Here is a 57,671-nt window from a genome sequence, read left to right on the forward strand (position 1 = left end):
GGCACTGCCAGACATTTATTTAAAGATGTTGCCGGTACAAAAGGCAGCATGCAAAAAGCAATTCGGTGGTGCGGTAGTTCAGTTGGTTAGAATACCGGCCTGTCACGCCGGGGGTCGCGGGTTCGAGTCCCGTCCGCACCGCCACCGTATTTAGGGGCGTAGTTCAATTGGTAGAGCACCGGTCTCCAAAACCGGGTGTTGGGAGTTCGAGCCTCTCCGCCCCTGCCAGTTAATAACTAGTAATAATTGAATAGTTTTCAGATTAATAGCCCAGCTAATTTTAGCTGGGTTTTTCTTTTTTATTCGTGGCATTATCAAAATCAGATCGCCATACACATCCGCTTAGATCTCCGGTACACTACCCTTAAGACTTTTCATAAAACGCTATCAGCTTATTGCAGGTGCTTTTTCAACAGGTATTTTTAATAACTGTTGGATTAATGCATGCTGGTCACTATTTTGCAGCCAGACGGCATATAGAGGCCGTTTGATTGGCTCATTATTGGGAGCTGTGATGAGATTAGGGTAATCATCAAGCCAGTGTATGGGCAAGAATGTCGCAGCATTTACACTATCTAATAATTCTCTGGCGATATGGGCCGAAGTGGTTGTAATGATTGGTGGATGATCATTTTTCAAAATCTGTTGTTCTTGCTGATGAAAATCAGCTCCCCACTCAAGTTTGATGTAATTTTCTATACCTTGTTTGAGATTATGTTGGGTTGTTAATAAAACAAGTTGGATACTACCGATCACCTGACTTTGGAATTCGTCCATTTTTGGAGGCTCCGTTGTGATTAAAAGATCTAATTCACGCGAGTGCAATTGCTTGACTAAAGACTGACGTGTAGAGACTCTTGATTCGATTCTCATTCCTTGATTATCCCGATAAAACATATTTAACCAAGGAGTTAGGTAGGCTTCCCATAGGGATGCTGTAGCACCGATAGAGAGCTTTGTATGTTGTGAGACGTAGTTGATCTCTTTCTTTGCTAACTGCCAAGTATTCATTAACGATTCTGCATAGGGGACAAGGCGCTCGCCAGCCGCAGTCAGGCGAATATTATTGCGATGTCGTGTGAATAAATTAGCACCTAACTGGTTTTCTAGTTGTCGGATACGAAAGCTAACGGCGGATTGTGTTAAATAGAGTGATTCAGCTGCCCGACCAAAGTGACGAGTCTTACTGACTTCCAAAAAGGTTTTCAGTAATTCGGTGTCCACATGCATCTCCAATAGTTTTTGTCGTTAAGATTTAAATATTTTGTTTTACAGAATGTCAAGCCTCCCTAATACTCCGCGCCATAATTAGTATGACTGTAGAGTTAGGAGTGTGTCAGATGGCTGAAAGCTTCATCACGACTAATCGTTTTTTTGATAATAAAAATTATCCACGCGGGTTTTCTCGTCACGGGGATTTCACCATTAAAGAGGCCCAATTGTTAGAACGTCATGGTCATGCGTTCAATGAATTGGATCTTGGCAAACGTGAACCACAAACAGACGAAGAAAAATTGTTTGTCGCCGTTTGCCGTGGTGAGCGTATCCCTGTAACAACAGAGGAAAAAGTATGGGCTAAGTATTTGGCGAAAATTAGCCGTCCAAAACGTTTCCATACTCTTTCCGGTGGAAAACCACAGTTAGATCCTTCTGAGGACTATACTGATTCTGATGATTAATATCATCATTGGGATGATGGGTCCATCAAGAGGGGCGAATTAGCCCCTCTTCTACGTTATCCAACCTGTTTTTGCAACTGAATAAGTAACCTATCCATGCTTCGGTAACTGAGCGCTTCCATAATATCCGGCCTTTCTATTCTCTTTTGCTCTTTCAAATCTGCAATCGTACGTGAAACCTTTAATATCCGGTGCCAGGCACGTACAGATAGCCCCAATTTTAGTAAAGTGTTTTCTAGAAAAACGGCATCTTCCATTTTTAGTTTACAAATACATTCAGTTTGTTGGCGATTAAGATGTGCATTTACATGCCCATACCGCTCTATTTGTATGTTTCTGGCATCTTGTACTCTCTTTTTGACTTCATGGCTACTTTCACCATGTTTTGTTGATGATTGACTCAAGATACCCGGAGGAAGTAGAGGAACTTCAATGGAGAGATCGAAACGATCTAAAAAAGGACCTGAAAGTTTGGAAAGATAGCGCAATATTTGTTGTGGACTACTGCGATTGTGTAATCCCTGATGATATCCTGTTGGGCTTGGATTCATGGCCGCAATCAATTGGACTTGAGCAGGAAAACAAACTTTTGCCCTTGCACGAGATATGATAATTTCGCCAGATTCTAGTGGTTCACGTAATGCATCAAGGACACTCCGGTTAAATTCGGGTAATTCATCCAAGAATAAAACGCCATTGTGTGCAAGTGAAATTTCCCCGGGTTTAGGGATTGAGCCTCCACCAACGAGAGCGGCCATTGATGAACTATGATGAGGCGCTCTAAACGGTCGTATATGCCATTTTTGGGGATTAATTGACTGACCGACCAGACTATTGATAGCCGCGACTTCCAGTGCTTCCTGATGAGTTAGAGACGGTAATAGGTCGCATAACCGACTGGCTAGCATTGTTTTACCTGTACCGGGGGGGCCAAGTAGCAGAAGATTGTGGCCACCTGCGGCAGTGATCTCCAGAGCACGCTTGGCTTGTTCTTGTCCAATAATGTCTCGTAGATCTAACAGTGGTGGCTCATTTTGTGGAGCAACAGGGGAAGGAGAAGATAATATTGCTTTTTCGCCATGTAAAAAATGGCAAACTTGTAGTAAGTGATTGGCTAATAACGTTTCGCTTTGGGATAAGATAGCTAATTCTGTTTGATTTTCCGTGGATAAAATCAATTGCCTACCTGCATTTTTGGCACTGAGTGCTGCGGGAATGGCTCCCGTAATTTTACGTATCTCACCTGAAAGTGCTAACTCTCCCAAAAATTCATAATTATGCAATTCATTTGGCGGAATTTGCTCTGAAGCCGCCAAAATTGCGATAGCGATAGGTAAATCATATCTTCCTCCTTCTTTGGGAAGGTCTGCCGGAGCCAAGTTAACTGTGATTCTTTTTGGTGGATAGGTAAAACCGCTATTGATCAAAGCACTTCTGACACGATCTCTGGCTTCTTTAACTGTCGTTTCCGGCAAACCAACCAGTGTTAAACCGGGTAAACCGTTACTTATGTGTGCTTCTATTGTGACGATGGGAGAATCAATACCTATTGTGGCCCGTGTATAGATGATAGCGAGTGTCATGTGCTCTCCTTAGCAAGAAAGTAATTATCATGAATTGATAAAAAATAATAAAAAGTCTCCTTTTGCTATTTTGCGAAGGCACTCGAAAATATATTTGTTTTTTTATTGTTCCTTAAATTCATTCATTAACAATATATTGTTATTTATTGTTTTTTTTGTTTATTGATAACCTTTGATGAGTATGTAAAATAAATTCATACGGTATTATCATTTAGTTGATTATTTTATTAATTAGCTAAACTAATTAGCTGATTTTATTTTTTGTTTATAATGATACAGCCGCATAAAAATGCCTCTTTTAACATTTATGTTTTGCAATTAGGTGATTAAATTGTATTTGTGTAATTTATCTTATTAATTATTTTATGAAACATATAGATAGTAATTTTTTATCTTCATTAAAGGAATGAGCGCTGTTAACTTTGCTGAACTTGTATTTATCCATATGAAAAATATGAATAAAATTATTTTTCAAATAAAAAATTAAAATAATGATTGTCAACAATTATAGAAAGTGATACTTGTAAAATATACGTCGAACATATGAATGAGAATGAAAAGAGTTATGAGTAAATTTGTTCTAGTGATTAGCCTAATTATTAGCGTGGTAGTGATTATTCTACCGTGCGGGGCTGCACTTGAACGAAGGAAGGCGTAGACAGAAAGATAGCCAGATTTCACGAAGAAGCCCCCGCACCGAAAAGGAGCGGGGGCTTTTTTTTACACATATCAAAAAACGAACATAAAACAACATCACAACAGGCTACTGACAGAGTAAACGCGATAGGAGGATGATATGAATGGGGCTCAATGGGTTGTACAGGCATTACGAAAGCAGGGAGTTGAGAAAGTTTTCGGTTATCCAGGCGGAGCTATCATGCCTGTGTATGATGCTTTGTATGATGGCGGTATTGAACATTTGTTGTGCCGCCATGAACAAGGAGCGGTTATGGCTGCCATTGGTTATGCAAGGGCAAGTGGTAAGCCCGGAGTTTGCATCGCGACATCAGGGCCAGGCGCAACAAATTTGATTACCGGGTTGGCTGATGCTTTGTTGGATTCTGTTCCTGTCGTTGCTATTACTGGTCAAGTAAGTTCTGAAGCTATCGGTACAGATGCTTTTCAAGAAATCGATATGTTGGGACTTTCTCTTGCCTGTACCAAACACAGTTTTCTAGTGGAGTCGCTGGAAAAATTGCCTCAAGTTATGGCCGAAGCCTTTGCCATTGCCACGGAAGGCCGTCCTGGCCCCGTTTTAGTGGATTTACCGAAAGATATTCAGTTAAAACAAGGCGAATTCACACCTTACTTAATGCCCGTCGTTGCCCTATCTTCTCTGCCTGAACGTGAACTGGAACAAGCTCGCCATATGATGGCTTGTTCCAAAAAACCTATTTTGTATATCGGTGGAGGCGTTGGAATGTCAGATGCAGTGCCTGAATTACGCCGTTTAGTGGCAGAAACGGGGCTGCCTGTTGTTTCTACACTCAAAGGATTGGGGGCTGCGGATACTGAGCATGAATGTTATTTGGGGATGTTGGGAATGCATGGCACAAAGGCTGCCAACTTCGCGGTTCAATCCTGTGATTTGCTTATTGCTGCCGGAACTCGTTTTGATGACCGGGTAACCGGGAAATTGAATACCTTTGCTCCGAATGCCAAAGTCATCCATTTAGATATCGATCCTGTTGAATTAAACAAGTTGCGTCAGGCACATGTTTCATTATTGGGGAATTTAAAAACTTTATTGCCTCATTTACAGCAACCTTTGTCGATCAAGGCATGGCAACAAGAAGTGAAACAGTTAAAAAACGAACATGCATGGCGCTATGACCATCAGGGGGACAGTATTTATGCTCCCGCACTGTTAAAACAGATATCTGAGCGCAAGCCATCTAATACTGTTGTGACCACCGATGTGGGACAGCATCAGATGTGGACTGCTCAACATATGACATTCGATGGGCCTGAGAATTTCATTACTTCCAGTGGGTTGGGCACGATGGGATTTGGTATCCCGGCAGCGATTGGTGCACAAATGGTTCGTCCAGAGGATATGGTCATTTGTATATCCGGTGATGGCTCTTTCATGATGAATGTTCAGGAATTAGGCACCATCAGACGCAAAAAATTGCCTATCAAGATGGTCTTGTTGGATAACCAGCGTCTGGGAATGGTTAAGCAATGGCAGGAATTATTTTTTGATCAACGCTATAGCGAAACTATCCTAACCGATAATCCTGATTTTATTACCTTAGCAAAATCCTTTGATATTCCAGGCCAACACATTACAGACAAGTCGCAAATCAATACAGCGTTAGATGCCCTTTTCAACAGTGAAGGTCCCTATTTACTACATGTATCCATTAATGAATTAGAAAATGTTTGGCCATTGGTTCCACCTGGCGCAAGTAACGCAAATATGTTGGAGAGATCATTATGATGCAGCATCAACTTGCTATTCAGGCACGATTTTGCCCTGAAATTCTTGAAAGAATTCTGAGAGTTACCCGCCATCGTGGTTTTCAGATATGCGCATTGAATATGGATCATACAATAGATAGTGATAATGTAAGTATTGAACTCACTGTCGCCAGTCAGCGTCCTGTGAATTTGCTTTTTTCCCAGTTGATGAAGCTGGTTGATGTTGCTGATGTTGAGATACAACACAAAAAATCACAATTGATAAGCGCATAGTGCGCATTTGAAGGAAACAAAAGAATGACAAAGCAAGCTGATTATATTTGGTTCAATGGGGTAATGGTTCCCTGGGCTGATGCAAAAATACACGTTATGTCTCACGCCTTGCATTACGGAACGTCAGTATTTGAAGGTGTCCGTTGTTACAACTCGCACAAAGGGCCTGTTGTTTTTCGTCATCGTGAACACATGCAGCGCTTGCATGACTCAGCCAAGATTTACCGTATGCCCGTAAGCCAGAGTGTTGATGAATTAATGGAAGCTTGCCGTGAAACACTCCGCAAAAACAAATTAGTCAGCGCTTACATTCGCCCATTGGTTTTTATTGGTGATGTGGGAATGGGGGTAAATCCTCCTGCGGGTTATGAAACAGATGTCATTATTGCCGCTTTTCCGTGGGGAGCGTATCTTGGAGAGGAAGCACTGGAACAAGGCATTGATGCGATGGTTTCTTCATGGAACCGTGCTGCGGCAAACACAATTCCAACAGCGGCAAAAGCGGGTGGTAATTACTTATCTTCTTTGCTGGTGGGGAGTGAAGCCCGGCGCCATGGTTATCAGGAAGGGATTGCTTTGGATGTTCATGGCTATATTTCAGAAGGTGCGGGTGAAAACCTATTTGAAGTCAAAAATGGTGTTTTGTTCACTCCGCCATTCACTTCTGCTGCGTTACCGGGGATCACACGAGATGCCATTATCAAACTGGCACAGGATCTCGGTCTGGAAGTTCGTGAGCAGACCCTTTCCCGCGAATCACTCTATCTGGCTGATGAAGTCTTTATGACCGGAACAGCAGCAGAAATTACTCCAGTCCGTAGTGTAGATGGTATTCAGGTTGGAATTGGTAAATGTGGGCCTGTCACCCAAAAAATTCAGAGAGCCTTTTTCGGCCTATTTGATGGTTCGACAGAAGATAAATGGGGCTGGTTAGATCCAGTGAATCCTTAATAACCTGATTCCTTTATAACTAAGATAAAATTTAACAGGCGGCTCGTTCCCCGCCTGTTTTCTGATGCTGATTAGATAGACATGGGAGTAAAAAATAATGCCTAAATATCGTTCTGCCACGACAACTCATGGCCGCAATATGGCAGGGGCTCGTGCTTTATGGCGTGCTACGGGGATGACTGATGCGGACTTTGGTAAGCCCATCATCGCCGTTGTGAACTCATTTACTCAATTCGTGCCCGGACATGTTCATTTGCGGGATTTGGGCAAGCTGGTGGCTGAACAGATTGAGGCATCCGGTGGAGTTGCAAAAGAATTTAATACCATTGCAGTTGATGATGGCATCGCAATGGGGCATGGAGGAATGCTTTATTCTCTGCCTTCCCGTGAGCTGATTGCCGATTCGGTCGAATATATGGTGAATGCACACTGTGCGGATGCGATGGTATGTATTTCCAACTGTGACAAAATCACACCGGGCATGTTGATGGCATCACTTCGTTTGAATATTCCGGTTATTTTTGTTTCAGGAGGCCCGATGGAAGCGGGTAAAACGCGGTTATCCGATCAGATCATCAAGTTGGATCTGGTTGATGCGATGATCCAGGGGGCTAATCCGAATATCAGTGATGAACAAAGTGAGCAAATTGAACGTTCTGCCTGTCCGACCTGTGGTTCTTGTTCCGGTATGTTTACTGCGAATTCAATGAACTGTTTGACAGAAGCACTGGGGCTTTCGCAACCGGGTAATGGATCGTTACTTGCTACACATGCAGATCGTAAGACCCTATTTATCAACGCGGGTAAGCGCATTGTTGAATTAACAAAACGTTACTATGAACAAAACGATGGTAGCGCTTTGCCACGTAATATTGCGACCAAAGCTGCATTTGAGAATGCCATGACACTGGATATTGCGATGGGGGGATCGACAAACACTGTTCTGCACTTATTGGCAGCGGCTCAGGAGGGTGAAGTTGATTTCACTATGGCAGATATTGATCGTCTGTCTCGTCAAGTGCCCCATTTATGCAAGGTGGCGCCAAGTACTCAAAAATACCATATGGAAGACGTACATCGAGCGGGTGGAGTGATTGGTATCCTTGGTGAGCTGGATCGTGCTGGATTGTTGCATCGAAATGTGAAAAACATTCTGGGCTTGGACTTACCACAAACGTTGGCTCAGTACGACATTATGCTGACAGGAGATGACGGTGTTAAGAACATGTACGCGGCGGGGCCAGCAGGAATTCGTACTACCCAAGCATTCTCACAGGATTGTCGTTGGCCATCTTTGGACACAGACCGGAAAGAAGGGTGTATTCGTGAACGTGCTCATGCTTACAGCCAAGATGGGGGACTGGCTGTGTTGTATGGTAATGTTGCCGCGGACGGTTGTATCGTGAAAACTGCAGGAGTGGATGAAAGTATTCTCACTTTCCGTGGTCCTGCTAAAGTTTATGAAAGTCAGGAAGATGCCGTAGACGCGATTCTGGGCGGAAAAGTTGTAGCGGGAGACGTTGTGGTGATTCGTTATGAAGGTCCGAAAGGTGGTCCTGGTATGCAGGAAATGCTCTATCCAACCACTTACCTAAAATCAATGGGATTGGGAAAAAGCTGTGCTTTGATCACTGACGGGCGTTTTTCAGGAGGTACATCAGGGTTATCGATTGGTCATGTTTCTCCTGAAGCAGCTAATGGTGGCTTGATTGGATTGGTTCATGACGGCGATATCATCAATATTGATATTCCAAACCGTAAAATCCAGTTGGATGTCAGCGAAAAAGATCTGGCTAAACGGGAACAAGCTGAATTATCGCGAGGCGATAATATGTGGACACCTAAATCCCGAAAGCGTCAGGTCTCTTTTGCATTGCGGGCTTATGCTTCATTAGCGACCAGTGCTGATAAAGGAGCTGTACGTGATAAGACTAAGTTGGGGAGTTGATTGTGGCGGTTTATCCTCTTAATACTGAACCTAACGGAGCGGAATATCTCAAAGCCGCACTGAGTGCACCAGTTTATGATGTTGCTCAAGTCACCCCATTACAGGAAATGAAAAAAATCTCTGCTCGTTTAGAGAACACTATCTTGGTTAAACGAGAAGATCGTCAGTTGGTACACAGCTTCAAATTGCGTGGCGCATACGCAATGATTGCCAGCTTAACGGAAGAGCAAAGAGCTAAGGGTGTGATCACCGCATCTGCGGGCAATCATGCACAAGGTGTCGCATTATCAGCCAGTAAGGTTGGAGTTAAAGCCACTATAGTGATGCCGATAGCTACAGCAGATATTAAAGTTGATGCAGTACGCAGTTTTGGTGGTGAAGTGCTATTACATGGTGCAAATTTCGATGAAGCGAAAGCAAAAGCGATTGAGATGTCAAAAGAACACAGCTACACCTTCGTGCCACCATTTGATCACCCTGCTGTGATTGCTGGTCAGGCAACTTTGGCGATGGAGCTTTTACAGCAAGATGTTCATCTCGATCGCATTTTTGTTCCCGTTGGTGGTGGTGGGTTGATTGCTGGTATTGCCGTGCTCATCAAACAACTCGTACCAGAAATGAAAGTCATTGGTGTGGAGGCTGAGGATTCGGCCTGTTTGAAAGCCGCGCTGGAAGCCGGGCATCCCGTTGATTTATCGAGAGTCGGGTTATTTGCAGAAGGTGTTGCCGTTAAACGTATTGGTAATGAAACATTCCGTTTATGTCAGCAATATGTTGATGATGTGATTACGGTAGATAGTGATGCCATTTGTGCAGCCATGAAAGATATTTTCGAAGATGTCAGAGCGATCGCAGAGCCTTCCGGAGCTTTGGCGCTGGCGGGGTTGAAGAAATATGTCCAGCAGCACCAGATTAAGGGGGAGCGACTCGCACATATTCTTTCTGGCGCTAATGTGAATTTTCATGGTTTACGTTATGTCTCCGAACGTTGTGAGCTAGGGGAGCAGCGTGAAGCTTTGCTGGCGGTAACTATTCCTGAGCAAAAAGGCAGTTTCCTGAATTTCTGCCAAATACTGGGTGCCCGCTTTGTGACAGAATTCAGTTACCGTTATTCAGATGCTGCCGCCCCAGATAAAGCCTGTATTTTTGTCGGGATACGATTGGGACGTGGAAATGCTGAACGTATTGAAATCATTGAAGAACTAAAAACTGCGGGATATCAGGTATCTGATTTTACTGATGATGAAATGGCGAAACTGCATGTTCGTTATATGATTGGTGGAAGACCACCCAGACTATTGCATGAGCGGTTATTTAGCTTTGCTTTTCCCGAATCACCGGGAGCATTGTTGAAATTTTTGCAAACATTAGGAGCACACTGGAATATCACACTGTTTCATTATCGTAGTCATGGCACAGATTACGGACGTGTACTGGCCGCCTTTGAATTGTCAGGATCGGAAATCTGTTTTGATCGCCATTTAGATGAGTTGGGTTATGAATACCATGATGAGACTGATAATCCCTCGTTTAATCTGTTGTTGAAATAGAAACAGTTAATATTATGAGAAATAGCACTTTTTAGAGTGCTATTTTTTCATGGGATCACGTTATTTCATTAGATAATAATCCCCAAAATGCCTTTATCAGTGGTTCATGCAGCCGCTTGCCAAGAGCACAAACCCCTAATTCGAATGGTTCAACCAACGAAATATTTTCCAACAGTAATATACGGTTGCGTACCGGCTCTGGGCTATTTTCAACGACAACCGCGGGGATTAACGCAATACCACAACCTAAAGCGACCATGGAAACAATCGCTTCATGACCAGAAACTGTAGCATAAATCTGTGGATGGTTAATTTTATGCCGGCGGAACCAAAGCTCAATACGCTTACGGGAAGGTCCGTGTTCCGGCAAAATGAATGGGATTGCGTTCCAGTCTGGTTGCTCTTGTGTAGCAAACGTTCGTACTGCACAAGGCAAAGAAGGAGCAATCAGTACTAGCGGAATTTCACCAATCTTGGTAAAGCGGACATTATCAGGCAGTTTTTCTGGTTTACCTGCAATGCCCAAATCTGCTTCTTCAGATTGCACCTTATAAACAGCGTCTGCGGCATCCCCCGTTGTCAGTTTAATTTCCACCAAAGGATGTTCGGCCCGAAATTTATCCAGAACTTGTGGCAGATGGCTATAAGCGGCAGTGACCGAACAGAAAAGGCGTAATTCTCCTGTTAAAGATGGGCTTTGGTGATTCAGTGAATGGAGTAATTGCTGATATTGCAGCAGAGTTTGTTGGGCAAATTGCTTTAATTGCTCCCCTGCGAAGGTCAGTTTTACTGTCCGATTATCTCGCAGAAATAGTGAGTGCCCCAATTGTTCTTCAATGCGTTGAATTTGGCGTGAAAGTGTGGATGGACTGACATGCATGGCTTTAGCTGTACGACCAAAATGACAACTTTCTGTAAGATGCAAAAACAGTTTTAGATCACGTAAGTCCATCGTTCTTTTGCCTTTTTCTGGGTTTTTTTGCTATATATCCGTCGTATGGTGGACGATTGTTACAAAAAAGACATGTTGCGTAAATTGCAATATAGTCTTGTCAATATATCAATTTAAGCAATGGATTTCATGTCATATATTGACTTTATGCAAACAACATCACACCTAATTATATCGGAGTCACCATGGCTAATTATTTTGATACATTGAACTTACGCCAGAAATTGGCGCAGTTAGGCAAATGTCGTTTTATGACACGGGAAGAATTTGCTGACGAGGCAGGGTATTTAAAAGGCAAGAAAGTGGTGATTGTCGGCTGTGGTGCGCAAGGATTGAATCAGGGGCTGAATATGCGTGATTCTGGCCTGGATATTGCGTATGCTCTGCGTAAAGAAGCCATTGCAGAGAAACGTGCATCATGGCGTAAGGCAACTGAAAATGGTTTCAACGTCGGCACATATGAGGAATTGATCCCACAAGCTGATTTGGTCATTAACCTGACCCCAGACAAACAGCACTCTGCGGTTGTACAGGCCGTTCAGCCGTTAATGAAAACCGGTGCGGCTTTGGGGTATTCCCACGGTTTTAATATTGTCGAAGTGGGTGAGCAGATCCGTAAAGACATCACGGTTGTGATGGTTGCTCCGAAGTGCCCAGGAACGGAAGTGCGTGAAGAATATAAGCGTGGCTTTGGTGTTCCTACTCTGATTGCTATCCATCCGGAAAATGATGCAAAAGGCGAAGGCATGGCAATTGCGAAAGCATGGGCAGCCGCAACTGGCGGTCATCGAGCAGGAGTTCTGGAATCCTCTTTTGTGGCAGAAGTGAAATCTGATTTGATGGGTGAGCAAACGATTTTGTGTGGGATGTTACAGGCGGGTTCCCTGTTGTGTTATGACAAGCTAGTGGCTGATGGCGCAGATCCAGGTTATGCGGGTAAATTGATCCAGTTTGGTTGGGAAACTATCACTGAAGCCCTGAAACAAGGTGGCATTACCTTGATGATGGACAGGCTCTCTAATCCAGCAAAACTGCGTGCTTATGCCCTTTCTGAACAGTTGAAAACCATTTTAACTCCACTGTTCCAAAAACATATGGATGACATTATTTCTGCTAAATTCTCTTCCACTATGATGGCTGACTGGGCGAATGATGACAAAGATCTGCTGACCTGGCGTGCAGAAACAGGTCAAACGCCATTCGAGAACTATCCTGATTACAACGGTCATATTAGCGAGCAAGAATACTTTGATCATGGCGTACTGATGGTTGCTATGGTTAAAGCCGGGGTAGAACTGGCATTCGATACAATGGTAGATTCAGGCATTATTGAAGAATCCGCTTATTATGAATCACTACATGAACTGCCATTAATTGCGAATACCATTGCCCGGAAGCGTCTCTATGAAATGAACGTAGTGATTTCTGATACGGCAGAATATGGTAACTACTTGTTTTCCTATGTTGCGGTGCCATTATTGCAGGAAAAATTCATGCCAACCCTACAAACCGGGGATTTAGGCAAGGCCATTGTTGATAAAGGTATCGATAATGGCCAATTACGCGATATTAATGACGCTATCCGTAACCACCCAATTGAGGTTGTAGGCCGGACTTTACGTGGTTATATGACAGATATGAAACGTATTGCTGTCGGCGGATAATACCTACTGATAATGCCAATCTATTGTATGCCCGATATTCGGTATTGTGTATCGGGCATAATTTTAATCTCAGTTACAGGTTAAATCTTTGTTTCAGTTCATCAATTTCCTGGCGCTGGAATGTATCAAAATGTTCTCTCGGTTGTTGAGCCGTAATCATGTTCAGTAAAGGATCCTGAACTTGGGTGCGGACACCGCTCAATTCTTCCAGTACGGCCAAACCACAGAACGGTACATAAAGTTCGGAATAACCACCTTCATGTACGACAACCAGTTTGCCATCGCATAATGCATCTGCTGCCTGCTGTATTTTACGCGTCATTTCCCGGAAACTCTCACTATGGAGCTGCATTCTGGCAAGTGGATCTAAGGCGTTGGCATCATATCCACAGGCGACAATAATCAATTCGGGTTGATAACGCTGTAATGCGGGAAGAACGATTTGATCCATAGCATACATATAACTATTGTGCCCGGCTCCTGCCATGAGTGGAATATTGATATTGAAGCCTTTTCCTTTACCTGCACCGATATCATCTTCACCACTGTACCCTTCGGGGTAACAACCATCCTGATGCAATGAAATTGTCAAAACATCATCACGTTCCCAAAAGATATGTTGTGTTCCGTTACCGTGATGAACATCCCAGTCAACGACTGCGACCCGGCCAAGCCCAAACTGCTTTTTGGCCCGCTCAATGGCAAGGGGGATATTGGCAAGGTAACAAAATCCCATGGCTTTATCTGGCAGACAATGGTGTCCGGGTGGACGGGACAGACTATAAGCGTTGTCCAGTTCACCATGCAGAACGGCTTCCACTGCCGCACAGGCTAATCCAGCAGATAATTTGGCGATTTCATAACTGCCTGGTCCTACAAAGGCTTCAGAACCAAGCATACCTGTACCATAATCGCTCAGCGACTTAAAATTCTGTAAGTACGTATCTGAATGGATAAGCTTTAAGGTTGTTTCATCAATAGGATCAGCCCCTAACAGTTGTAATGAGTGGCTTAAGCCAGAAACATCCATTAAATTTTTCATTCTGCGCTTAGTTTCTGGTGACTCGGCATGACCTGCTCCGGATGGTGGTTGTACCCATCCGCCAACTGGAAGCGTTACGACGTGTTGTAATCCGGTAGTGTGCCAGAAACAGCTTTCATCAAAGAAAAAACCTGTTTTGCGTAACATATTGTATCCTCTTTGGCTGACTATTTTAAAAATAAAAAATTTATTATTGCTATACCAATCAAACAGATCAAACTGATGTTATTTTTACAATGCTTTGATAACTACTATTACATATAGGAAAGTAATAAATCTATGGAAGAACAGTGAATATGGTCACTGCTAAAATAATTATTTTTGATTGATGGATATCATGATTAATGAGTAATTGAAAAAAGATAATATAATTAATTGGATAGAGTTTGTTGTTTATTGTTTATTCATTTTAAAATAAGGCTATTTATTATTTTTTTGCAGGCTTTCCATTGAAAATGGGGTGTTGTTATATTTTTATTTCTGTTATTTTAATACATCTTTTACGCATACTTCCATCTTGTGAAAATAGCTAACTGAAGTAGATTGATTATTTTATTTAGTAGTAACTCCTTGCTGTAAAGAAAATCTCCTTCCTGTGCTGCTTTCTGCTACAATTTCGCTCCTTGATCTTTCATCCTGACATAACCTTCAAAACAGTATGCGATTAAATCCTAGCCAACAACAAGCGGTTGAGTTTGTCACAGGGCCTTGTTTGGTTCTGGCGGGTGCAGGCTCCGGTAAGACCAGAGTTATCACCAATAAAATAGCCCACTTGATCCGTATTTGTGGTTATCAAGCCCGTCATATTGCGGCTGTGACTTTTACCAATAAAGCCGCACGCGAAATGAAAGAGCGTGTAGCCCAAACATTGGGTCGTAAGGAAACTAAGGGATTAATAATCTCAACATTCCATACGTTAGGGCTGGAGATCGTCAAGCGTGAATATAAAGCACTTGGAATGAAGAGTAACTTTTCTCTGTTCGATGATCAGGATCAAATGGCATTGTTGAAAGATCTGACCGCGGATTTATTGGAAGAAGATAAAGATCTACTACAAAAACTCATCTCAAATATCTCCAACTGGAAGAATGACCTGATGTCACCGGAACAGGTGATGAGACAAGCTCGTTCAGCTCAAGAACATCAGTTTGCAGAGTGCTATCGTCGTTACGATTTACATCTGAACAGTTGCAATGTTCTTGATTTTGATGATCTGATTACTAAACCAACACTGTTGTTAATGCGGGACGAAGAAGTCAGGGAGCGTTGGCAAAACAGAATTCGTTACTTGCTGGTGGATGAATATCAGGATACCAATACCAGTCAGTATCAACTGGTGAAGTTACTGGTAGGTAACCGGGCGCGTTTTACCGTTGTCGGTGATGATGACCAGTCAATTTATTCATGGCGCGGTGCTCGTCCACAAAACCTAATCCTGCTAAAGGAAGATTTCCCACAGCTCAATGTGATCAAGCTGGAGCAGAATTATCGCTCATCAGGGAGAATACTGAAATCGGCAAATATCCTGATTGCGAATAATCTTCATGTATTTGAGAAGAAACTTTTTTCTGAGTTGGGCTATGGCGATCCTCTACGTGTGATCGAAGCAAATAATGAAGATCATGAAGCTGAGCGCGTCGTAGGGGAATTGATCGCTCATCACTTTATCAATAAAACCGAGTATAAAGATTACGCTATTTTATACCGTGGTAATCATCAATCCCGTATCTTTGAAAAGATGCTGATGCAAAACCGCATTCCTTACCGCATTTCTGGTGGAACGTCGTTTTTTTCCCGGCCGGAAATTAAGGATTTGCTCTCTTACCTGCGAGTAATAACTAATCCTGATGATGACAGTGCATTTTTACGGATCGTCAATACCCCACGTCGGGAAATAGGGCCAGTGACGATTCAGAAATTGGGAGAATGGGCAAAGCAGCGTAACAAAAGCTTGTATCATGCCAGTTTCGACCTTGGTTTAGAGCAGAATTTGTCCAGTCGCGGATTGGCTGCTCTACAGCGTTTTACCCACTGGATGGATGAAATTTCCTGTCAAGCAGAGCGTGAGCCATTGTTGGCCGTAAGGGATTTATTACACGGTATGGATTATGAAAGTTGGCTGTATGAGAACTCCCCTAGCCCTAAGGCTGCTGAAATGAGGATGAAAAATGTCAATCAGCTTTTCACTTGGATGAGTGAAATGCTTGAAGGTGATGATCTGAATGAACCCATGACACTTTCTCAGGTTGTGGCTCGCTTTACTTTACGGGATATGCTGGAGCGAAGTGAAGAAGATGAGGAACTGGATCAGGTTCAGCTTATGACGTTGCATGCTTCCAAAGGCCTGGAATTTCCTTATGTTTTTCTGGTAGGAATGGAGGAAGGGTTATTACCACATCAAAGCAGTATTGATGAAGATAATATCGAAGAAGAACGGCGTTTGGCTTATGTCGGTATTACCCGTGCGCAACGGGAACTCTTTTTTACCCTCAGTAAAGAGCGTCGTCAGTATGGAGAATTGATCCGTCCTGAACCGAGCCGATTTTTGTTAGAGTTGCCACAAGATGATCTGGATTGGCCACAAGGTAAGAAAATCATTAGTGCAGAAGAACGTATGAAACGGGGGCAATCACGTCTTGCGGATATCAAATCCCGTTTTGGCCTTGGACAAAAAAATAGTGGTAACTAAGCAGGTTAATATCCTTACCCCAGTTTCATCACCAGTGATGTTACTGGGGGCGCTTTTCCTTCGTTTTTTCTTGTAAGTGAAGAGTTATTAGAATGCATCATTACCGTAAATTGGAATTATTCTGCTTCAATAAATTGCTCTTCAATAACTAGTGGCCATTGACTATAACTTTGCCATTTGACTTCTTGCTGTAATGTTTCGGTACTGAGAGGATGTTGTGTTTGCCATTGATGGGGGAGAGTAATAATAAGTATGTCATTTTCTGCCCGCAAACGCAGAGTTGTTAAAGAATCATCCCGCCGACAGCTAGCAAAGATAATGGCAAGGCGCAATAAACGGCATAACCGCAGTGCCAGTAAGGTCGGTAACGCATTTTGTTGACTTAATGATGCCAGATTGATGGAGCCACTTTGATTTTTCGACAATGTCGCTAGTAAGCGCTTTTGAGCAGGAGTATAGCCGGGTAGGTCTAAGTGGCTGATCAGATAAGCAGAATGAGCTGGCCCTTGACGAAAATCGATACACAAGCCGATTTCATGGAGCAAACAAGCGCTGACTAACAGTTCCCGACATCGCTCATCCAATTCCCACGTCTTAGCGATTTGTTGAAAAAAAGACTCTGCTAGTTGTCTGACTCGCTGTGCTTGTTCGGTATCGACCTGAAAGCGTTGTTGAATATCTTGTAAAGTTCTGGCACGGATGTCTCGCTCGACAGGAAGTTCCAGCATGCCATAAACCAGCCCCTCACGCAGTGCACCTCCTGCCAGAGTCATACTCTCGATACCTAAAGCCTGAAAGATAGCAATCAGGATTGCCAAACCACTTGGAAAAACCAATGCCCGCTCTAGTGTCAGGCCATCTATCTCCAGTTCTTCCAGTTTTCCGCATTCAATCGCCTTAGATTTAAGCTGTTGCAATTTGGACAGGGTGATAAGTTCATCCATACCTTGGGCAATCATGATCTCCTGGAGAGCCTGCACTGTACCTGATGCTCCGACACAAATCTGCCAGCCTTGTTCTAGAAGAGCTGTGATAACAGGAGTAAGAATATGGTGAGCGGCTGTTTCTGCTTTAGCAAAGTTCTCTTCTGTCAGACTGCGATCATTGAAATAGCGCTCGAGCCAGGTAACACAGCCCATTTCAAGGCTGAATAACTGTGTAGCCTTTGCACCAGTACCTGTAACGAGTTCTGTACTGCCGCCACCAATATCCACCACGAGGCGTTTTTCCGGCCCACCTGTAGTGTGGGCAACACCTTGATAAATCAGCCGAGCTTCTTCTTCACCTTTGATGACTTTAACCGGAGTACCTAATATTTTAGAGGCCTTACCAACAAATTCATTGGAATTTTCGGCAAGTCGCAATGTTGCTGTAGCGACAACGCAGATCTGTAGAGTAGGGATATCCTGCAAATATTCTGCAAAAAGGCGAAGGCATTGCCATCCCCGCTCCATTGCCTGTTGGGATAAATGGTTATTTTTATCCAACCCAGTGGCCAGCCTGACTTTACGTTTAATGCGGGCGACCACTTGAATACTATCGGATACTTTGCGGACAACCAGCATATGAAAACTGTTTGAGCCTAAATCGATAGCGGCATAGAGCGAAGAACTCAGCATTTTGTTATTCCAGAATTATGTTAATCAGCCTGAACATTACGGTTACGAATTGCGTTTACGATTATGAACAGTATTACCACGGCGCGTCATATTGGTACGGCGCGGATGTCCTCCTGAACGTGCGCGGTTGCGGCGTTTGGGCACTGGTAAATCTTTCAGTAATGCATCGCTGTTATATTTGCTCATAGGGATCTGATGCTGGATATATTCTTCAATGGCTGGCAGGTTCAGCGCATATTCTTCACAGGCCAGACTGATTGAATGGCCGCTTTCGCCGGCACGGCCAGTTCGGCCAATACGATGAACGTAATCTTCACAGTCATCCGGTAAATCATAGTTAAACACGTGTGTTACGGAAGGAATATGCAGCCCACGTGCAGCAACGTCGGTGGCGACCAAAATATCCAGATTACCCAGACTGAATTCTTCCAATATGCGCAGGCGTTTTTTCTGTGCTACATCACCTGTCAGCAGGCCGACACGATGTCCATCGGCAGCCAGATGAGCCCAGATATCTTCACAGCGGTGTTTGGTATTCGCGAAAATAATGCAGCGGTCAGGCCACTCTTCTTCCAATAAGGTCTGTAACAGACGCATTTTTTCTTCATTAGAAGGATAAAAAAGCTCTTCCTGGATGCGGTGCCCGGTTTTCTGCAATGGTTCCACTTCCACATATTCAGGATTGTTCATCTGTTCGAAGGCCAGTTCACGCACCCGATAAGATAGGGTAGCGGAGAACAACAGATTCATGCGTTCAGTTGCCGTAGGCATCCGACGGAATAACCAACGGATATCTTTGATAAAACCGAGATCGTACATGCGATCGGCCTCATCCAGTACAACAACTTGAATAGCACCAAGATTGATATATCCCTGTTTGGCGTAATCAATAAGACGACCTGTTGTGCCAATGACGATATCAACGCCAGATTCCAGCACCTTTAGCTGTTTATCATAGCCATCTCCACCGTAAGCTAGCCCCATTTTTAACCCTGTGACTTCAGCTAGCTCTTCTGCATCAGAGTAGATCTGAACGGCCAGCTCACGGGTCGGAGCCATAATCAACGCTCTTGGTTGATTGGTTTTATGCTCCGCCTTGGCGGGATGAGTCAGTAAATAATGAAAAGTAGACGCCAGAAATGCGAGCGTCTTGCCCGTTCCGGTTTGTGCTTGCCCCGCAACATCTTGGCCTTCGACAGTAAAAGGCAATGTTAGCGCCTGTATCGGTGTACAGTTGGAAAACCCTTTTTTATTAAGGGATTCAATGACTTTGGGGTGCAATGCGAAGTCGGAAAACTTCTTTTCTGTCAAATGTGTTTTGCTCATAGTGTGGTAGAATATCAGCTAACTATTGCTTTAAGAAAGTGTATCCGCTGAAATAAAGACACCTTATATTGGTTAATGTACACTGATAACGTAAAAGATTTTACTTTGGAGTCCAAATAATGAGTGAAAAGATTGTGAATGCTGGTGTTATTCATCTGGCTGACAGTGACTTTAATGGAGATAAACTGAAATTAGATGGTGTCGTCTTGGTTGATTTCTGGGCTGAATGGTGTGGCCCTTGTAAAATGGTTGCTCCTATTCTGGATGAAATTGCTGTTGAGTATACAGGTAAACTGACCGTTGCTAAATTGAATGTTGATGATCATACCGAAACTGCGCCGAAATTCGGTATTCGTGGCATTCCGACAATGATTTTGTTCAAAGACGGCGAAAAAGTTGCGGTGAAAGTTGGAGCTTTGTCAAAAACTCAACTGAAAGAATTTTTGGAACCACACTTCTAACTTAGAGTTAGCTCACAGTAATTAGGGGCGTTTAGCAGATAAAGTGATTTATCTTATTGACAGCTAGACGTCCGCAACGAAGCATGGTAAGTTAGCTGCCACGTGCTTATATGAAACATGCGTTAGAAAGATTCTCATAATTTATATGAAGAATTGACACCAGGCATGTTACATACTAAACAATCTATAGTGTCTGATAAATCTGTTATCTCTGGATCACCTTGAAATATCTGATAGCATATCGTATTTAGTAGAGTATCTGAAAGCATATATAGTGAGCCATTCAGTATATAGCTTGGTGCTGAAGACGTCTTTATGCTGAACATCCCGATGATGTTTTCGTACTGGGCGTTTTATGTCGAAGTCTTCTTTTACTGAATTTTTTTGCTGAGATAATGTTTACTAAGACAATATTGTTAAACAGTATTTGCTGAAACATTACTTACACTGAGATAGCTCTTGTATTGAAGTTAATCACATTTCGTTATTGTTATCTTGGTTGTGTTTTAACAGTTTGTTAGCCTTATTTTGAAATCAATTAGCGTACTTCAGACTATTGCCTTGTAATATAAATTAATATGTTAAGGGGTTGTATTTGTTTTGGGTACAAATAAACAGGCACCGATAACGCTGCCATACCATTCACGTTCATAGTTCGAGATATACCCCGAGTTAAAGAACCCACCATTATGAATCTTACCGAATTAAAGAATACGCCGGTATCAGAGTTGATCACTCTCGGCGAAAATATGGGGCTGGAAAACCTGGCTCGTATGCGCAAACAAGATATTATCTTCTCTATCCTCAAACAGCATGCGAAGAGTGGAGAAGATATTTTCGGAGATGGTGTGCTGGAGATATTGCAGGATGGATTCGGTTTCCTCCGCTCAGCAGACAGCTCCTACCTTGCAGGTCCCGATGATATCTACGTTTCTCCTAGTCAAATTCGCCGTTTTAATCTCCGCACTGGTGACACCATTTCAGGTAAAATCCGCCCACCAAAAGAAGGTGAACGTTATTTTGCTTTGTTGAAAGTTAATGAAGTTAACTTCGATAAACCTGAAAATGCCCGTAGTAAGATCCTGTTTGAGAACTTGACTCCTCTCCATGCTAACAGCCGGTTACGTATGGAACGTGGTAATGGTTCTACTGAAGATTTGACTGCTCGAGTTCTGGATTTGGCAGCGCCTATTGGTCGTGGTCAGCGTGGTCTGATTGTTGCTCCACCAAAAGCGGGTAAGACCATGTTGCTGCAAAACATCGCGGCTAATATTGCCCACAATTATCCAGATTGCGTGTTGATGGTGTTGCTGATCGATGAACGTCCGGAAGAAGTCACCGAGATGCAGCGTCTGGTAAAAGGTGAAGTTATCGCTTCTACTTTTGATGAGCCGGCTTCCCGCCACGTTCAAGTGGCTGAAATGGTGATCGAAAAAGCAAAACGTCTGGTTGAACACAAAAAAGACGTTATTATCCTGTTAGACTCTATAACCCGCCTGGCCCGTGCCTATAACACCGTTGTTCCTGCTTCCGGTAAGGTATTGACCGGTGGTGTGGATGCAAACGCGCTGCATCGTCCAAAACGCTTCTTCGGTGCGGCACGTAATGTTGAAGAAGGTGGTAGCTTGACTATCATCGCGACAGCTTTGGTTGATACCGGTTCTAAGATGGATGAGGTTATTTACGAAGAATTTAAAGGTACAGGTAACATGGAGTTACACCTGTCCCGTAAGATTGCGGAAAAACGTGTTTTCCCTGCTATCGACTATAATCGCTCTGGTACACGTAAAGAAGAGTTGCTCACTGCGCAAGACGAATTACAGAAGATGTGGATATTGCGCAAAATCATTCATCCGATGGGTGAAATTGATGCAATGGAATTCCTTATTAACAAGCTGGCTATGACAAAAACAAACGAAGAATTCTTCGACTTTATGAAACGTTCGTAGTCTGTAAACAAAAATTCGCACTCCATAAATAAAAATAGTTAAGCGATCACTTCTTCAAAACGCCACTTTTTGTGGCGTTTTTTATTGATGGTTTAATTTAATCGTAAAGATGGCATGTATTTTGCTTTCCTTTTTTTAGATACGTGTTCCCTTACGGTGCTTCATAGATACTCCGCAAATAATGATTGATCACGATCTATGACTGTCTTTACTAATGTGTAAATTTCCTACATTGTAGGCATCTTTTTGTTGACTAGATACTTATTGAGTGAGTTTGATATTAAAGGAAATATAAGAGTCAATGAATACTAGATGACCTACTGTTATTTTTGCAGAGAGTTATTATTGTGAATATTCCCAGTATAGCTGCTGAAATCTTATGCGTATTTATATTCTCATTTATATTTTTGTTTGGGGCGCGTAAGTTAGCACAGCGGATCGGTCTTGTTGATAAGCCTAATTATCGTAAATGTCATCATGGGGTAATACCTCTGGTAGGGGGAATATCTATCTTTTTGGGGATTTGTTTTGGTTTTGCTATAACAAAAGAATTTATCCCTCATAAGTGGGTGTACTTATCTTGTGCGGGGGCATTAGTTTTTGTTGGTGCATTGGATGATCGCTTTGATCTTAGTGTAAAAGTCCGGGCAACAATTCAAGCTTTAGTAGGCATTAGTATGATGTATTTCTCTGGGCTTAAGTTAGAAAGTTTGGGGGATGCGTTTGGACCATGGGAGATGGTATTAGGCCCATTTAGTTATGTGGTTACTCTGTTTGCGGTTTGGGCTGCCATTAATGCTTTTAACATGATGGATGGCATTGATGGTTTATTGGGGGGATTGTCTTGCATCTCTTTCGGTGCATTAGGTATTTTGCTTTATGAAAGTGGCAATACTGCTTTGGCATTTTGGTGCTTTGCGTTTATAGCCGGGATATTGCCTTATATTTTTCTCAATCTGGGCCTGCTTGGTAAACGCTTCAAAGTCTTTATGGGGGACGCTGGAAGTACACTGATTGGTTTCACCATCATTTGGTTGTTGACTGAGGTGACCCAAGGGGAAAATCGCTCTATTAACCCTGTGACAGCATTATGGATCATTGCTATCCCATTGATGGATATGGTTGCGATTATGTACCGCCGACTGCGCAAGGGCATGAGTCCATTTTCACCGGATCGTCAGCATATTCATCACTTGATCATGCGCGCAGGTTTTACTTCCCGTCAGGCATTCGTCTTAATTACTGCGGCAGCAGCTTTACTGGCCGGAGTAGGCATTATAGGTGAACGGTTAAGTTTTGTGCCTGAATGGGTAATGTTGGCATTGTTTTTGCTTGCATTTATATTGTATGGCTATTGCATCAAAAGAGCATGGCGGGTTGCTCGTTTTATCAAACGATGTAAACGTCGGATGCGTCGGGTTGCAAGCCATCATTAAAAAATAATCGGCTTATCAAAGAGGTTTGGCGCAGTGAAAAACTCAGAAACGAAATCTAATCAGGGTCAGGCGGCTATAGAGCATGAACTGGATATTCGTGCACTATGTTATGCTCTGTGGCGTGGAAAGATATGGATTATCGCACTGGCAATTATTTTCGCTGCTGTCGCTCTGGCTGCATCGTATCTGATGCAGCAAAAATGGAGTGCAACCGCTATTGTAGATTTACCGACGACGAATAATCTGGGGAGCTATTATTCACAACAGCAGTTTCTGCGCAATTTAGATACTCACATTAATGCTTCGCCGGAAGCCCAGTTACCGACTATTCCCGATGGTGCATATAAAGAGTTCATGACGCAAGTTGAAGCATATGATACCCGTCGTGAATTCTGGCTTCATTCCAATTATTACAAACAGCGTCAAGACGGTAATAGTAAAGCGGATGCCGTGTTACTGGAAGAATTGATCAACAATATTCAGGTGACACGGCGTAATGAGAAAAATGCGCAGAATGAACACATTAAATTAACGGCAGAAACAGCAATAGATGCCAACCGATTGCTGCGGGAATATATTGCTTTTGCCAATCAGCGCGCAAGTACCCACCTGAACAATGAAATTAAAGGTGCGTGGGCTACACGTACTCAATCAATGAAAGCGTTGGTCAAACGACAAGAAATGGTGGCCAAAGCAATGTATAACCGTGAGTTGAATGTCTTGCAGCAATCATTGAAGGTTGCTGAAAAACAGGGCATTCAGCGTAATCAGACGAACATCCCTCTTGATGAAGTGCCTGAATCTAAAATGTTCATGTTGGGAGTACCATTGCTGCAAGCACAACTCGAAACTTTGCAAGCTACAGGTCCCAATTACAGCATCGATTATGATCAAAATATAGCAATGTTGGCGACCCTAAATGTTGGTCCTACTTTGCAGAATATTTTTCAGACCTACCGTTATCTCAGAACACCTGAAGAACCTGTCAACAGAGACAGTCCTCGCCGTGCATTTATGATGATTCTGTGGGGAGCTATCGGTATGTTGGTTGGAGCTGGAGTCGCATTAGCGAGGCGTTCACGTACATAATTTTATATATATGATAACTACGTAAATTTCATTTATCGCAAGAAAAAATGAATGGCTGTTTCAGATGGCCTGTATTTTGTATACACATATATATTGGAAGCAGGGATGAAAGTAAGCGCAACAAATATCCCTTTGTGGAATTACCAGCAATGATTGACAAAATAAGAGAGCCACTGTGAAAGTGTTGACTGTGTTTGGTACTCGCCCGGAAGCCATCAAAATGGCACCATTGGTACATGCTTTGGCCAGGGATAGTGCTTTTGAGGCAAAAGTTTGTGTCACTGCACAGCATAGGGAAATGTTGGATCAAGTACTGCACTTATTTGGGGTCAAGCCTGATTTTGATCTCAATATTATGAAACAAGGGCAGGATCTCACGGATATTACCTGCCGGATACTTGAATCCATGAAGCCTGTATTAAGTGAGTTCAAGCCAGATGTGGTGCTGGTACATGGCGATACGACAACGACAATGGCAACCAGTCTGGCCGCTTTTTACCAACGTATTCCGGTAGGTCATGTTGAAGCCGGATTGAGAACTGGTGATCTGTATTCTCCGTGGCCGGAAGAGGCTAATCGTAAGATTGCTGGTCATCTGGCGACGTACCATTTCGCGCCGACGGAAAACTCTCGCAACAATCTCTTGCAAGAATCAATTGCAGATAACGCTATTTTTGTCACGGGTAATACGGTCATTGATGCTTTGCTTTGGGTACGTGACCGCATTATGAATGATGCCGTGTTGAGTGAGCAATTTGCTGAGCTTTATCCCTTTATTGATCCCAATAAGAAAATGATCCTGGTGACAGGCCACCGCCGTGAGAATTTTGGTGGTGGGTTTGAGCGGATTTGTGAAGCGTTGGCGCACATTGCCAGAATGCATCCTGATGTGCAGGTCGTTTATCCTGTTCACCTGAATCCTAATGTGTGTGAGCCAGTAAAACGCATTCTGCATGATATTGATAATGTTATTCTTATCAATCCACAAGACTATCTGCCATTTGTTTATTTGATGGATCATGCCTATCTGATACTCACCGACTCAGGCGGGATTCAGGAAGAAGCGCCTTCACTTGGAAAACCCGTTCTGGTCATGCGTAATACCACAGAGCGACCAGAAGCAGTGGATGCTGGTACAGTGCGATTGGTAGGAACAAAAACCCAAACTATCGTTGATGAAGTCACACGTTTGTTGACGGATGACTCTGCCTATCAACAGATGAGCCGAGCTCATAACCCTTACGGTGATGGCAAGGCTTGTCAGCGAATTCTGGAAGTATTGAAGAAAAATCAGGTGACATTATGAGCTTTGAAACAATTTCTGTGATCGGTCTTGGTTATATCGGTTTGCCTACTGCGGCAGCATTTGCGTCTCGCCAGAAAACGGTTATTGGTGTTGATGTTAATCAACATGCAGTGGAGACGATTAATCGTGGAGAGATCCATATTGTTGAACCTGATTTGGATATAGTAGTCAAAACCGCTGTTGAAGATGGCTATCTGAAAGCAGTGTCTTCCCCTCAACCCGCCGATGCATTTTTAATCGCAGTTCCCACGCCTTTTAAGGGAGCTCACGAGCCTGATATGGCTTATGTTCGCGCGGCGGCAGAATCTATTGCTCCTGTTTTGCAAAAAGGGAATTTGATTATTCTGGAATCAACATCACCTGTTGGCGCGACTGAACAGATGGCGGAGTGGTTGGCAGAAGTACGCCCCGATCTTTCCTTTCCACAGCAGGCAGGGGAAAATTCAGACATTGATATTGCGTATTGCCCTGAGCGAGTACTACCGGGGCAGGTCATGGTGGAGCTGGTCAAAAATGATCGCGTTGTGGGTGGTATGACACCAAAATCGTCTTCCAGAGCAAGCGAACTGTATAAAATTTTCCTTGAAGGCGAATGTGTTGTCACCAATGCCAGAACTGCGGAAATGTGTAAACTGACAGAGAACAGTTTTCGGGATGTTAACATTGCATTTGCTAATGAACTTTCGCTTATCTGTGCTGAACAGGGGATTAATGTCTGGGAATTAATCAGTCTGGCAAATCGGCATCCTCGCGTTAATATCCTGCAACCAGGCCCTGGGGTTGGTGGTCACTGTATTGCCGTCGATCCATGGTTTATTGTGTCACAGAATCCTGCACAATCCCGTTTGATTCATACTGCCCGCCTTGTGAATGATAGCAAGCCACTCTGGGTCGTTGATCAAGTAAAAGCTGCGGTAGCGGACTGTTTAGTTGAAAGTGGCAAACGGGCAAGTGAAGTTAAAATCGCCTGTTTTGGTCTGGCATTTAAATCAAATATTGATGATTTACGGGAAAGCCCGGCAGTTCATATCACCAAAATGGTCGCACAGTGGCATGCTGGCTCCACCCTCGCGGTTGAGCCGAATATTCATAGCTTGCCTTATTCACTGAAGGACGTCGTGGAACTGGTAGATTTGCAACAGGCACTGGAAGAGGCCGATGTTGTGTTAATGTTGGTGGATCATAGCCAGTTTAAGGCCATTAATGGCAAACAAATAAAACAAAAATGGGTTGTTGATACCAAAGGAGTTTGGCGTTGAAACGTATTCTGATTACTGGTGGTGCGGGTTTTATCGGCTCAGCGGTGGTTCGTCATATTATTAATCATACTGAAGACAGCGTCGTTGTTGTCGATAGCCTAACTTATGCTGGCAATCTTGAGTCATTGGCTCCGGTTGCCGGGCATCCTCGTTATGCGTTTGAGCGGGTGGATATCTGTCATCGTGATGCTTTAGATCATATCTTTCAGCAATATCAACCTGATGCAGTGATGCACTTGGCGGCAGAGAGTCATGTTGACCGCTCCATAGATGGGCCAGCGGCTTTTATCGAAACCAATATCATTGGCACTTATACCTTATTAGAAGCTGCCCGGATGTTCTGGCAGCAGTTGGATCAGGATAAGCAGGCTGCATTTCGTTTCCACCATATTTCAACCGATGAAGTATATGGTGATTTGCATGGTGATGAAGGCTTTTTCACAGAAACGACACCTTATGCACCGAGTAGCCCTTATTCTGCATCGAAAGCATCCAGTGATCATCTGGTCAGAGCGTGGCGTCGTACTTATGGTTTACCGACAGTGATCACTAACTGTTCGAATAACTATGGGCCTTACCATTTCCCGGAAAAACTGATCCCTCTGATGATCCTGAATGCGTTGGCAGGTAAACCTTTGCCCGTTTATGGTAAGGGAGAGCAAATCCGTGACTGGCTATATGTAGAAGATCATGCACGGGCACTACATTTGGTGGTTACCAGGGCAAGACCTGGTGAAACCTATAATATTGGCGGCCACAATGAGCGCCGGAATATTGATGTTGTGGAAACTATCTGCCAATTACTGGAAGAGTTGCGTCCGGAAAAGCCAGTAGGTGTTGCTTTTTATCGTGAGCTTATCACTTATGTCACTGATCGTCCGGGACACGATATGCGCTATGCCATTGATGCAGCAAAAATTGAGCGTGAATTGGGATGGACACCACAGGAGACATTTGAATCTGGTATTCGTAAGACGGTGCAATGGTATCTGGAAAATGAGGGTTGGTGGCGTAGTGTTCAAGACGGCTCTTATGCAGGGGAACGTCTTGGTTTGGTTGATCACTGCGGGAATGAATAAACCCGTCTGGGGGATAGCATGAAAGGAATTATACTGGCAGGTGGCTCTGGTACTCGTCTCTATCCAATAACACGTGGTGTATCAAAGCAGTTACTGCCTATTTATGATAAGCCAATGATCTACTATCCGTTGTCAGTCTTAATGCTGGCAGGAATACGCGACATACTGATTATTTCTACTGCGGAAGATCTGCCTGCTTTCAAACGGTTATTGGGTGATGGTGATCGTTGTGGTATTCACCTGAGCTATGCGGTACAACCTTCACCAGATGGTTTGGCACAGGCATTTCTGATTGGCGAAGAGTTTATTGGCGATGATGCCTGCTGTCTGGTGCTTGGTGACAATATCTACTTTGGTCAGGCATTCAGTCCTAAACTGCAAAGTGTTGCGGCTCGCGGGCACGGAGCAACAGTATTTGGTTATCAGGTTATGGATCCTGAACGGTTTGGGGTTGTAGAATTTGATGAACAGTACCGTGTACTTTCCATTGAAGAAAAGCCAGCGCAGCCAAAATCAAATTGGGCAGTAACCGGACTCTATTTTTATGACAATAAAGTCGTGGATTTTGCTAAACAGGTGAAACCTTCCGCCCGTGGTGAACTGGAAATTACCAGCATTAATCAAATGTATCTGGAGTGCGGAGAACTGAATGTTGAACTGCTAGGGCGCGGGTTTGCTTGGTTAGATACTGGCACGCACGATAGCCTGATTGAGGCCAGTATGTTTGTTCAGACAGTCGAAAAACGGCAGGGTTTCAAAATTGCCTGTCTGGAAGAGATCGCATGGCGCAATGGATGGATGGATGAGGAACAAGTAAGAGCCTCTGCGACAGAGTTGGCAAAAACAGGTTACGGTCAATATTTGCTGGATTTACTCCATGTCTATTCATGTTGAACCTGTTTACGCTGATATTGAGCCTTTGGCATGGGATAGCCAGTTTTTTGGCTTATCTACTGCCCGTCTGAATTTCGTATCGGAGTTTTCGTCGACTAATAAGGGGCAAATAACAACAGCTCAGTTGGACGAATATGCTTTGGTACAGGCGAAAGTGCCCGCGCAACAACTCTATTTGGTTGATCAGTTATCTGCTCTGGGTTTCTCTCTGGTGGAAGGCGAAGCGGATTTACTGCTGTCTGTTAATTCATCATCTGTCAGTTCGTTATCTGCCAGTTCAGAAGAATGTGATAAATATCAGGCGTTGATAACCGCAACACCACCGGATATTCCGGTATTGAAAGCTGTAGCGTTGCGTGCGTTTGCAACCAGCCGCTTTCGTGCCCCCTGGTATCAACCGGATGACAGTGGCCGTTTTTACGCGACTTGGGTTGAAAACGCGGTTCTGGGAACCTTTGATCATGAATGTTTGCTCGTCAATGATGAGTGTGGTGGGCTTGCTGGCTTTGTCACTATGAGAAACATGGGTTGCCACGAAGCACGAATAGGTTTACTGGCGGCTTTACCGGGAAAGCATCACCAGGGAATTGGAAAAAAATTGATGTCGGCGGCGCAGCAGTGGTGTCAGAACCATAGGATACAACGGCTGAGAATTGCAACACAGATCAGTAACATCACAGCCTTGCGCCTTTATACACGTAGTGGTGCGATAATCGAAAGCACTGCATATTGGTTATACAGAGGACGAAATGATTCCATTTAACAAACCACCGGTAGTTGGCACTGAACTGGAATATATGCAACAGGCGATGGCCAGTGGAAAATTGTGTGGTGATGGTGGTTTTACCAAACGTTGTGAAGAGTGGATGGAGAAGCGTTTTAATTATTCAGGCACTCTTCATAGTTCAAAAGTGCTGTTGACCCCCTCTTGTACCGCTGCATTAGAAATGGCGGCAATACTGCTGAATATTCAGCCGGGTGATGAAATTATCATGCCCAGTTATACATTCGTTTCGACTTCCAATGCGTTTGTGCTGCGTGGAGCGACAATTGTGTTCGTGGATATCCGTCCGGATACGATGAATATTGACGAAACCAAGATTGAAGCTGCTATCACTGATAAAACCCGTGCTATCGTGCCAATGCATTATGCAGGGGTAGCATGTGAAATGGATACCATCTTGGCACTGGCAGAAAAATACAATCTGTATGTCGTGGAAGATGCTGCACAGGGTGTCATGTCCACTTATAAAGGCCGTGCGTTAGGAACCATTGGCCATATTGGCTGTTTCAGCTTTCATGAGACTAAAAATTACTCTTCGGGAGGTGAAGGCGGGGCAATATTGATCAACGATAAGTCCATGTTCTCCCGCGCAGAGATTGTTCGTGAAAAAGGGACTAACCGTACGCAGTTCTTCCGTGGGCAAGTGGACAAATACACATGGCGTGACATTGGCTCCAGCTATCTGTTGTCTGACTTACAGGCCGCTTTCCTGTGGGCACAATTGGAAGTTGCTGAAAAAATCAATCAGCGCCGCCTGACCTTATGGGATAACTACTATCGGGCCTTGGAACCATTGGCTGAGAAGGGGCTTTTAACTCTGCCGATTGTGCCAGAAAATGTAGAGCACAATGCGCATATGTTCTATATCAAACTGAAAGATGTGGAAGAGCGTAGAGAGTTTAATAACCATATGAAAGCGGCTGATATTCTGACAGTGTTCCATTATGTAGCGTTGCACACCAGCCCTGCCGGTGAGAAGTGTGGTCATTTTCATGGTGAAGACCTCTTTACCACCAGCGAAAGTGAGCGTCTGGTGCGTTTGCCGATGTTTTATAATATTACTGATGAAGAACAGCAGAGGGTCATCAGCCGCATTAAGGAATTTTTTGCCTGATGTCACTTGCCAAAGCCTCAGTCTGGACGGCGGGCTCTACACTAATCAAGATTAGCGTCGGGTTACTGGTCGTAAAACTTCTGGCCGTCTCCTTTGGCCCGACAGGGGTGGGGCAAGCGGGCAATTTCCGCCAACTCATTACTGTTCTGGGTGTACTGTCTGGTGCGGGGATCTTTAACGGTGTTACCAAATACGTTGCAGAACACTATGTTGTAAGACACCATCAGCAATCGGCAAAACTCAGAACAGTATTGGGAACATCATCCTCAATCATTTTGGGGTCTTCTACCCTGCTGGCGATAGTTTTCTTCTTATTCAGCGACACCATCAGTATCAGTTTATTTGGTCATAACCATTACAAAATGGTTGTGCAGGCGCTCGCATTTATTCAAATGGGAATCGCTTATGCCAACTATTTTCTGGCTATTTTGAAGGGACTTCGCGATGCTCAGGGAAACGCACTGGCGATAATACTGGGTAGTTTGGTTGGTGTAATTGCCTATAGCTTTTGTTATTGGTTAGGGGATTATGAAGGTGCTCTGATAGGGTTGGCTTTAGTGCCTGCTTTGGTAGTGCTGCCGGCAGTGGTTATCCTTCAACGTCGTAAAGTTATTGCGTTTTCGACATTGAAACCCATCTGGGATCGTGCCATTGCCAGCAATTTGGGGAAGTTCACTCTGATGGCGTTATTGACTTCTATCACACTGCCAGTTGCTTACATCATGATGCGAAACCTGATGGCAGAACGTTATAGCTGGGAAGAGGTTGGTATCTGGCAGGGCGTGAGCAGTATTTCAGATGCTTATTTACAATTTATCACGGCCTCTTTCACGGTTTATCTACTGCCGACCCTCTCCCGATTGGAAAATAAAAACGAGATTGCCAGTGAGGTAATGAAGGCGTTGAAATTTGTCTTACCGGCCGTAGCAGTTGCCAGCTTTTCAGTCTGGTTATTGCGTGATTTTGTTATTTGGCTACTGTTTTCTGATAAATTTACCGCAATGCGGGATCTATTTGTATGGCAGTTGGTAGGTGATGTTCTGAAAGTTGGTGCTTATGTTTTTGGTTATCTGGTGATAGCGAAAGCAGCACTGCGTTTTTATGTATTGGCTGAAGTCAGTCAATTTCTGTTGTTGACCAGTTTTTCTCATTGGCTGATCCCCATTAATGGGGCATTGGGAGCAGCTCAGTCATATATGGCTACTTATATTGTTTACTTTATTCTTTGTTGTAGCGTATTTATTATTTATCGCGGACGAGCATGACAACCTTAATCCACGTTTTGGGATCGGATATCCCACATCACAATCAAACGCTACTGCGTTTTTTTAATGACGTCTTGGCACAGGAAATAAATTTCCCAGCCAAACCGTGTTTTATGGTGGTGGCGAAAGAGCACTCATGGATAACAGCGAATTATCCTGCTTTAACCATCTCTGTTTATGAGAGTAAAGCGGCACTGTCGAAGGCCGTCATAGCACAGGCACAAGAAGACAGAGCCAGACGTTTCTTTTTTCATGGACAGTTCAATACAGGACTGTGGATGGCTTTATTGATTGGAAAAATTAAAAGTCATCAATTCTGGTGGCATGTATGGGGAGCTGATCTGTATGAGGATTCCCGTCAGCTTAAATTTCGTTTTTTCTATCTGTTACGTCGTTTAGCACAGAAACGGGTAGGAAAGGTGTTTGCTACACGTGGCGATCTCAATCATTTCGCTGCGTTCAACCCTAATATACCGGCTTCACTGCTGTATTTCCCAACGCGTATTGCACCTTCACTGGTGGTGAAGGAAAAATCCTTTTCATCTGAAGGAGTCACTATTCTGTTGGGAAATTCGGGAGATAAATCCAATCGTCATATTGAAGCATTGCATAAAATTCATCGTCAATTTGGCACAGAAGCCCATCTCATTTTGCCAATGGGTTACCCTGATAATAATCAAGCCTATATCCAACATGTAGAACAAACTGCATTGTCGTTATTCCAGGCTGAGAATATCCGGATATTGAAAACAAAACTGGCTTTTGACGATTACTTGTCATTGCTGCGTCAATGTGATTTGGGCTATTTCATTTTTAAGCGTCAGCAGGGAATAGGAACTCTTTGCCAGTTGATCCAGTCAGGTATTCCATTTGTTTTGAGTCGTCAGAATCCATTCTGGCAAGACTTAACCGAACAGCAAATCCCCATTCTGTTTGATGGTGACGAGCTGAATAAGCACTGGGTGCAGGAAGCACAGCGTCAGATGCTGTCTCTTGATAAAAAGGCGATAGCCTTTTTTGATCCTAATTTTGTAGAAAGGTGGAAAATTGCCTTATTGGAAGCATCTGGAGAGTTTCAATGACTTTGGCGCAATTCGGTGGGTTATTTGTTGTTTACACCATCTCGCTGATCTTCATTCTTACATTGATGTATCGGGAGTTTCGACGTGTTCGTTTTAACTTCAATATCTTTTTCTCATTACTTTATTTACTGACATTTTATTTTGGTTTTCCACTGACGAGCCTATTGGTCTTTCAGTTTGATGTACAGGTAGTGCCGGTAGATTCATTGCTACATGCGATACTGGCGTCGGGCTGTTTTTATGCCATTTATTATGTCAGTTATAAAATACGGCTCAGGTATCGAATTCCTGACGATGATACAACATCCATTAAGGTTGTATCTCGTAAGCCTTTGTTCACCATGAATCGGGTAGAAACCAATCTGACTTGGCTGCTGTTGGCAGGTATTGCGATCTTCACTGTTATCTCTTTCTTTCTGCAAAACGGTTTTCTGCTATTTAAGCTACAGTCTTATAGTCAGATATTCTCCAGCCAAGTTTCCGGGGTGGCACTTAAGCGCTTTTTCTATTTCTTCATCCCTGCCATGTTGGTAGTGTTTTTCCTGAAACCGACTAAGATCCGCTGGCTGTGCTTTTTAGTGGGAACGGTTGGGTTTGGTATTCTGACTTATGTCATCGTCGGAGGAACACGGGCCAATATTATTATTGCGTTTGCATTATTCCTGTTTATTGGCATTGTCCGGGGTTGGATCACCCTATGGATGTTGCTTGTGGCGGGAGTCATGGGGATCGTTGGTATGTTCTGGCTGGCATTAAAGCGCTATGGCCTTGATGTGAGTGGTGAGGAAGCCTTTTATACCTTCCTGTATCTGACCAGGGATACCTTTTCTCCATGGGAGAATCTTGCTCTGTTATTGGATAACTACCGTAAAATTGATTTTCAGGGTTTGGCGCCGATAATCCGTGACTTCTATGTCTTTATTCCAGGCTGGGTTTGGCCGGACAGACCTAATCTGGTCTGGAACACAGCTAACTACTTTACGTGGGATGTACTGGATAATCACTCTGGTCTGGCAATTTCTCCGACTTTGATCGGTTCATTGGTCGTCATGGGCGGGGTGTTCTTTATACCGCTTGGTGCAGTTGCCGTTGGTATGATTATCAAGTGGTTTGACTGGATCTATGAAGCAGGAAAACAGGAAACAAACCGTTATAAGGCAGCCATTTTACAGGCATTCTGTTTTGGGGCGATCTTTAACATGATAGTCCTTGCCCGTGAAGGTGTGGATTCTTTTGTCTCCCGTGTTGTGTTCTTTGGTATCGTCTTTGGCCTGTGTCTGATAACCGCGAAGTTACTGTATTGGCTGTTCGATAGTGCAGGTGTTGTCCGAAAGTTTGTCATCAATAATTTGTCTGCATCACAAAAAACACCTGTTCTGGTGAATGTAAGGAGAAAAAATGGTGATGAATAACATTCCTAAATATCGTATCCGCGGACTCAGTTTATGGGGATTTAGTGGAATGTCACATTTTCTTGATCACCTTTTTCAGGATGGACAGGTAAAAACAGGAACATTGGTGGCAATCAATGCAGAAAAAGTGCTCACTGCGGAGAAAGACAATGCGTTGAGCATGTTGCTGGATGAAGCAGAATATCTTTATGCGGATGGTATCAGTATCGTACGTGCTATACGACGTAAGTATCCTGATGCACAAGTGTCCCGCATTGCGGGAGCTGATTTATGGGAATCTTTGATGGAACGTGCCGGGCGCGAAGGTACGCGAGTATTTCTGGTGGGTGGAAAACCAGAAATTCTTACCCAGACAGCAAATAAACTTCGCAAGCAATGGGGCGTTAACATTGTTGGTAGTCAGGATGGTTATTTTACTGCTGGAGAACGTGATGCGGTATTTGCACGAATTCATGCCAGTGGCGCGCAAATTGTCACGGTAGCAATGGGATCACCAAGACAGGAGATTTTCATGCGTGATTGTCGAAAAGTGTATCCTGGCTCACTGTATATGGGGGTTGGAGGAACCTATGATGTGTTCACCGGACATGTTAAACGTGCGCCGAAAATCTGGCAGAACTTAGGATTGGAATGGCTCTATCGTTTACTATCACAGCCCAGTCGTATCCGCAGACAAATTAAGCTATTGAAATTTCTGTGGTATTATTACAGTGGTAAACTGTAAGTTATGATTTGATTGCTATAACCCACTGTATCCGGCTTAATATTGGTGCTTGATACGGTGGGTTGTCTTATCTTGTCTGTGTAATTTGGCCATCTCTATTGACTCTATTTTACAATTTTTTATTTCACTGATGGGCAAAACGTGTTTTGATCCCTGCCTTTTTACGACTGATCTTCACAACCATTGATTATCAATTCCTGTATTTTTTCTATTTGCAAATATAGACATCATAAAAATGGATAGGGAGTTTTATGAGTGATTCAAAACAGAGTCTGCAAAGGGGACTTGAGGCGCGCCATATTGAGTTGATTGCACTAGGCGGCACAATCGGTGTTGGGCTGTTCATGGGGTCTGCCAGCACACTGAAATGGGCTGGCCCATCGGTATTACTGGCTTATATTATTGCTGGTCTTTTTGTCTTTTTCATTATGCGGTCAATGGGAGAAATGTTGTTCCTTGAACCTGTCACTGGCTCATTCGCGGCTTTTGGGCATAAATATCTTAGCCCTTACTGGGGATGCCTGACAGCCTGGGGCTACTGGTTTATGTGGGTTTCAGTAGGAATTTCAGAGATTACCGCAGTGGGGGTTTATGCTGAACTCTGGTTCCCCGATTTGCCGCAATGGGTTTCTGCACTGACTGCTGTTGGTCTGGTCGCGTTGGCTAATCTGGCTGCTGTGCGATTGTATGGAGAGTTGGAATTTTGGTTTGCTATGATCAAAGTCACCACCATTATTGTAATGATCCTGGTTGGTATCGGGCTGATATTTTTTGGGTTAGGCAATGATTGGCAAGCTATTGGTTTAGATAACCTGACTGCTCACGGTGGTTTTTTCTCTGGTGGCTGGCAAGGTTTCCTGTTTGCCCTGTGTATTGTGGTTGCTTCATACCAGGGGGTAGAGTTGGTTGGTATTACCGCAGGTGAAGCCAAGAACCCACAAATTACGTTGAAAAAAGCGATCAACAATATCCTGTGGCGGATTCTGATCTTTTATGTCGGAGCGATTTTCATTGTTGTAACCTTGTTCCCTTGGACAGAAGTGGGCGCGCATGGTAGCCCGTTTGTGATGACTTTTGCTAAAGTTGGTATTACTTCTGCGGCGGCAGTCATCAACTTTGTTGTATTGACTGCGGCGCTTTCGGGATGCAACAGCGGAATGTACAGTGGGGGCAGGATGTTGTATGCCTTGGCTGCAAACCGTCAATTGCCAGCTTCATTGCTTAAGCTTTCGAAAAACGGTGTACCTGTAAGATGTATCGCGATCACCATTGGCTGCCTGATTGCAGGTTCCAGTTTGAATTATTTGATCCCGGAACCACAGGCTGTTTTTGTTTATGTTTATAGTGCCAGTGTACTGCCGGGAATGGTGCCGTGGTTTGTTATTCTGGTGAGCCAGTTGCGTTTCCGCCAACATCATCAGGAAGCGCTGAAACAGCATCGGTTTAAGTCGATACTTTTCCCTTATGTCAATTACCTGACATTGATTTTCCTGTCTTGTGTATTGATTGGCATGGCGATTAATCCGGATACCCGTTTTTCATTGATTGTTGGTGGTGTCTTTTTGCTGATCGTGTCACTCATTTATTGGGGAGCAAAGTTTATTCGGGGAAGAAAACCGATAGAAAATGTAGTTTGATTTTTCATTGATGAAACCATTTGCGGTGGAAAAACGCTGGCTTTATCAACTAAGTGAATAAAGCATAATCAAACGCATCATTTCTTTTAAAAAAGCACTGGACAGTTGGAGATTAAATCCGTACTATCCTCCACCGCAACGGCGTTAAGCGCCCGTAGCTCAGCTGGATAGAGCGCTGCCCTCCGGAGGCAGAGGTCTCAGGTTCGAATCCTGTCGGGCGCGCCATTTAAAGCGTGCAAGAGCAGTGACGATGAGTTATCGTGGTCAGCGGCATTGTAGTAGTAAGAAAATTAGTAGTAAGAAAAGATAGTTGTTATGGTGGCTATAGCTCAGTTGGTAGAGCCCTGGATTGTGATTCCAGTCGTCGCGAGTTCGAGTCTCGTTAGCCACCCCATCTTTTTTATGACATGCGAGGGTGGCGGAATTGGTAGACGCGCTAGCTTCAGGTGTTAGTGTCCTTACGGACGTGGGGGTTCAAGTCCCCCCTTTCGCACCATAAAAAAGAGATATATTAAAAGTATATTCGGCGAGTAGCGCAGCTTGGTAGCGCAACTGGTTTGGGACCAGTGGGTCGGAGGTTCGAATCCTCTCTCGCCGACCAGATTATGAAGAAATAGCCCTGTAAAAAAACAGGGCTTTTCTCATTGTATTCAACAGAAAATCTTCTCTTTTTTTTGCCATTTCTTCCCTTTCTTATAATTAATTATTTTGAAATTAATTGTTTCTATATGTTTACAATTATATTAACTTTTTGTTTTTAAAGTTATTCGATGTTCAGTGTTGTATTTCAACGACAAACTATACCCTCCTGTGTCTCCAATTAGAGACATTTAACTAATTGATTGAACTTGTCTATATCTAACTTCTGGAATGGACGTCTCAAATAAGAGACGGTATTTAGCATGTTTTATGAAAAGGTGACATATCAGTCATACTCCGGCCATATAATCTGGAAGAAATTTTCTTATGATTATTGTTGTATCTTGATAGTAGGTTAGGAGATTAGCGAGGTATAAGAAAATTGGCATGAAAAGTGCTTTACTAAATTTGTAGATACTCATCCTACTCCTTATGACAGCGTAGCTTCATAAACCTCAGGATGATGTAGAGCTAATTGCCAGTGCCTATGGTCCACGTTATAGATGAGTAAGCGTATGGTCTTTTCATCACAAACCGGACACAACGTTGAGTGAGGCACTATATCGTCTGTAGACCTGATTGTATTTATACACCTGTCTTATTTGATAGGTGTTTTTTTTATCTTTATATGTACATGTGTATCGAAATTTTTACCATGGTTAACAATTCGGATTAAGAATTATTGTTAACCATGGCTATTTTTAATTTAAAGGAAAAGATTTATTCTTCTGTATCACTTTCACGTTTCAGTGTCAGCATAAAGCCTTTAGTGCGTATTTGAGCGGCTTCTTCACGTTTGTGTAATTTGTCCAGTGCATCGGCAAGCCAGGCGTAATCATGAGCATCAGGACGTTGTGCAAGAGCTGCCTTAAAGGCGGTTTCTGCTTTTGCCCATTCCCCATGACGCAATGCCACTTGCCCCAACGTACTGTTAAGTAAAGGTGTTGCACCGTGTTGTTTCAACAGATGTGAAAGCGATTTTTGCACAGCCTCAGCATTATCTGCCTTTAAGTGAGGGAGTAACAGTAACAGCCGTTCATCGTATTGCTGTTTTAATCCATTGAGGATAAGCTGCTGTGCAGTTTCATGTTCATTACATTCAATCAGATGTTCAGCCATGGCAACCTGTAATGCAATGTCATTGCGAACTTTGCGGCTTTGATCTTTCCACCATACTTTCAATCCTGCACTGCCTTTTTCTGCCATGATTTGATTCATCAAGCCGATATAAGCTTGCTGACGCAATTGAGCCACATGTTCTCCATCATGCAGGCCAATTTTTGTTATTGAAGGTAAAATATCAATCAGGGATTGGTAGGCACCTGAACGTGTATATGCCTGCTCAGCCAGCCGCAACACTTCTGTATGCCGTGGCGCTTGATTGAGTAATTTATCCACACCGTTACGGGCTGCATGAACTTCTCCTTGCGCTAATTGGATGCGCACACGGGTAATATCGACAGGAAGTTGATCTTTATCAGCCACTTCTGCGGCACGCTCGATATATTGATTGGTACGAAAATAATCGCCACGTTGTTGGGCAGCTTCTGCAGCAAGCAGATAGTTAACGACAGGGTTTTCCGCATGATCAACATTGCGGGTCATTAAGTGTTCAACCTGTTTAAAATCCCCTTCAGCCAGCTTGAGCAATGCTTGCTTGGTCTGTAACCGAGCTCGGTTGCGCTTATACCCACCAAAGATCCAGCTATGGGTAAAAGTACTGGTACGTTTTAATCTGCGGTAACACCAACCGATGAGAATCAGCAGGAATTGCAGCAAGAGGAACATAATCACCAGACCGGTAACGCTGGTAGTGATATCGTAATTGTCTGTCTGAATAAGAACATATCCCTGATGCCCGGATAACAAAGGACCAAGCACAACACCTATGATAAGGATGATGAACAGCAATAATATTTTTAGCATGTTCAGCCCTCCTTAGCGGATGTTTCAGCCTGATTAGAGCCTTCTTCAGATTTCGGCTGAGGCTGAGTTTCTGGTTGAACTGGGGGCTGATAAAGCGGTTGGTGTGGCAAGTTATAAATACGCTTGCGCATTAAATCTGCTAGTACGGTCTGGCTATTTAACTGTTCTGGTATATCAATGGAAAGTGGTCGTTTTTCCAGTTTATCTACCTCATTCAGGAAAGTTACTGTATCTGGCATTGATGTATCAAAATAGGCTCTTACCCAGGTTGAAACAGATTTTAGTGATTCCTTATAAGTATCAATTTGTCGGCGAGGAGCTGCCTGGGCTGCTATTAATAGCTTGGAGCGGATATTTTCCCGTAGATAGATTTCCTGTTTTGGTGCCAACAGAGGTTCTTTAGAGCCATCACGAGGTTTGATGGTAATGAAATTATCCATAAAGCTGTGCCAGCTTTTGCTCAGATTTTCGCGCCAGTCAGAGAGTGAAGCACTGATCCCTTTATCGTCTCCATCCATCGGCTTCCCTTGCTCCACACTATCAACCAGCGGTAAGTTATCTACCTGATTTGATAGCTGATTCAAGATTAGAATAATGCCATCTATATCTACCTGATTGATTTTGGATAGCATGTCGATATCTTGCATAATCGTTGAGCGGGCATGTAGTAAACTAGGATCATTCATTTCTGTAAGGCTGTTGTCTGCATCTTTTAGCAGAGCGATCGCGGTAGCAATATTCTGATCACTCCATATCTTGCGGCTTGCCATTTTTACAAGAAAATTTGCCTGTGCCAATCGCCAGTTTTCGATATCAGAATTTGTAATTGCGGACATTCGATCCTGAAGTTCTGCCATGCGATTGTTTAATTGTTGTCTTTGCGTATTGGCTTGCTCTAAGGCATTTTTTATTGCTTCAATTTTGTCATCTGCATCTTGTTTATCCGCAGACTGTTGTTGCACGAGAGAAGCCACTTGCTGTTGCAACACAAGGTTTTCGGCTTCTAATGCTGCATTCTGTTGTTTACCATGATAAAAAAGATAAATTCCACCCGCACCTATTGCCAGCGTAATAGCAATTGAGAGTGTGCTGCCCACCCATCCATCACTTCTGGATTTACGAGGAGCCTTTTTAGGCTTCTGAGGGAGTGTTGTCTCAACCGCATCAGTGGATTTCTTTTGTTCCGTCATAATGGACATCCCATATTGGTTTATTTCAGCGCCTGCATTAAGGCGTCATTATCTGCACTCTTAGCGACTTTTATTTCTTTCCAGCCCAGTGTTCGGGCAATATTGGCGAGGCGTTCGCTGACCACAATCAGCCGGCAACCTAATAACCACGTTTTGCCATTACCACTACTCTCTTCACTGTCATCACCTTCAGTAACTAAGTTATATAACAGTTGCAATATTTCGCCACTTGTAACAACGATGGTTCTTATACCACATTGTTGCCAATGATGATTGAACTCAGTTGTACGATATTTGACTGGCTGACGTGAATAACATTCACAGTAATCAATTGCTCCTCCCCGCATCTTTAAGGTTGAAGCAATCACCTCTCGGCCACCATTGCCGCGAAGTAATAAAATCTTTTTATTCTCCATTTTTTGTAAAGCAGGGAGTTGCAGGAGATCTTCACTTGTTTCTCCTTGCTCTGACCAGAGAATGTCTTTTCCCGTTTGTTGATGAAAGAGCAAGGACGTCGATTTGCCGATACCATAATAGGATAGCTTGTCAGGCCATGAGAGGCCTTCTTGTACAAGCTGTGCGTTGGCATAATGCACGGCATTTTTGGATAGCAGAAAAACGAAATCACCCTCTGATAGCTGTCTCAGTTTTTGTGTCAGTAAGGGCAGCTCAGTACCAGGGTAAATTGCAATAAGTGGCGCACTGAATGCTGTTTTACCGATAGCCCTTAACTGATTGACCAACGCTTCTCCTGCGGGGGCAGGACGGGTGACTAAGATGCTCATACAGGTGAGTTCCTTTGATATAGATCAGTCAGGATTTGGCGTGCACCTTTCTCTAATAGCTCTTCTGCCAATGACACACCTGCTTGGCAGGCCTCTTCACTACGAATAATTCTTTCGCCACGAATAATGGTATTGCCATCAGGTGTGCCAACAAGGGCACGCAACCAGATATTATTGTCCTGCCAGATGGCATAGCTACCAATGGGAACCTGACATCCCCCTTCAAGGCGGGTGTTCATGGCACGTTCAGCGAGGACACAAGTCTCTGTTCTTTGATGATTTAAAGGAGCAAGCAGCTCACGAGTCTGCGTATCATTCAGGCGACATTCAATACCAACAGCACCTTGACCGACAGCAGGAAGCAGCAATTCCGGTGCCAATGGCATTCGGATACGCTCTTCTAACCCTAGTCTCTTAAGGCCCGCAGTTGCAAGGATAATGGCGTTATAATCACCATTATCGAGTTTGCTCAAACGGGTGCCGACATTGCCACGTAAGTCGCGGATCACAAGATCAGGACGCAGATGGCGAAGCTGGCACTGGCGGCGTAAGCTGGATGTTCCAACAATACTGCCAGCGGGCAGTTCATCAAGCGAGGCGTATTCTACTGAAACAAAAGCATCTCGTGGATCTTCCCTTTCACAGATTGTGACCAATCCCAAACCCTCAGGAAATTCGACAGGGACATCTTTCATGGAGTGAACAGCGATGTCTGCCCGGTTTTCAAGCATCGCTAACTCTAGCTCTTTCACAAATAACCCTTTACCGCCAACCTTGGCGAGTGGCGTATCAAGGATGATATCTCCGCGAGTGATCATTGGAACTAATACAACGTTCAATTCAGGATGGAAATGTTCTAGTTGTTTTTGAACGTATTGAGCTTGCCACATAGCTAAAGGGCTTTGGCGAGTCGCAATGCGAATAGTTTTCATTGTCATAGGTAATTAGCTTGGATAATTGTATTAATTAACGACAATTGGAGATTTTTATCTCCAAAGAGTGAAAAAATAGAACAAGTAGAAATGGCTCAGTTTTAACACTTCAATAATTTTTTTTCCAGTTAAGAAAAAACCAGAATAGTATATAAATATACAGCTCGAAAAGATAAAAATAATTTTAAACATTAAAATAATGTTTTAATTAAATGGAGTAAATAAACAAATAGATTGAATTAAAATCAAATTGCTATTTGAAATTTATCTTTTTCGAAAAAAGATAAAGATATTTATCAATTAAAAGTAATATTAATGAAACAGTTATGCAAAATTCGGCGTTTACAATACCTTACAGCAACGATACAGAAAATGGTCAGCTATAATACCTATTTCAAAAAAACATATTTTAGTATCAAATTTGTGATTAACTTAATACTTTACAATGAGTTAATTGATGTTTAGGTATTGTATGGAAGGTGAAAAGATGATATTGCGGACTTTACGCCTTGACTGCAAGGTGTTAAATTGATCACGTTTCCGATAATAAGTTTGTAAAAAAATTCTAAAAAATAGTTTTGTAACACGACCTGTTAACGAGTATCAGACGTTAATGGTGGCTGAGCGTTAGCGGAAACTGGCGATTGTAAGCACTGAAACTGAAGCAGGCGAAACTCTTGTATCTTTATATTGAAACGCTGAAGCAGCGACTGGATGCAATTAATCAGCTTAGGTTAGAGCGTGCGACTAACTCAATGAGCGCCGCATTTAAGCAGGTTTATAATTTAATTCCAGTATTATTACACTATCATCATCCAATGATGCCAGGTTATATCAAAGATGACGTTCCTCATGGTGTCTGTTTTTTTGTACCTGATGAAACCCAGCAATTTTGGATTAATGATCTGGAATACCAACTTACTGGTACTTTCTCCCCCTCCTTTAATGGTGAACTGCCAATTACGGGTATTTACTCGATGGGCAGTACTTCTTCTATCGGGCAGAGTTGTTTTTCTGATTTAGATATTTGGGTTTGTCATCAATCCTGGCTGGATAGTGGTGAAAAAGCGTTACTGGAACAGAAATGTATTTTAATAGAACAGTGGGCCGCTTCACTGGGTATTGAAGTAACCTTCTTTTTGATTGATGAGAATCGCTTTCGCCATAATACCTGCGGCAGCCTGAATGGCGAAGATTGTGGCTCAACTCAGCATATCCTTCTGCTGGACGAATTTTATCGCACTGCGGTCTGCATGGCGGGTAAGCGCCTGTTATGGACGATGGTTCCTGTGGAAGAGGAGGGAAATTACGATGAATATGTGATTTCTTTATATGCACAGGGTGTTTTAACCCCGAATGAGTGGTTGGATCTGGGCGGTTTGGGTGAGTTGTCAGCAGAAGAATATTTTGGGGCCAGCCTGTGGCAGCTTTATAAAAGTGTAGATTCTCCTTATAAATCCGTATTGAAGAGCCTGTTACTGGAAGCTTATTCGTGGGAATACCCGAATGGCAAGTTGCTGGCGATGGAGATGAAACAGCATTTCCATGATGGCTCGATTGTTTCTTTTGGCCTTGATGCTTATAGCATGATGCTTGATCGTGTTACCCGATACCTTACCGATACGAATGACATGACGCGTTTGGATTTGGCGCGCCGCTGTTTTTACCTGAAGGTTTGCGAAAAAATTCAGGAAGGCGGTGACGATAAAGGGTACTCAGGATGGCGACAGCAGATTATCTCTCAGTTGGCGCAGGAATGGGGCTGGAATAGCGATAAACTGGCAATGTTGGATAACCGTAACTCATGGAAAATCGAGCAGGTACGTGCAGCGCATAATGAACTGCTGGATACCATGATGCAGAGTTATCGCAATCTTATCCGTTTTGCCCGGCGTAACAACTTAAGTGTGAGTGCTAGTCCACAAGATATTGGTGTATTGACCCGTAAATTGTATGCCGCATTTGAGGCTCTGCCTGGCAAAATCACATTGTTAAACCCGCAAATTTCGCTGGATTTGTCAGAACAAGATTTGACATTTATTTATGTCCCGCCGGGGCGGGCAAACCGTAGTGGCTGGTATCTTTATAATCAAGCGCCCGCAATAGAATCCATTATTGGCCATCAACCGCTGGAATATAATCGTTATTTAAACAAATTGGTGGCATGGACATATTTCAACGGGTTGCTGACGGAAAAAACCCGTATTCACATTCATCATGGTGAATCTCAAACTGACAAGAAGAAGCTGCGCGATTTGGTGAGTGATATTTCTACTCATTTCCCTATCCGCTTGCCAGCCCCAACCCCAAAGGCATTATACAGCCCTTGTGAAATCCGCCATCTGGCAATTATTGTGAATCTGGAAACTGATCCAACCATAAATTTTTCCGAGCAGATTGTACATTTTGATTTCAGAAACTTAGATGTATTCAGTTTCGGTGAGTCACAGCAATGTCTGGTGGATAGTATCGACTTGCTTTACCGTAATTCATGGAATGAAGTGAGGACACTGCATTTCAGCGGCGAACAATCCATGCTGGAAGCGTTGAAAACGATACTGGGAAAAATGCACAGAGATGCAGCACCGCCAGCGGGTGTTGAAGTTTTTTGTTATAGCAAGCACTTGTGTGGATTGATTCGTACCCGCATCCAGCAATTGGTTTCAGAGTGTATCGGGTTACGCCTCTCCAGTAACCAACAGGATCCTAACTGCTTCAAAGCACTGCGCATTTCTGGTCAAACCTGGGGGCTGTTTTTTGAACGGCTCAACGTTTCAGTGCAAAAACTGGAAAATGCGGTGGAATTCTATGGTGCAATTTCAAATACCAAACTACATGGCCTGCCAGTTAAAATTGATACTAAAGAAAAACATCTGCCCCCTGTCATTGATGGATTTGCCTGTGAAGGGATCATTCAGTTTTTCTTTGAAGATATTGAAGGTAAGCAAGGGTTCAATATCTATATTCTGGATGAATCAAACCGGGTAGAAATTTATTTCCATTGTGAAGGAAGTAAAGAAGAATTGGTGCGTGATGTCAGCCGTTTTTATTCTTCATCGCATGACCGTTTTACCTATGGCTCCAGTTTTATCAATTTTAATTTGCCACAGTTCTATCAAATCGTTAAGAAAGGCGAACGTACTCATGTAGCGCCATTTATGGATGGTAAGTCGCCGTTAGATAATGAGACAAGAAGTATTATTGATCTGGAACTGGATGAAGCGTTCAGGGCAAATAGCGACCCGTTTCATTCTTTGTACCACTATTGAGAGTGGGTCATAGTTAGGTCATCGCAGTAGTCAATAAAAGTACCGTATCAGTAAAAGTGCCGTATTTTGGATACGGCACAAGGTGTCGGTTGTTTAAGTAAGGGGATAAAAACTTCACTAAAACTGAAATGGCTCGTTACTCTGTTCTGTGATTGCTTGTGCTAGCATGGAAAGAAAATCGTTACCGCTACGGTCGCAAACCCACTTGTTACCCCGATAATCGAAATGATAACCCCCATTTTTAGTTGCCAGCCAGATTTGGTGAAAAGGTTCCTGGCGATTGATAATGATTTTGCTGCCATTCTCAAAGCTCAGTGTCATTACGCCACCATTGGTTTCACAGTCAATATCTGCATCACCTTCATAGTTATCCAGTTGTTCTTCAAGATGAAGCATCAATTGATCAGCTAATTGATGAAATTCGCTATCGTTCATATTTATTTCCTATTTGCTTTTCAGGGCCTAACTGCGATTATAGAGAGTATTGGCGTATGAATCACAGGCATTAATTATGATGAACAAACAATTCCGTTGGTCACTTGCTATCATAACACTACTCTCTATTGCGGGATGTGGCTTGAAAGGCCCTCTTTATTTCCCGCCAGCAGAGTCTGTTGCACCTCAAACTTCATTAAATAAGGCGCAGCCGACGGGAAATTTTTCTCAAAATAACCTCTCTAAAAACGATATTATTAAAAACAATACCTCGGCGGATGCTTGATAAACGTAAACAGATGATGGAATTTCACTTGGAGTAGTATATGCAATTCTCCAAAATGCATGGTCTTGGCAATGATTTTATGGTCGTTGATGCAGTGACCCAGAATGTTTATTTTTCACCGGAATTAATCTGCCGGTTATCGAATAGACATACTGGTGTGGGGTTTGATCAACTGCTGGTTGTTGAAGCGCCCTATGATCCTGACCTAGACTTCCACTATCGTATTTTTAATGCGGATGGCAGTGAAGTTTCTCAATGTGGTAATGGGGCCCGTTGTTTTGCTCGTTTTGTCCGTTTAAGAGGGTTGACGAATAAACGTGAGATTAAGGTTAGTACACGGTCTGGTCATATGACGCTGAGCGTGACGTACGATGATCAGGTCTGTGTCAATATGGGCGAGCCGATCTTTGAACCGCAGTCCGTCCCTTTCCGCGCTAACAAAGCAGAAAAAACCTATATTATCAGGGTTATGGATCGTACGGTGCTCTGTGGTGTTGTATCAATGGGGAATCCTCACTGTGTTATTCAGGTTGAGAATGTGGACACCGCAGATGTTGAAGTGCTTGGCCCCGTTTTAGAACGTCATGAACGTTTTCCTGAGAGAGCGAATATTGGCTTTATGCAGGTCGTGAATCGTAACCATATCCGATTGCGTGTCTTTGAGCGAGGTGCCGGAGAAACGCGGGCATGTGGTAGTGGCGCTTGTGCTGCTGTTGCTATTGGTATCCAGCAAAATCTGTTAGATAAGCAGGTTCGCGTTGATTTGCCAGGCGGTTCCCTGAATATTCGTTGGGATGGGCCAAGGCAGCCACTTTATATGACCGGGCCTGCAACTCATGTTTATGACGGCACAATTCATGTGTAATTGATTCATGTGTCATTGATGCAGTGTGGCTGGAGTGATTTTTGAAATATGGGGCATTGGAAAATGGGTAAAGAAAACAAACCATTGCACACCGAAAATGAATTGGATGATCAGATAGTGGTGGATTATCTGCTGAGTAACCCCAATTTTTTTATCCGCAATGCTAATGTGGTCGATAGGATAGAGGTTCCTCATCCAGTACGTGAGTGTGTTTCTCTGATGGAATGGCATATGAACCGTCAGAGAAAACGAATCCGTTACTTGGAAGAAGACCTGATACATCTGGTGGAACAGGCAAAACAAAATGAAATATTGTTTAATCGTCTGTTGCAATTGCTTACTGAACTTTCTGCTGCCGAAAGTTTGCAGGATTTTCTTTCCCGTTTAAGTTCATGGTCAAAAACACTGGGTCTGAGCAACTGTTATATTCGGTTGTTTTCTGACAAATGGTTTCTTGGTGCCCCATTGAATGCACCGGATTTAGCGATATCCCGCAATGCCTTTGAGCCAGTTCGGATCCAACGGTTCGGTGACAATAATCATTATCTTGGTATGTTACATGGCCCGGAAATTTTATTGCTGATGCCCCAGGCTCGTCATGTCGGCTCAGTGGCTGTGTCTCTTTTAGGAGAACAGGGAGAGTTGGGCATGGTGATCTTCAATAGCCATGATAAACGACATTATCACGAAGGGATGGGAACTGACCTGTTGGATCAGTTAGTGAAACTGCTACCAAGGTTATTGTCCCGTTGGATTAAACGAATATGAACCAGCCAATCGATTTACTCCTTGAGCCAGTAGAAGCCTTTTTGCACCATCTGCGAGTTGAGCGTCGTCTAAGTCCGATGACAATAATCAATTATCGTCGTCATCTCACAGTATTGGCAGAAATGTCACTGGAAATGGGGGTAACAGAGTGGCAGTCGCTTGATGCGACTAAAGTCAGAATGTTCGCTACTCGTAGCCGTCGGGTTGGGTTACAGTCTGCCAGCCTTGCACTGCGTCTTTCTTCCTTGCGTAGTTTTCTTGATTGGATGGTGACACAGGAAAAAATAGAGGCTAATCCTGCTAAAGTTGTCAGTACGCCACGCAAAAAGCACCATTTACCCAAAAACATAGATGTGGACGAAGCTAACCAACTACTCAATATTAACCTGAATGATCCTCTGTCTGTGCGTGACAGAACAATGATGGAAGTCATGTATGGAGCGGGCTTACGCTTATCTGAACTGGTTGGCCTGGATTGCCAGCATCTGGATTTGAAAAATGGTGACATTTGGGTGCAGGGTAAAGGCAGTAAAGAACGTAAAGTCCCGGTCGGGAGAATTGCATTGCAATGGCTGCAACGTTGGCTGGAAATGCGGGAACTATTTGAACCGGAAGGTAATGCTGTTTTCATTTCCACACAAAGCGGGAAACGGATCTCAACCCGCAATGTACAAAAACGATTTGAGCAGTGGGGGATTCGGCAGGGGATAAACAATCATATTCATCCCCACAAACTGCGCCATTCGTTTGCTACACATATTCTGGAATCCAGTGGTGATCTCCGGGCTGTACAAGAATTGTTGGGCCATGCAAGCTTATCATCTACCCAGATCTACACCCATCTGGATTTTCAACACTTATCCAAAGTTTATGATGTGGCTCACCCTAGAGCAAAAAGAGGGAAATCATAATGCGTTTTTATCGGCCTCTCGCGCCATTTGCTGCGATGACATTCGATCTGGATGATACACTTTACGATAATCATCCAGTTATCGATAAAACCGAAAAAGAAGTATTGTGTTTTATCAAGCAGTACGATACCAAATTCAGCCATTTTGACAGTGAAGATCTGTATGTATACCGTCAGGCTGTTCTTGAGATGGAACCAGAAATTTACCATGATCTGACAGCATGGCGACGGCATTCCGCAGAACTGATGTTCAGCTACCACGGTTTTAACCGTGAGGCAGCCATACGTGGCGCGGATGAGATCATGTCTTGTTTCACCTATTGGCGTAATCAGATCACCATACCAGAATCGACACATAACACTTTATCGGTGCTGGCAGAAAAGATGCCGCTGGTGGCGATCACCAATGGGAATGTTGAACCTGCTGAATGTGGTCTTGCCCGTTATTTTAAATTTGTTCTTAAAGCAGGAGTGGATGGACGTTCCAAGCCATGTCCAGACATGTATCATCTGGCGGCTGAACGATTGGGGCTGCCAACAAATCAAATTCTGCATGTTGGTGATAATTTGAAGACCGATGTCGAAGGGGCCCTTTGCAGCGGTATGCAGGCTTGTTGGATGAATGTTGAAAATAAAAATCTGATGCAAGAGCCTGAAGGGCGGCGGGTTCCACATATTGAGATTTCTGACTTGGATTCTTTGATCGCACTGATATAATTTCAGACTGTAATTCTGTATAAAAAAACAGTGATAAAAGTCATTGTTAACAACTGATGGTAATTATGGACGTCTCTTATCTGCTCGAAAGCTTGAATGATAAACAACGTGAAGCCGTTGCTGTACCCCGTACCAATATGCTGGTACTGGCAGGTGCTGGCAGCGGTAAGACTCGCGTATTGGTGCACCGTATCGCCTGGTTACTGTCAGTTGAACATGCCTCACCTTTCTCCGTTATGGCAGTAACATTTACCAATAAAGCAGCAGCAGAGATGCGCCACCGCATTGAAAATCTGATTGGTACTAGTCAGGGGGGCATGTGGATTGGAACGTTTCATAGTCTGGCTCATCGTTTACTGCGTGCCCATCATCTTGATGCCAACTTACCGCAGGATTTCCAGATCCTGGACAGTGAAGATCAGCACCGTCTGATTAAACGTATCGTCAAGGCGATGAATCTGGATGACAAACAGTGGCCTGCGCGTCAGGGTATGTGGTACATCAACGGCAAAAAAGATGAAGGATTGCGTCCTCAGCATATTGAAAGTTACGGTAATCCGGTGGAAGCAACATGGCTGAGAATTTATCAGGCCTATCAGGAAGCTTGTGATCGTGCCGGATTGGTGGATTTTGCTGAGTTATTGTTGCGTGCTCATGAACTGTGGTTGAACAAACCGCAAATATTGCAACATTATCGTGATCGTTTTACTAATATTTTGGTAGATGAGTTTCAGGATACCAACAGCATTCAATATGCTTGGATCCGCTTGTTAGCCGGCGATTCCGGTAAGGTAATGATTGTCGGGGATGATGATCAATCTATTTACGGTTGGCGGGGAGCGCAAGTAGAAAACATTCAACGTTTCCTCAACGATTTCCCGGCTGCGAAGACGATTCGTCTGGAACAGAATTACCGTTCCACCAGCAATATCCTTAAGGCAGCTAATGCCCTGATTGCTCATAACAATGACCGGCTGGGCAAAAACTTATGGACAGAAGGCAGCGAAGGAGAACCGATCTCACTTTACTCTGCTTTTAATGAATTGGATGAAGCACGTTATGTTGTTAGCCGCATCAAGCATTGGCTGGACAACGGCGGAGCATTAAAAGAGTGTGCGATCTTGTACCGCAGTAATGCTCAGTCCCGCGTATTGGAAGAAGCCTTGTTGCAGGCTTCCATACCTTACCGTATTTATGGAGGCCAACGCTTCTTTGAACGTCAGGAAATCAAAGACGCTTTATCTTATCTGCGTCTGGTGGCAAACCGTAATGATGATTCTGCCTTTGAACGCGTGGTCAATACGCCTACAAGAGGGATTGGAGACAGAACATTAGATGTTGTGCGTCAGATGGCGCGGGATCAACAGAAAACGCTATGGGAAAGCAGTTTGATGCTGATCCAGGAAAAAGTGCTGGCAGGGCGTGCCGCATCTGCCTTACAGCGTTTTATTGAGTTAATTGATGCACTAGAAACTGAAACACAAGAGATGCCACTCCATATACAGACTGATCGGATTATCCGTGATTCTGGCTTGTGGGCGATGTATCAGCAGGAAAAAGGCGAAAAAGCGCAGGCACGTATCGAAAACCTTGAGGAATTAGTCACGGCGACCCGCCAATTCAGCTATCAGGATGAAGACGAAGATTTGATGCCATTGCAGGCTTTCTTATCTCATGCTGCGCTTGAAGCGGGTGAAGGGCAGGCCGATGCCTATCAGGATTCTGCCCAGTTGATGACTCTGCATTCGGCGAAAGGGTTGGAATTTCCGCAAGTTTTTATTGTCGGTATGGAAGAGGGTATGTTCCCAAGCCAAATGTCCATTGAGGAAGGGGGGCGTTTGGAAGAAGAGCGCCGGCTGGCTTATGTGGGGGTGACAAGGGCGATGGAAAAACTGACCCTGACCTATGCCGAAAGTCGTCGCCTGTACGGAAAAGAAGTGTATCACCGTCCGTCTCGTTTTATCGGGGAGTTACCGGCAGAATGTGTCACTGAAGTGCGTCTGCGGGCAACAGTGTCCCGTCCGGTGAATCATAAACGACTGGGAACACCGATCAGCACTAATGATAGCGGTTATGTTCTGGGACAACGTGTCCGCCATCCTAAATTTGGTGAGGGGACGATTATCAATATTGAAGGCAGTGGGGAACATTGCCGTTTGCAAATCGCATTTCAGGGTGAAGGCATCAAGTGGCTGGTGGCTGCTTATGCCAGGCTTGAAACCGGCCAATAATAATCCGGTCGAATGTTGACAGGCTTTTTCTTCTAAGCGTAACATTCGCGCCTTACGATAAACGTAGGGAGTATAAGGAGACTTATGGTACATGCTGAACGCATTTAAATTAGAGAATAATCGCCTGCTCCGTCTCGAACTTGAAGAAGGTGATAAGTTATCCGACTCGATGTGGGTAGATTTGGTTGGACTGGGAGATAATGATCGGCTCCGAGTCCAGAACGAATTAGGACAAGCTCTGGCGACCCGCACTGAATTGGATGATATCGAGGCTTCGGCCCGTTTTTTTGAAGATGAAGACGGTATGCACGTCCACTCATTCTTCTATTTTGAAGACGCTGAAGACCATGCTGGCAACTCGACAGTCGCCTTTACCATTCGTGACGGTCGTCTCTACACACTGCGAGAGCGTGAACTCCCTGCATTTCGATTATACCGAATGCGCGCCCGTAACCAGACGATGGTTGACGGAAATGCCTATGAGCTGCTGATGGATTTGTTCGAAACCAAGATCGAACAATTGGCAGATGTGATTGAAAATATCTATAGCGTACTGGAATCCCTGAGCCGGGTGATTATGAACGGTAAACAAGGGGATGAATTCGATTCCGCTCTATCGAATCTTGCTGAGCAGGAAGATATTGGCTGGAAAGTGCGCCTTTGTTTAATGGATAGTCAGCGTGCCCTGAACTTTCTTGTGCGCCGTGCCCGTTTGCCTGCCAACCAGTTAGAACAGGCGCGTGAGATCCTGCGGGATATCGAATCCTTGTTGCCACATAACGAATCCTTGTTCCAGAAAGTTAACTTCCTGATGCAGGCGGCGATGGGTTTTATCAACATCGAACAGAGCCGGATTATCAAAATCTTCTCCGTTGTTTCCGTGGTATTTCTGCCGCCAACGCTGGTGGCTTCGAGCTATGGAATGAACTTCAAATTTATGCCGGAGCTGAATTGGACATTCGGCTACCCTGCGGCCATTGGGTTGATGATTGCTGCAGGATTGGCACCTTACCTCTACTTTAAGCGAAAAAACTGGCTGTAATCATTCCGATCTCTATTCTTTATAGCCGCTTTGCTGGCTATTCCTAAAGACCCTCCAGTTACGTAGCCAGCTATGTTTTCTGGGGGTTGTCTCTCGTTATACTACAACCTGAAAAAGTATATTCTCGTACTCGCATTTGTTCGTATATTGACCTGCCTTGAGTGTTAACATATGCTATGCATATGTTTTCCAGTGTAGGAGATTTCATATGAGAACTGTAGCTGTTTTTAAAAATGGTAATAATCGTGCTATCCGTTTACCTAAAGATCTGGATTTTGAGGGCGTTAATGAATTGGAAATTATCCGAGAAGGAGAGACCATTATATTACGCCCAGTAAAACCTAGCTGGCATTCATTTTTATCAGAGGATAAAGCGGACGAAGATTTTCTATCTGAACGACCGGATATTATTGAAGAAGGACGTTTTACGTTATGAAAAAGCTTTACATGTTGGATACTAACATTTGTTCATTCATTATGCGTGAGCAGCCTATTGCGGTGATAAACCAATTACAGAAATGTGTAATGAACAACTATCCAATTGTGGTATCTGCTATTACTTATTCGGAAATGCGTTTCGGGGCAATTGGGAAAAAAGCTTCTCCGAAACATGGTGTATTAGTGGACGAATTTTGTAAACGTTTGGATGGTATCTTACCGTGGGATAAATCTGCGGTGGACGCAACAACAAAAGTAAAAGTTGCTTTGACTTCTGCGGGCACATCAATCGGGCATAATGATACCGCCATTGCAGGGCACGCCCTGTCTGTGGGAGCTATATTAGTCACAAATAATACCCGTGAATTTTCGCGTGTAATTGGATTGCCATTAGAAGATTGGACTGAAATATATCAATAAAATTGTGGATAAATTAATCAAAAAACTGACCCGAATTTTCGATAAGGTATTGGGTCAGTTCTAAAATGATTAAAGATAATGGACTATTTCCGTAAACGACGTTGCGTATAAAGCGCATCCAGCGTAAATAGAATCAATGCAGCCCAGATAAAACCAAAAGTGATCAAACGATCTGGCCCAATCTTCTCACCATAAACCAGTGTTGCTAACAAGAACATTATGGTTGGACCAAGATACTGAAAGAATCCTAGCGTGGACAAACGTAGATGTGCCGCCGCTGCGGTAAAAAGCAACAGGGGCACCGTCGTAATAATACCGGCGGCAATCAGCATCAGATTCAAGGAATAGGTATTATCCAACATATTGCTGGTCGGGCTGTCGGTGAAGAACAGCAGGTAACTCAGCGCGACAGGGAAGACCCAGACTGTCTCAATTAACATGCCCGTTTGTGCATCCACCCCTAGCTTTTTGCGGATCAAACCGTAGACGGCAAATGTTGTCGCTAAGTACAGGCCAATCACAGGTACAGAGCCAAACTGCACGACTTGGATGAGTACGCCAGTAAAGGCTAAAGCCACGGCAACCCACTGCATACGCCGGAACCGCTCACCGAGGAATAGCATACCAAGTAACACACTCACTAAAGGGTTAATGAAATACCCCAGACTTGCTTCAATGAGATGGTTATTATTGACGGCCCAGATATAAGTCAGCCAGTTACTGGTAATTGTGAAGGCAGTAAAACCTAACAGTAGCAAGATATTGGGTTGACGGACAACGACCCAAGCCTGACGCCAGTGACGAGTTACTGTCAGCATCAGCACCATAAAAAATACAGACCATATAACACGGTGCGATACGATTTCATCGGGGGGAACATATTGTATGCTTTTGAAGTAGATAGGAGCTAACCCCCAAATCAGGTAGGCACCTAAGGCATACAGGATACCTTTGGCTGTCTGTGGTTTGTTCATAATATCCTTGAATGTTCAGAGAGTGTTCAGAAAAAGTGGGAAGAGCTTGTTAGATGTTAGCCCATAGAGCCATACAATGTGTCACTGGGTTAAGTAATTTACAAGGGATTAATGGCGTGAATAATGAATAAAGTTTGATTGCTCATTTTAATGGCATTTTATGCTGTTTTTTTGTATTTAGGGGAAACGATTATTCATTTTTGAGTGATCTTATTCCGGTTTCATGAAGAATATTTATCTATGGTTCACCATTAATATTTTTTCAACGTGTCCGAAAAGTTCTGGAATCTAAAAAGAGTATTCTATGCGGTGAAATTGGGCCTAAAAGTTGAATTTCATGACTGAACTCGGCAAAATTTTCAATATAATTACTAAATCGAGATATTAATGAAAAATCCAAAGTCCCATATTCTTTATCTATTATTTTTTCTTCAATGTAAGGATCTCGTGTAGCAAATTGCTGATTAAAGCCCAAATTACCTTTATTTCCATAAATGCGAACAGCAGGTACTCCTAATGCATTAATTTCATAAAGATAATATATTCCAGATGAGCTATATTTAGACATGCCATTTTCAAGCTCTTTGAAGTAAACCTGAGCTCCTCGTAGATCTGATGAACAAAAAACAGTTCTGTATCCAAAAATGTTATTAAAGTACAGTCTTCCTGAACCTTGAAATCCAACTTTACTTATAACTACAGGAGGTCTACTATCCCAACGTAATGTTGTTTTTATGTTTTTAACATAAGGTATGGGAGCACTTACGTAAGGTGGTTTGCTATGTGTTTTATTTTTTGAGGGACACATTATTCTAATCTTATTTTAAAAGTGTTATTGGTAAGATGATAGATAACTGCAATTTACTATACTCATTGTCTTTCGATTGGTCTCTTTGTTGGCTGTTTTTTCTAATCTCAATTACCGTTTTTATAAATATGCGGTTATTTATGCTCGTGAGGATTCGTTCCTTTTCTTTCACTTTGATACAATCCGAAATCCATAGGAACATCTCTATCTAAATCCTATCATTACCTTAATTGGTAATTCAGATTTATCAGGGCAGTCCAGTCCTCGTATTTTGACCGCAAGATCGTTATTTCTCAACTCATTACATAGTTGTGCAATGTCTTTCGGAGTCCAATAGATGTTTTTTCCATATCCTATTCTCTGAATTGGGTTTAATAAACTTTCCACACCACCTGCTTTTAATATTCTGGCAACTATTGTGGAGCAGTTTTTACTGAAAGTACTATAACTATGGCTCATATGATAGTTGCCATATGTTTTCCCAATATAGATTTCATTCTTTTTTTCCTGCATTTTTTCAACATCTAAGTTGATAAGCAAATATTCCAGATGGGGTTGTAAGATAAAATCTTTCTGAATTTTACCGAAGGTTCCTGCGAATGATAAACCTCCTCGAGGCCTGTTGGGGTCACAATAGAAACTGACATAATTATTATCTGTTGGAGATGGTGGATGCTGTATGGATGTTGAAGGACTTGTTTCATGTCTTGAAAAAATGGAAGAAGCTGAACGTCTCCTTTCATTTGGAGGTAAGGGGCTTGCTGGTGTGGAATTGGTCGGTGTTGAGGGTTCCGTAACCCCAATTGGCCAGGGGCATTTTGGCACTCCACCGATATAAACAGAGGCATGCCCTGCAACAAAACTGTGGCAGGGATACCAAATATAGACAACGGCAGAGACGGGGGTTCCTGCGAGTATTTTTTGTTCTGCTTTGGTTCTTGGGGTCATGGTTGGTTCTCTGGCTGGTTTATTGATTAATGATTCAATTAATAACTTTTTAAGACAATTTGTTGCGACTTTTTGGTATTGTCGGAATTGGTGGTTGTTAAGATGAGCGCGGTTTAATGACTGATGCAGCACGGTTTGTTTATTAAGTAAAGGTATCATATACCCAGAGTGGTGGCCTGTTAATAGATAATTTTGGCTATTTGGGGGAGTATTTTAAATAAAACAATCAAAACAGAATGTTATTACATCGTGGGATACGTGCCGCAAAATAACAAGGCTATTGTCCCGCCTGCGATCCACCTGAAAGGCCAGTGGTTTAATGCGGCAGGGTTCGATAAAGGTTGCACCCTGACCGTTAAAATTATGGATGGTTGTCTGGTACTGATTGGGGATTATCAGTAAAGATAAGAAGAACAAAGCCGGAAGATCACGGGGATCTTGCCGGTTTTTAATTAGATTACTCTTTTGCATATTTCTAAATAATGATTATATGTCTCTTTACTAAGATATTTTCGAGCAAGGTTGTAGCTATAGTCGCTCCCTATAATGGCCTCTAAAATACAAGTATTTAGCAAATCTCTTATTACATTATCTTCATAAGAATATAACTCATCTATAAAGATAAAAATATTCTTTATTTCATTTATCAGTATATTTCTATCCTTATAGAAACTTTCAACATTTGAATAATAATAACTTCTAAATTCAATCTTATCGGAACCATACAGATCCATTAGATCGGAAAAATATGAACCTAACCCACCAAATACCATATATACATGATCATCACCATCATAAGTTTCACTAAACACTGGAAAAAGCTCTTGTAATTTATTAACTAATTCATAATCTTTCATGGATGCCCCAACGCATTTCGCAAATCATCAATCATATAGT

At 43.3% G+C, this 57,671-nt stretch carries 50 protein-coding genes, 6 tRNA genes and 1 pseudogene (1 of these 57 running past the window's edge); 41 read left to right on the forward strand and 16 right to left on the reverse strand.

Translation table 11 applies throughout. The features are described 5' to 3' along the window. Positions 1-67 precede the first annotated feature (67 nt). Together ABLA85_RS03080 and ABLA85_RS03085 are read left to right on the forward strand one after the other, a co-directional pair. A tRNA-Asp gene (locus tag ABLA85_RS03080) sits at positions 68-144 on the forward strand. 8 nt (positions 145-152) lie between these two features. Continuing rightward, a tRNA-Trp gene (locus tag ABLA85_RS03085) sits at positions 153-228 on the forward strand. 159 nt (positions 229-387) lie between these two features. Here ABLA85_RS03085 and hdfR read toward each other — a convergent pair. Further along, a complete protein-coding gene (gene hdfR / locus ABLA85_RS03090) occupies positions 388-1,224 on the reverse strand; it encodes an HTH-type transcriptional regulator HdfR (RefSeq protein ID WP_367961251.1) in 837 nt (278 codons plus the stop codon). 116 nt (positions 1,225-1,340) lie between these two features. On the opposite strand from hdfR, the gene ABLA85_RS03095 reads away from it, so the two are divergent. Continuing rightward, positions 1,341-1,679: a DUF413 domain-containing protein gene (locus ABLA85_RS03095; protein ID WP_367961252.1), complete on the forward strand. Its 339-nt coding sequence runs from the start codon at positions 1,341-1,343 to the stop codon at positions 1,677-1,679. 56 nt (positions 1,680-1,735) lie between these two features. Here ABLA85_RS03095 and ABLA85_RS03100 read toward each other — a convergent pair whose 3' ends face one another. Then, positions 1,736-3,262 (reverse strand): YifB family Mg chelatase-like AAA ATPase, encoded by a 1,527-nt coding sequence (locus ABLA85_RS03100; RefSeq protein ID WP_367961254.1) that lies wholly within the window; start codon positions 3,260-3,262, stop codon positions 1,736-1,738. 565 nt (positions 3,263-3,827) lie between these two features. Between ABLA85_RS03100 and ABLA85_RS03105 the strand changes: the two genes are divergently transcribed. The 6 genes from ABLA85_RS03105 to ilvA all read left to right on the forward strand — a co-directional run bounded on the left by ABLA85_RS03105 (position 3,828) and on the right by ilvA (position 10,408). Continuing rightward, positions 3,828-3,920 (forward strand): IlvGEDA operon leader peptide, encoded by a 93-nt coding sequence (locus tag ABLA85_RS03105; protein ID WP_145956602.1) that lies wholly within the window; start codon positions 3,828-3,830, stop codon positions 3,918-3,920. Between the two features lie 138 nt (positions 3,921-4,058). Then, positions 4,059-5,705: an acetolactate synthase 2 catalytic subunit gene (ilvG, locus tag ABLA85_RS03110; protein ID WP_367961257.1), complete on the forward strand. Its 1,647-nt coding sequence runs from the start codon at positions 4,059-4,061 to the stop codon at positions 5,703-5,705. Beyond that, on the forward strand, positions 5,702-5,959 hold the full coding sequence (gene ilvM, locus ABLA85_RS03115; protein WP_038268543.1) for an acetolactate synthase 2 small subunit: 258 nt from the start codon (positions 5,702-5,704) through the stop codon (positions 5,957-5,959). The genes ilvG and ilvM overlap by 4 nt, the downstream gene beginning before the upstream one ends. A gap of 24 nt (positions 5,960-5,983) precedes the next feature. Beyond that, positions 5,984-6,910 carry a branched-chain amino acid transaminase gene (locus ABLA85_RS03120; protein WP_367961260.1) on the forward strand — a complete coding sequence of 309 codons (927 nt, stop codon included), beginning with the start codon at positions 5,984-5,986 and terminating at the stop codon, positions 6,908-6,910. Between the two features lie 97 nt (positions 6,911-7,007). Then, a complete protein-coding gene (gene ilvD, locus ABLA85_RS03125; RefSeq protein ID WP_367961262.1) occupies positions 7,008-8,858 on the forward strand; it encodes a dihydroxy-acid dehydratase in 1,851 nt (616 codons plus the stop codon). Continuing rightward, entirely contained in the window at positions 8,858-10,408 is a 1,551-nt protein-coding gene (ilvA, locus tag ABLA85_RS03130; RefSeq protein WP_367961347.1) for a threonine ammonia-lyase, biosynthetic, read from the forward strand. The genes ilvD and ilvA overlap by 1 nt, the downstream gene beginning before the upstream one ends. A gap of 55 nt (positions 10,409-10,463) precedes the next feature. Here ilvA and ilvY read toward each other — a convergent pair whose 3' ends face one another. After that, complete coding sequence (ilvY, locus tag ABLA85_RS03135; RefSeq protein ID WP_367961263.1) at positions 10,464-11,360, reverse strand: HTH-type transcriptional activator IlvY; 897 nt, start codon at positions 11,358-11,360, stop codon at positions 10,464-10,466. Between the two features lie 185 nt (positions 11,361-11,545). On the opposite strand from ilvY, the gene ilvC reads away from it, so the two are divergent. Continuing rightward, a complete protein-coding gene (ilvC, locus tag ABLA85_RS03140; protein ID WP_367961265.1) occupies positions 11,546-13,024 on the forward strand; it encodes a ketol-acid reductoisomerase in 1,479 nt (492 codons plus the stop codon). A 73-nt stretch (positions 13,025-13,097) separates the two neighbouring features. Here the strand turns inward: ilvC and ABLA85_RS03145 are convergent, their stop codons facing one another. Further along, complete coding sequence (locus ABLA85_RS03145; protein WP_367961266.1) at positions 13,098-14,213, reverse strand: class II histone deacetylase; 1,116 nt, start codon at positions 14,211-14,213, stop codon at positions 13,098-13,100. Positions 14,214-14,724: 511 nt separating this feature from the next. On the opposite strand from ABLA85_RS03145, the gene rep reads away from it, so the two are divergent. Beyond that, positions 14,725-16,755, forward strand: a complete 2,031-nt coding sequence (rep, locus tag ABLA85_RS03150) for a DNA helicase Rep (protein WP_367961268.1) — start codon at positions 14,725-14,727, stop codon at positions 16,753-16,755. Positions 16,756-16,871: 116 nt separating this feature from the next. Here the strand turns inward: rep and gppA are convergent, their stop codons facing one another. Together gppA and rhlB are read right to left on the reverse strand one after the other, a co-directional pair. Then, positions 16,872-18,374 carry a guanosine-5'-triphosphate,3'-diphosphate diphosphatase gene (gppA, locus tag ABLA85_RS03155; RefSeq protein ID WP_367961270.1) on the reverse strand — a complete coding sequence of 501 codons (1,503 nt, stop codon included), beginning with the start codon at positions 18,372-18,374 and terminating at the stop codon, positions 16,872-16,874. Between the two features lie 42 nt (positions 18,375-18,416). After that, entirely contained in the window at positions 18,417-19,700 is a 1,284-nt protein-coding gene (gene rhlB, locus ABLA85_RS03160) for an ATP-dependent RNA helicase RhlB (RefSeq protein WP_367961271.1), read from the reverse strand. Positions 19,701-19,819: 119 nt separating this feature from the next. Here rhlB and trxA point away from each other — a divergent pair, with 119 nt between their 5' ends. From trxA to ABLA85_RS03255, 19 genes are all read left to right on the forward strand, one after another. Then, entirely contained in the window at positions 19,820-20,161 is a 342-nt protein-coding gene (gene trxA / locus ABLA85_RS03165) for a thioredoxin TrxA (RefSeq protein ID WP_367961273.1), read from the forward strand. Between the two features lie 689 nt (positions 20,162-20,850). Further along, positions 20,851-22,110 (forward strand): transcription termination factor Rho, encoded by a 1,260-nt coding sequence (gene rho / locus ABLA85_RS03170; RefSeq protein WP_047680026.1) that lies wholly within the window; start codon positions 20,851-20,853, stop codon positions 22,108-22,110. 347 nt (positions 22,111-22,457) lie between these two features. Beyond that, on the forward strand, positions 22,458-23,546 hold the full coding sequence (gene wecA / locus ABLA85_RS03175) for a UDP-N-acetylglucosamine--undecaprenyl-phosphate N-acetylglucosaminephosphotransferase (RefSeq protein ID WP_367961275.1): 1,089 nt from the start codon (positions 22,458-22,460) through the stop codon (positions 23,544-23,546). 33 nt (positions 23,547-23,579) lie between these two features. Beyond that, positions 23,580-24,635, forward strand: a complete 1,056-nt coding sequence (gene wzzE / locus ABLA85_RS03180) for an ECA polysaccharide chain length modulation protein (RefSeq protein ID WP_367961277.1) — start codon at positions 23,580-23,582, stop codon at positions 24,633-24,635. Between the two features lie 175 nt (positions 24,636-24,810). After that, positions 24,811-25,941 (forward strand): non-hydrolyzing UDP-N-acetylglucosamine 2-epimerase, encoded by a 1,131-nt coding sequence (gene wecB / locus ABLA85_RS03185; protein WP_367961279.1) that lies wholly within the window; start codon positions 24,811-24,813, stop codon positions 25,939-25,941. Beyond that, positions 25,938-27,200, forward strand: a complete 1,263-nt coding sequence (gene wecC / locus ABLA85_RS03190; protein WP_367961281.1) for a UDP-N-acetyl-D-mannosamine dehydrogenase — start codon at positions 25,938-25,940, stop codon at positions 27,198-27,200. The genes wecB and wecC overlap by 4 nt, the downstream gene beginning before the upstream one ends. Continuing rightward, the gene (rffG, locus tag ABLA85_RS03195) at positions 27,197-28,279 is read left to right on the forward strand and encodes a dTDP-glucose 4,6-dehydratase (protein ID WP_367961283.1); all 1,083 of its coding nucleotides are present in this window, start codon (positions 27,197-27,199) and stop codon (positions 28,277-28,279) included. The genes wecC and rffG overlap by 4 nt, the downstream gene beginning before the upstream one ends. A gap of 18 nt (positions 28,280-28,297) precedes the next feature. Then, positions 28,298-29,173, forward strand: coding sequence for a glucose-1-phosphate thymidylyltransferase RfbA (rfbA, locus tag ABLA85_RS03200; protein ID WP_367961285.1), 876 nt, complete (start codon positions 28,298-28,300; stop codon positions 29,171-29,173). Beyond that, positions 29,157-29,936: a dTDP-4-amino-4,6-dideoxy-D-galactose acyltransferase gene (rffC, locus tag ABLA85_RS03205; RefSeq protein WP_367961288.1), complete on the forward strand. Its 780-nt coding sequence runs from the start codon at positions 29,157-29,159 to the stop codon at positions 29,934-29,936. The genes rfbA and rffC overlap by 17 nt, the downstream gene beginning before the upstream one ends. Continuing rightward, a complete protein-coding gene (gene rffA / locus ABLA85_RS03210) occupies positions 29,923-31,071 on the forward strand; it encodes a dTDP-4-amino-4,6-dideoxygalactose transaminase (RefSeq protein WP_367961290.1) in 1,149 nt (382 codons plus the stop codon). The genes rffC and rffA overlap by 14 nt, the downstream gene beginning before the upstream one ends. Then, the gene (gene wzxE / locus ABLA85_RS03215; RefSeq protein ID WP_367961292.1) at positions 31,071-32,336 is read left to right on the forward strand and encodes a lipid III flippase WzxE; all 1,266 of its coding nucleotides are present in this window, start codon (positions 31,071-31,073) and stop codon (positions 32,334-32,336) included. The genes rffA and wzxE overlap by 1 nt, the downstream gene beginning before the upstream one ends. Then, entirely contained in the window at positions 32,333-33,418 is a 1,086-nt protein-coding gene (locus ABLA85_RS03220; RefSeq protein ID WP_367961294.1) for a TDP-N-acetylfucosamine:lipid II N-acetylfucosaminyltransferase, read from the forward strand. The genes wzxE and ABLA85_RS03220 overlap by 4 nt, the downstream gene beginning before the upstream one ends. Then, complete coding sequence (gene wzyE / locus ABLA85_RS03225; protein WP_367961296.1) at positions 33,415-34,830, forward strand: ECA oligosaccharide polymerase; 1,416 nt, start codon at positions 33,415-33,417, stop codon at positions 34,828-34,830. The genes ABLA85_RS03220 and wzyE overlap by 4 nt, the downstream gene beginning before the upstream one ends. Next, the gene (wecG, locus tag ABLA85_RS03230) at positions 34,817-35,554 is read left to right on the forward strand and encodes a lipopolysaccharide N-acetylmannosaminouronosyltransferase (RefSeq protein WP_367961299.1); all 738 of its coding nucleotides are present in this window, start codon (positions 34,817-34,819) and stop codon (positions 35,552-35,554) included. Before wzyE ends, wecG begins: the two co-directional genes overlap by 14 nt. A gap of 251 nt (positions 35,555-35,805) precedes the next feature. Next, positions 35,806-37,191, forward strand: coding sequence for an amino acid permease (locus ABLA85_RS03235; protein WP_367961301.1), 1,386 nt, complete (start codon positions 35,806-35,808; stop codon positions 37,189-37,191). 148 nt (positions 37,192-37,339) lie between these two features. Continuing rightward, positions 37,340-37,416: transfer RNA gene (locus tag ABLA85_RS03240), tRNA-Arg, on the forward strand. A gap of 93 nt (positions 37,417-37,509) precedes the next feature. Continuing rightward, positions 37,510-37,585: transfer RNA gene (locus ABLA85_RS03245), tRNA-His, on the forward strand. A gap of 15 nt (positions 37,586-37,600) precedes the next feature. Beyond that, a tRNA-Leu gene (locus ABLA85_RS03250) sits at positions 37,601-37,687 on the forward strand. A 28-nt stretch (positions 37,688-37,715) separates the two neighbouring features. Further along, positions 37,716-37,792: transfer RNA gene (locus ABLA85_RS03255), tRNA-Pro, on the forward strand. Positions 37,793-38,550: 758 nt separating this feature from the next. On the opposite strand, the gene hemY is transcribed toward ABLA85_RS03255, so the two are convergent. The 4 genes from hemY to hemC are packed head-to-tail and all read right to left on the reverse strand — an operon-like array spanning position 38,551 to position 42,669. Then, positions 38,551-39,756: a protoheme IX biogenesis protein HemY gene (gene hemY, locus ABLA85_RS03260; protein WP_367961304.1), complete on the reverse strand. Its 1,206-nt coding sequence runs from the start codon at positions 39,754-39,756 to the stop codon at positions 38,551-38,553. Positions 39,757-39,758: 2 nt separating this feature from the next. Then, positions 39,759-40,946, reverse strand: a complete 1,188-nt coding sequence (hemX, locus tag ABLA85_RS03265) for a uroporphyrinogen-III C-methyltransferase (protein WP_367961307.1) — start codon at positions 40,944-40,946, stop codon at positions 39,759-39,761. Positions 40,947-40,966: 20 nt separating this feature from the next. Then, positions 40,967-41,731, reverse strand: coding sequence for a uroporphyrinogen-III synthase (gene hemD, locus ABLA85_RS03270; protein WP_367961310.1), 765 nt, complete (start codon positions 41,729-41,731; stop codon positions 40,967-40,969). Continuing rightward, positions 41,728-42,669 (reverse strand): hydroxymethylbilane synthase, encoded by a 942-nt coding sequence (gene hemC / locus ABLA85_RS03275; protein WP_367961312.1) that lies wholly within the window; start codon positions 42,667-42,669, stop codon positions 41,728-41,730. The genes hemD and hemC overlap by 4 nt, the downstream gene beginning before the upstream one ends. 671 nt (positions 42,670-43,340) lie before the next feature. On the opposite strand from hemC, the gene ABLA85_RS03280 reads away from it, so the two are divergent. Then, a complete protein-coding gene (locus tag ABLA85_RS03280; RefSeq protein WP_367961314.1) occupies positions 43,341-45,932 on the forward strand; it encodes a class I adenylate cyclase in 2,592 nt (863 codons plus the stop codon). A 117-nt stretch (positions 45,933-46,049) separates the two neighbouring features. On the opposite strand, the gene cyaY is transcribed toward ABLA85_RS03280, so the two are convergent. After that, the gene (gene cyaY, locus ABLA85_RS03285; RefSeq protein WP_367961316.1) at positions 46,050-46,367 is read right to left on the reverse strand and encodes an iron donor protein CyaY; all 318 of its coding nucleotides are present in this window, start codon (positions 46,365-46,367) and stop codon (positions 46,050-46,052) included. A 79-nt stretch (positions 46,368-46,446) separates the two neighbouring features. Here cyaY and ABLA85_RS03290 point away from each other — a divergent pair, with 79 nt between their 5' ends. From ABLA85_RS03290 to ABLA85_RS03330, 9 genes are all read left to right on the forward strand, one after another. Next, the gene (locus tag ABLA85_RS03290; RefSeq protein ID WP_081989075.1) at positions 46,447-46,653 is read left to right on the forward strand and encodes a lipoprotein; all 207 of its coding nucleotides are present in this window, start codon (positions 46,447-46,449) and stop codon (positions 46,651-46,653) included. 40 nt (positions 46,654-46,693) lie between these two features. Further along, positions 46,694-47,518 carry a diaminopimelate epimerase gene (dapF, locus tag ABLA85_RS03295; RefSeq protein ID WP_367961319.1) on the forward strand — a complete coding sequence of 275 codons (825 nt, stop codon included), beginning with the start codon at positions 46,694-46,696 and terminating at the stop codon, positions 47,516-47,518. Between the two features lie 63 nt (positions 47,519-47,581). Further along, entirely contained in the window at positions 47,582-48,286 is a 705-nt protein-coding gene (locus ABLA85_RS03300; RefSeq protein ID WP_367961322.1) for a DUF484 domain-containing protein, read from the forward strand. After that, positions 48,283-49,197 carry a tyrosine recombinase XerC gene (gene xerC / locus ABLA85_RS03305; RefSeq protein ID WP_367961324.1) on the forward strand — a complete coding sequence of 305 codons (915 nt, stop codon included), beginning with the start codon at positions 48,283-48,285 and terminating at the stop codon, positions 49,195-49,197. Before ABLA85_RS03300 ends, xerC begins: the two co-directional genes overlap by 4 nt. After that, positions 49,197-49,913, forward strand: coding sequence for a 5-amino-6-(5-phospho-D-ribitylamino)uracil phosphatase YigB (yigB, locus tag ABLA85_RS03310; protein ID WP_367961327.1), 717 nt, complete (start codon positions 49,197-49,199; stop codon positions 49,911-49,913). The genes xerC and yigB overlap by 1 nt, the downstream gene beginning before the upstream one ends. Before the next feature lie 56 nt (positions 49,914-49,969). Next, complete coding sequence (uvrD, locus tag ABLA85_RS03315; RefSeq protein ID WP_367961329.1) at positions 49,970-52,144, forward strand: DNA helicase II; 2,175 nt, start codon at positions 49,970-49,972, stop codon at positions 52,142-52,144. Between the two features lie 91 nt (positions 52,145-52,235). Beyond that, positions 52,236-53,186 carry a magnesium/cobalt transporter CorA gene (gene corA / locus ABLA85_RS03320; RefSeq protein ID WP_047683261.1) on the forward strand — a complete coding sequence of 317 codons (951 nt, stop codon included), beginning with the start codon at positions 52,236-52,238 and terminating at the stop codon, positions 53,184-53,186. Positions 53,187-53,394: 208 nt separating this feature from the next. Further along, the gene (gene vapB, locus ABLA85_RS03325) at positions 53,395-53,622 is read left to right on the forward strand and encodes a type II toxin-antitoxin system VapB family antitoxin (protein ID WP_047683259.1); all 228 of its coding nucleotides are present in this window, start codon (positions 53,395-53,397) and stop codon (positions 53,620-53,622) included. After that, on the forward strand, positions 53,619-54,044 hold the full coding sequence (locus tag ABLA85_RS03330; protein ID WP_367961332.1) for a type II toxin-antitoxin system VapC family toxin: 426 nt from the start codon (positions 53,619-53,621) through the stop codon (positions 54,042-54,044). Before vapB ends, ABLA85_RS03330 begins: the two co-directional genes overlap by 4 nt. A gap of 83 nt (positions 54,045-54,127) precedes the next feature. Here ABLA85_RS03330 and rarD read toward each other — a convergent pair whose 3' ends face one another. The 3 genes from rarD to ABLA85_RS03345 all read right to left on the reverse strand — a co-directional run bounded on the left by rarD (position 54,128) and on the right by ABLA85_RS03345 (position 56,933). Further along, positions 54,128-55,018, reverse strand: a complete 891-nt coding sequence (gene rarD / locus ABLA85_RS03335) for an EamA family transporter RarD (RefSeq protein WP_367961335.1) — start codon at positions 55,016-55,018, stop codon at positions 54,128-54,130. Positions 55,019-55,280: 262 nt separating this feature from the next. Further along, positions 55,281-55,826, reverse strand: coding sequence for a hypothetical protein (locus ABLA85_RS03340; RefSeq protein ID WP_367961337.1), 546 nt, complete (start codon positions 55,824-55,826; stop codon positions 55,281-55,283). Between the two features lie 204 nt (positions 55,827-56,030). Then, complete coding sequence (locus tag ABLA85_RS03345; RefSeq protein WP_367961340.1) at positions 56,031-56,933, reverse strand: hypothetical protein; 903 nt, start codon at positions 56,931-56,933, stop codon at positions 56,031-56,033. A gap of 90 nt (positions 56,934-57,023) precedes the next feature. Here ABLA85_RS03345 and ABLA85_RS03350 point away from each other — a divergent pair, with 90 nt between their 5' ends. Next, the gene (locus tag ABLA85_RS03350; RefSeq protein WP_367961342.1) at positions 57,024-57,176 is read left to right on the forward strand and encodes a SymE family type I addiction module toxin; all 153 of its coding nucleotides are present in this window, start codon (positions 57,024-57,026) and stop codon (positions 57,174-57,176) included. 50 nt (positions 57,177-57,226) lie between these two features. Here ABLA85_RS03350 and ABLA85_RS03355 read toward each other — a convergent pair whose 3' ends face one another. Beyond that, on the reverse strand, positions 57,227-57,631 hold the full coding sequence (locus tag ABLA85_RS03355; protein ID WP_367961344.1) for a hypothetical protein: 405 nt from the start codon (positions 57,629-57,631) through the stop codon (positions 57,227-57,229). Next, positions 57,628-57,671 (reverse strand): annotated as a pseudogene (locus tag ABLA85_RS03360) (RHS repeat-associated core domain-containing protein); its annotated part runs 481 nt beyond the window's last position; the annotation flags it as partial. The pseudogene ABLA85_RS03360 and the gene ABLA85_RS03355, both read right to left, overlap by 4 nt.

The organism is Xenorhabdus sp. SGI246 (assembly GCF_040838225.1).
GTDB classification, from domain to species: Bacteria; Pseudomonadota; Gammaproteobacteria; order Enterobacterales; family Enterobacteriaceae; genus Xenorhabdus; species Xenorhabdus indica.

Coding starts and splice junctions, on each gene's coding strand:
- ABLA85_RS03095 (WP_367961252.1), top strand. CDS start 1,341: ATGGCTGAAAGCTTCATCACGACTAATCGTTTTTTTGATAATAAAAAT.
- ABLA85_RS03100 (WP_367961254.1), bottom strand. CDS start 3,262: ATGACACTCGCTATCATCTATACACGGGCCACAATAGGTATTGATTCT.
- ABLA85_RS03105 (WP_145956602.1), top strand. CDS start 3,828: ATGAGTAAATTTGTTCTAGTGATTAGCCTAATTATTAGCGTGGTAGTG.
- ilvG (WP_367961257.1), top strand. CDS start 4,059: ATGAATGGGGCTCAATGGGTTGTACAGGCATTACGAAAGCAGGGAGTT.
- ilvM (WP_038268543.1), top strand. CDS start 5,702: ATGATGCAGCATCAACTTGCTATTCAGGCACGATTTTGCCCTGAAATT.
- ABLA85_RS03120 (WP_367961260.1), top strand. CDS start 5,984: ATGACAAAGCAAGCTGATTATATTTGGTTCAATGGGGTAATGGTTCCC.
- ilvD (WP_367961262.1), top strand. CDS start 7,008: ATGCCTAAATATCGTTCTGCCACGACAACTCATGGCCGCAATATGGCA.
- ilvY (WP_367961263.1), bottom strand. CDS start 11,360: ATGGACTTACGTGATCTAAAACTGTTTTTGCATCTTACAGAAAGTTGT.
- ilvC (WP_367961265.1), top strand. CDS start 11,546: ATGGCTAATTATTTTGATACATTGAACTTACGCCAGAAATTGGCGCAG.
- ABLA85_RS03145 (WP_367961266.1), bottom strand. CDS start 14,213: ATGTTACGCAAAACAGGTTTTTTCTTTGATGAAAGCTGTTTCTGGCAC.
- rep (WP_367961268.1), top strand. CDS start 14,725: ATGCGATTAAATCCTAGCCAACAACAAGCGGTTGAGTTTGTCACAGGG.
- gppA (WP_367961270.1), bottom strand. CDS start 18,374: ATGCTGAGTTCTTCGCTCTATGCCGCTATCGATTTAGGCTCAAACAGT.
- rhlB (WP_367961271.1), bottom strand. CDS start 19,700: ATGAGCAAAACACATTTGACAGAAAAGAAGTTTTCCGACTTCGCATTG.
- trxA (WP_367961273.1), top strand. CDS start 19,820: ATGAGTGAAAAGATTGTGAATGCTGGTGTTATTCATCTGGCTGACAGT.
- rho (WP_047680026.1), top strand. CDS start 20,851: ATGAATCTTACCGAATTAAAGAATACGCCGGTATCAGAGTTGATCACT.
- wecC (WP_367961281.1), top strand. CDS start 25,938: ATGAGCTTTGAAACAATTTCTGTGATCGGTCTTGGTTATATCGGTTTG.
- rfbA (WP_367961285.1), top strand. CDS start 28,298: ATGAAAGGAATTATACTGGCAGGTGGCTCTGGTACTCGTCTCTATCCA.
- rffC (WP_367961288.1), top strand. CDS start 29,157: ATGTCTATTCATGTTGAACCTGTTTACGCTGATATTGAGCCTTTGGCA.
- rffA (WP_367961290.1), top strand. CDS start 29,923: ATGATTCCATTTAACAAACCACCGGTAGTTGGCACTGAACTGGAATAT.
- wzxE (WP_367961292.1), top strand. CDS start 31,071: ATGTCACTTGCCAAAGCCTCAGTCTGGACGGCGGGCTCTACACTAATC.
- ABLA85_RS03220 (WP_367961294.1), top strand. CDS start 32,333: ATGACAACCTTAATCCACGTTTTGGGATCGGATATCCCACATCACAAT.
- wzyE (WP_367961296.1), top strand. CDS start 33,415: ATGACTTTGGCGCAATTCGGTGGGTTATTTGTTGTTTACACCATCTCG.
- wecG (WP_367961299.1), top strand. CDS start 34,817: ATGGTGATGAATAACATTCCTAAATATCGTATCCGCGGACTCAGTTTA.
- ABLA85_RS03235 (WP_367961301.1), top strand. CDS start 35,806: ATGAGTGATTCAAAACAGAGTCTGCAAAGGGGACTTGAGGCGCGCCAT.
- hemY (WP_367961304.1), bottom strand. CDS start 39,756: ATGCTAAAAATATTATTGCTGTTCATCATCCTTATCATAGGTGTTGTG.
- hemX (WP_367961307.1), bottom strand. CDS start 40,946: ATGACGGAACAAAAGAAATCCACTGATGCGGTTGAGACAACACTCCCT.
- hemD (WP_367961310.1), bottom strand. CDS start 41,731: ATGAGCATCTTAGTCACCCGTCCTGCCCCCGCAGGAGAAGCGTTGGTC.
- hemC (WP_367961312.1), bottom strand. CDS start 42,669: ATGACAATGAAAACTATTCGCATTGCGACTCGCCAAAGCCCTTTAGCT.
- cyaY (WP_367961316.1), bottom strand. CDS start 46,367: ATGAACGATAGCGAATTTCATCAATTAGCTGATCAATTGATGCTTCAT.
- ABLA85_RS03290 (WP_081989075.1), top strand. CDS start 46,447: ATGAACAAACAATTCCGTTGGTCACTTGCTATCATAACACTACTCTCT.
- dapF (WP_367961319.1), top strand. CDS start 46,694: ATGCAATTCTCCAAAATGCATGGTCTTGGCAATGATTTTATGGTCGTT.
- ABLA85_RS03300 (WP_367961322.1), top strand. CDS start 47,582: ATGGGTAAAGAAAACAAACCATTGCACACCGAAAATGAATTGGATGAT.
- xerC (WP_367961324.1), top strand. CDS start 48,283: ATGAACCAGCCAATCGATTTACTCCTTGAGCCAGTAGAAGCCTTTTTG.
- yigB (WP_367961327.1), top strand. CDS start 49,197: ATGCGTTTTTATCGGCCTCTCGCGCCATTTGCTGCGATGACATTCGAT.
- uvrD (WP_367961329.1), top strand. CDS start 49,970: ATGGTAATTATGGACGTCTCTTATCTGCTCGAAAGCTTGAATGATAAA.
- corA (WP_047683261.1), top strand. CDS start 52,236: ATGCTGAACGCATTTAAATTAGAGAATAATCGCCTGCTCCGTCTCGAA.
- vapB (WP_047683259.1), top strand. CDS start 53,395: ATGAGAACTGTAGCTGTTTTTAAAAATGGTAATAATCGTGCTATCCGT.
- ABLA85_RS03330 (WP_367961332.1), top strand. CDS start 53,619: ATGAAAAAGCTTTACATGTTGGATACTAACATTTGTTCATTCATTATG.
- rarD (WP_367961335.1), bottom strand. CDS start 55,018: ATGAACAAACCACAGACAGCCAAAGGTATCCTGTATGCCTTAGGTGCC.
- ABLA85_RS03340 (WP_367961337.1), bottom strand. CDS start 55,826: ATGTGTCCCTCAAAAAATAAAACACATAGCAAACCACCTTACGTAAGT.
- ABLA85_RS03345 (WP_367961340.1), bottom strand. CDS start 56,933: ATGATACCTTTACTTAATAAACAAACCGTGCTGCATCAGTCATTAAAC.
- ABLA85_RS03355 (WP_367961344.1), bottom strand. CDS start 57,631: ATGAAAGATTATGAATTAGTTAATAAATTACAAGAGCTTTTTCCAGTG.